At 66.8% G+C, this 57,671-nt stretch carries 48 protein-coding genes and 3 pseudogenes (1 of these 51 only partly in view); 30 read left to right on the top strand and 21 right to left on the bottom strand.

Annotated elements, in window-relative coordinates:
- The first annotated feature begins 125 nt into the window (after positions 1 to 125).
- Complete coding sequence (locus tag ACFWF1_RS37595) at positions 126 to 1,244, top strand: GGDEF domain-containing protein (RefSeq protein ID WP_379282486.1); 1,119 nt, start codon at positions 126 to 128, stop codon at positions 1,242 to 1,244.
- Here the strand turns inward: ACFWF1_RS37595 and ACFWF1_RS37590 are convergent.
- Positions 1,241 to 2,167, bottom strand: a complete 927-nt coding sequence (locus ACFWF1_RS37590; RefSeq protein ID WP_379282487.1) for an alpha/beta fold hydrolase — start codon at positions 2,165 to 2,167, stop codon at positions 1,241 to 1,243. The genes ACFWF1_RS37595 and ACFWF1_RS37590 overlap by 4 nt on opposite strands.
- A gap of 158 nt (positions 2,168 to 2,325) precedes the next feature.
- Here ACFWF1_RS37590 and ACFWF1_RS37585 point away from each other — a divergent pair, with 158 nt between their 5' ends.
- Complete coding sequence (locus ACFWF1_RS37585) at positions 2,326 to 2,808, top strand: hypothetical protein (protein ID WP_379282488.1); 483 nt, start codon at positions 2,326 to 2,328, stop codon at positions 2,806 to 2,808.
- A gap of 39 nt (positions 2,809 to 2,847) precedes the next feature.
- Here ACFWF1_RS37585 and ACFWF1_RS37580 read toward each other — a convergent pair.
- The 6 genes and pseudogenes from ACFWF1_RS37580 to ACFWF1_RS37555 all read right to left on the bottom strand — a co-directional run.
- Positions 2,848 to 3,348: pseudogene (locus ACFWF1_RS37580) on the bottom strand (RtcB family protein); the annotation flags it as partial.
- A gap of 915 nt (positions 3,349 to 4,263) precedes the next feature.
- Positions 4,264 to 5,097, bottom strand: a pseudogene (locus tag ACFWF1_RS37575) (RtcB family protein); the annotation flags it as partial.
- 92 nt (positions 5,098 to 5,189) lie between these two features.
- Entirely contained in the window at positions 5,190 to 6,269 is a 1,080-nt protein-coding gene (locus ACFWF1_RS37570; protein WP_379282489.1) for an amidohydrolase family protein, read from the bottom strand.
- Between the two features lies 1 nt (position 6,270).
- Positions 6,271 to 7,641, bottom strand: coding sequence for a glutamine synthetase (locus tag ACFWF1_RS37565; protein WP_379282490.1), 1,371 nt, complete (start codon positions 7,639 to 7,641; stop codon positions 6,271 to 6,273).
- Between the two features lie 213 nt (positions 7,642 to 7,854).
- On the bottom strand, positions 7,855 to 8,733 hold the full coding sequence (locus ACFWF1_RS37560; RefSeq protein WP_379282491.1) for a ribokinase: 879 nt from the start codon (positions 8,731 to 8,733) through the stop codon (positions 7,855 to 7,857).
- An 11-nt stretch (positions 8,734 to 8,744) separates the two neighbouring features.
- On the bottom strand, positions 8,745 to 8,951 hold the full coding sequence (locus tag ACFWF1_RS37555) for a DUF2510 domain-containing protein (RefSeq protein WP_379282492.1): 207 nt from the start codon (positions 8,949 to 8,951) through the stop codon (positions 8,745 to 8,747).
- A gap of 84 nt (positions 8,952 to 9,035) precedes the next feature.
- Here ACFWF1_RS37555 and ACFWF1_RS37550 point away from each other — a divergent pair, with 84 nt between their 5' ends.
- The 11 genes from ACFWF1_RS37550 to ACFWF1_RS37500 all read left to right on the top strand — a co-directional run bounded on the left by ACFWF1_RS37550 (position 9,036) and on the right by ACFWF1_RS37500 (position 21,631).
- Complete coding sequence (locus ACFWF1_RS37550) at positions 9,036 to 10,301, top strand: glutamate-5-semialdehyde dehydrogenase (RefSeq protein WP_379282493.1); 1,266 nt, start codon at positions 9,036 to 9,038, stop codon at positions 10,299 to 10,301.
- A 43-nt stretch (positions 10,302 to 10,344) separates the two neighbouring features.
- Positions 10,345 to 11,229, top strand: a complete 885-nt coding sequence (locus tag ACFWF1_RS37545) for an AAA family ATPase (RefSeq protein WP_379282494.1) — start codon at positions 10,345 to 10,347, stop codon at positions 11,227 to 11,229.
- Between the two features lie 4 nt (positions 11,230 to 11,233).
- Entirely contained in the window at positions 11,234 to 12,661 is a 1,428-nt protein-coding gene (locus ACFWF1_RS37540; protein ID WP_379282495.1) for a VWA domain-containing protein, read from the top strand.
- 9 nt (positions 12,662 to 12,670) lie between these two features.
- The gene (locus ACFWF1_RS37535; protein ID WP_379282496.1) at positions 12,671 to 13,012 is read left to right on the top strand and encodes an MmcQ/YjbR family DNA-binding protein; all 342 of its coding nucleotides are present in this window, start codon (positions 12,671 to 12,673) and stop codon (positions 13,010 to 13,012) included.
- A 70-nt stretch (positions 13,013 to 13,082) separates the two neighbouring features.
- A complete protein-coding gene (locus ACFWF1_RS37530; RefSeq protein WP_379282497.1) occupies positions 13,083 to 14,933 on the top strand; it encodes an HSP90 family protein in 1,851 nt (616 codons plus the stop codon).
- Between the two features lie 3 nt (positions 14,934 to 14,936).
- Entirely contained in the window at positions 14,937 to 17,405 is a 2,469-nt protein-coding gene (locus ACFWF1_RS37525; protein WP_379282499.1) for a hypothetical protein, read from the top strand.
- 218 nt (positions 17,406 to 17,623) lie between these two features.
- Entirely contained in the window at positions 17,624 to 18,265 is a 642-nt protein-coding gene (gene nadD, locus ACFWF1_RS37520; protein WP_379282889.1) for a nicotinate-nucleotide adenylyltransferase, read from the top strand.
- A 26-nt stretch (positions 18,266 to 18,291) separates the two neighbouring features.
- Positions 18,292 to 18,708: a ribosome silencing factor gene (gene rsfS / locus ACFWF1_RS37515; RefSeq protein ID WP_357382965.1), complete on the top strand. Its 417-nt coding sequence runs from the start codon at positions 18,292 to 18,294 to the stop codon at positions 18,706 to 18,708.
- 108 nt (positions 18,709 to 18,816) lie between these two features.
- A complete protein-coding gene (locus ACFWF1_RS37510; protein ID WP_379282501.1) occupies positions 18,817 to 19,476 on the top strand; it encodes a histidine phosphatase family protein in 660 nt (219 codons plus the stop codon).
- Between the two features lie 562 nt (positions 19,477 to 20,038).
- Positions 20,039 to 20,788 (top strand): diglucosylglycerate octanoyltransferase, encoded by a 750-nt coding sequence (gene octT, locus ACFWF1_RS37505; protein ID WP_379282502.1) that lies wholly within the window; start codon positions 20,039 to 20,041, stop codon positions 20,786 to 20,788.
- Between the two features lie 3 nt (positions 20,789 to 20,791).
- Positions 20,792 to 21,631, top strand: coding sequence for a DegV family protein (locus tag ACFWF1_RS37500; RefSeq protein ID WP_379282503.1), 840 nt, complete (start codon positions 20,792 to 20,794; stop codon positions 21,629 to 21,631).
- Between the two features lie 128 nt (positions 21,632 to 21,759).
- Here the strand turns inward: ACFWF1_RS37500 and ACFWF1_RS37495 are convergent, their stop codons facing one another.
- Positions 21,760 to 22,542: a DUF5984 family protein gene (locus tag ACFWF1_RS37495; RefSeq protein ID WP_379282504.1), complete on the bottom strand. Its 783-nt coding sequence runs from the start codon at positions 22,540 to 22,542 to the stop codon at positions 21,760 to 21,762.
- A gap of 990 nt (positions 22,543 to 23,532) precedes the next feature.
- Between ACFWF1_RS37495 and ACFWF1_RS37490 the strand changes: the two genes are divergently transcribed.
- The 4 genes and pseudogenes from ACFWF1_RS37490 to ACFWF1_RS37475 all read left to right on the top strand — a co-directional run.
- Positions 23,533 to 24,282 carry a helix-hairpin-helix domain-containing protein gene (locus tag ACFWF1_RS37490; protein WP_379282505.1) on the top strand — a complete coding sequence of 250 codons (750 nt, stop codon included), beginning with the start codon at positions 23,533 to 23,535 and terminating at the stop codon, positions 24,280 to 24,282.
- Positions 24,283 to 24,764: 482 nt separating this feature from the next.
- On the top strand, positions 24,765 to 27,692 hold the full coding sequence (locus ACFWF1_RS37485; RefSeq protein WP_379282507.1) for a ComEC/Rec2 family competence protein: 2,928 nt from the start codon (positions 24,765 to 24,767) through the stop codon (positions 27,690 to 27,692).
- A 358-nt stretch (positions 27,693 to 28,050) separates the two neighbouring features.
- Positions 28,051 to 29,019: a DNA polymerase III subunit delta gene (gene holA / locus ACFWF1_RS37480; protein ID WP_379282508.1), complete on the top strand. Its 969-nt coding sequence runs from the start codon at positions 28,051 to 28,053 to the stop codon at positions 29,017 to 29,019.
- 1,146 nt (positions 29,020 to 30,165) lie between these two features.
- Positions 30,166 to 31,374, top strand: a pseudogene (locus ACFWF1_RS37475) (LCP family protein); the annotation flags it as partial.
- Between the two features lie 146 nt (positions 31,375 to 31,520).
- On the opposite strand, the gene ACFWF1_RS37470 reads toward ACFWF1_RS37475, so the two are convergent.
- Complete coding sequence (locus ACFWF1_RS37470) at positions 31,521 to 31,994, bottom strand: GNAT family N-acetyltransferase (RefSeq protein WP_379282509.1); 474 nt, start codon at positions 31,992 to 31,994, stop codon at positions 31,521 to 31,523.
- A 144-nt stretch (positions 31,995 to 32,138) separates the two neighbouring features.
- Positions 32,139 to 33,209 carry an aldo/keto reductase gene (locus tag ACFWF1_RS37465; protein WP_379282511.1) on the bottom strand — a complete coding sequence of 357 codons (1,071 nt, stop codon included), beginning with the start codon at positions 33,207 to 33,209 and terminating at the stop codon, positions 32,139 to 32,141.
- 124 nt (positions 33,210 to 33,333) lie between these two features.
- Here ACFWF1_RS37465 and ACFWF1_RS37460 point away from each other — a divergent pair, with 124 nt between their 5' ends.
- Positions 33,334 to 34,278 (top strand): helix-turn-helix domain-containing protein, encoded by a 945-nt coding sequence (locus ACFWF1_RS37460; RefSeq protein WP_379282512.1) that lies wholly within the window; start codon positions 33,334 to 33,336, stop codon positions 34,276 to 34,278.
- On the opposite strand, the gene ACFWF1_RS37455 is transcribed toward ACFWF1_RS37460, so the two are convergent.
- Together ACFWF1_RS37455 and rpsT are read right to left on the bottom strand one after the other, a co-directional pair.
- Positions 34,262 to 34,513, bottom strand: a complete 252-nt coding sequence (locus ACFWF1_RS37455; protein WP_150403050.1) for a hypothetical protein — start codon at positions 34,511 to 34,513, stop codon at positions 34,262 to 34,264. The two genes, ACFWF1_RS37460 and ACFWF1_RS37455, sit on opposite strands and share 17 nt — an antisense overlap.
- 163 nt (positions 34,514 to 34,676) lie before the next feature.
- A complete protein-coding gene (gene rpsT / locus ACFWF1_RS37450) occupies positions 34,677 to 34,937 on the bottom strand; it encodes a 30S ribosomal protein S20 (RefSeq protein WP_364728132.1) in 261 nt (86 codons plus the stop codon).
- Positions 34,938 to 35,263: 326 nt separating this feature from the next.
- Here rpsT and ACFWF1_RS37445 point away from each other — a divergent pair, with 326 nt between their 5' ends.
- The 4 genes from ACFWF1_RS37445 to ACFWF1_RS37430 all read left to right on the top strand — a co-directional run bounded on the left by ACFWF1_RS37445 (position 35,264) and on the right by ACFWF1_RS37430 (position 39,693).
- Positions 35,264 to 36,991, top strand: a complete 1,728-nt coding sequence (locus tag ACFWF1_RS37445) for a circularly permuted type 2 ATP-grasp protein (protein ID WP_379282890.1) — start codon at positions 35,264 to 35,266, stop codon at positions 36,989 to 36,991.
- A gap of 7 nt (positions 36,992 to 36,998) precedes the next feature.
- Positions 36,999 to 37,970, top strand: a complete 972-nt coding sequence (locus ACFWF1_RS37440) for an alpha-E domain-containing protein (RefSeq protein ID WP_379282891.1) — start codon at positions 36,999 to 37,001, stop codon at positions 37,968 to 37,970.
- Positions 37,967 to 38,809, top strand: a complete 843-nt coding sequence (locus ACFWF1_RS37435) for a transglutaminase domain-containing protein (protein ID WP_379282513.1) — start codon at positions 37,967 to 37,969, stop codon at positions 38,807 to 38,809. The genes ACFWF1_RS37440 and ACFWF1_RS37435 overlap by 4 nt, the downstream gene beginning before the upstream one ends.
- 98 nt (positions 38,810 to 38,907) lie before the next feature.
- Complete coding sequence (locus tag ACFWF1_RS37430; RefSeq protein WP_379282514.1) at positions 38,908 to 39,693, top strand: aquaporin; 786 nt, start codon at positions 38,908 to 38,910, stop codon at positions 39,691 to 39,693.
- Positions 39,694 to 39,739: 46 nt separating this feature from the next.
- Here ACFWF1_RS37430 and ACFWF1_RS37425 read toward each other — a convergent pair whose 3' ends face one another.
- From ACFWF1_RS37425 to ACFWF1_RS37410, 4 genes are all read right to left on the bottom strand, one after another.
- Positions 39,740 to 40,138 carry a DUF5360 family protein gene (locus ACFWF1_RS37425; RefSeq protein WP_379282516.1) on the bottom strand — a complete coding sequence of 133 codons (399 nt, stop codon included), beginning with the start codon at positions 40,136 to 40,138 and terminating at the stop codon, positions 39,740 to 39,742.
- Between the two features lie 18 nt (positions 40,139 to 40,156).
- A complete protein-coding gene (locus ACFWF1_RS37420) occupies positions 40,157 to 40,708 on the bottom strand; it encodes a type II toxin-antitoxin system PemK/MazF family toxin (protein WP_379282518.1) in 552 nt (183 codons plus the stop codon).
- 217 nt (positions 40,709 to 40,925) lie between these two features.
- Positions 40,926 to 41,597, bottom strand: a complete 672-nt coding sequence (locus ACFWF1_RS37415; protein ID WP_379282520.1) for a DUF4276 family protein — start codon at positions 41,595 to 41,597, stop codon at positions 40,926 to 40,928.
- Positions 41,594 to 42,715: an AAA family ATPase gene (locus ACFWF1_RS37410; RefSeq protein WP_379282521.1), complete on the bottom strand. Its 1,122-nt coding sequence runs from the start codon at positions 42,713 to 42,715 to the stop codon at positions 41,594 to 41,596. The genes ACFWF1_RS37415 and ACFWF1_RS37410 overlap by 4 nt, the downstream gene beginning before the upstream one ends.
- 202 nt (positions 42,716 to 42,917) lie before the next feature.
- Between ACFWF1_RS37410 and lepA the strand changes: the two genes are divergently transcribed.
- Positions 42,918 to 44,777, top strand: coding sequence for a translation elongation factor 4 (gene lepA / locus ACFWF1_RS37405; protein ID WP_357382930.1), 1,860 nt, complete (start codon positions 42,918 to 42,920; stop codon positions 44,775 to 44,777).
- Positions 44,778 to 44,882: 105 nt separating this feature from the next.
- Entirely contained in the window at positions 44,883 to 45,467 is a 585-nt protein-coding gene (locus ACFWF1_RS37400; RefSeq protein ID WP_379282523.1) for a Uma2 family endonuclease, read from the top strand.
- A 3-nt stretch (positions 45,468 to 45,470) separates the two neighbouring features.
- Here ACFWF1_RS37400 and ACFWF1_RS37395 read toward each other — a convergent pair whose 3' ends face one another.
- From ACFWF1_RS37395 to ACFWF1_RS37385, 3 genes are read right to left on the bottom strand one after another with little or no spacing between them, the layout of a single operon-like run.
- The gene (locus tag ACFWF1_RS37395) at positions 45,471 to 46,832 is read right to left on the bottom strand and encodes a sensor histidine kinase (protein WP_379282525.1); all 1,362 of its coding nucleotides are present in this window, start codon (positions 46,830 to 46,832) and stop codon (positions 45,471 to 45,473) included.
- Positions 46,829 to 47,518 (bottom strand): response regulator transcription factor, encoded by a 690-nt coding sequence (locus ACFWF1_RS37390; protein WP_379282527.1) that lies wholly within the window; start codon positions 47,516 to 47,518, stop codon positions 46,829 to 46,831. The genes ACFWF1_RS37395 and ACFWF1_RS37390 overlap by 4 nt, the downstream gene beginning before the upstream one ends.
- 23 nt (positions 47,519 to 47,541) lie before the next feature.
- On the bottom strand, positions 47,542 to 47,955 hold the full coding sequence (locus ACFWF1_RS37385; RefSeq protein ID WP_379282529.1) for a hypothetical protein: 414 nt from the start codon (positions 47,953 to 47,955) through the stop codon (positions 47,542 to 47,544).
- Between the two features lie 383 nt (positions 47,956 to 48,338).
- Between ACFWF1_RS37385 and ACFWF1_RS37380 the strand changes: the two genes are divergently transcribed.
- Both ACFWF1_RS37380 and ACFWF1_RS37375 read left to right on the top strand, forming a co-directional pair.
- Positions 48,339 to 50,549, top strand: coding sequence for a hypothetical protein (locus tag ACFWF1_RS37380; RefSeq protein WP_379282530.1), 2,211 nt, complete (start codon positions 48,339 to 48,341; stop codon positions 50,547 to 50,549).
- A 76-nt stretch (positions 50,550 to 50,625) separates the two neighbouring features.
- Entirely contained in the window at positions 50,626 to 52,425 is a 1,800-nt protein-coding gene (locus ACFWF1_RS37375) for a dynamin family protein (protein WP_379282531.1), read from the top strand.
- A 12-nt stretch (positions 52,426 to 52,437) separates the two neighbouring features.
- On the opposite strand, the gene ACFWF1_RS37370 is transcribed toward ACFWF1_RS37375, so the two are convergent.
- Positions 52,438 to 54,435, bottom strand: a complete 1,998-nt coding sequence (locus ACFWF1_RS37370) for a glycoside hydrolase family 15 protein (RefSeq protein WP_379282532.1) — start codon at positions 54,433 to 54,435, stop codon at positions 52,438 to 52,440.
- A gap of 126 nt (positions 54,436 to 54,561) precedes the next feature.
- Here ACFWF1_RS37370 and ACFWF1_RS37365 point away from each other — a divergent pair, with 126 nt between their 5' ends.
- Positions 54,562 to 54,828: a hypothetical protein gene (locus tag ACFWF1_RS37365; protein ID WP_357382915.1), complete on the top strand. Its 267-nt coding sequence runs from the start codon at positions 54,562 to 54,564 to the stop codon at positions 54,826 to 54,828.
- Between the two features lie 73 nt (positions 54,829 to 54,901).
- Here ACFWF1_RS37365 and ACFWF1_RS37360 read toward each other — a convergent pair whose 3' ends face one another.
- Positions 54,902 to 55,957: a M48 family metallopeptidase gene (locus ACFWF1_RS37360; RefSeq protein WP_379282533.1), complete on the bottom strand. Its 1,056-nt coding sequence runs from the start codon at positions 55,955 to 55,957 to the stop codon at positions 54,902 to 54,904.
- A gap of 71 nt (positions 55,958 to 56,028) precedes the next feature.
- Between ACFWF1_RS37360 and ACFWF1_RS37355 the strand changes: the two genes are divergently transcribed.
- The 3 genes from ACFWF1_RS37355 to cysT all read left to right on the top strand — a co-directional run.
- Positions 56,029 to 56,118 (top strand): Ms4533A family Cys-rich leader peptide, encoded by a 90-nt coding sequence (locus ACFWF1_RS37355; protein ID WP_379282534.1) that lies wholly within the window; start codon positions 56,029 to 56,031, stop codon positions 56,116 to 56,118.
- 207 nt (positions 56,119 to 56,325) lie between these two features.
- The gene (locus ACFWF1_RS37350) at positions 56,326 to 57,372 is read left to right on the top strand and encodes a sulfate ABC transporter substrate-binding protein (RefSeq protein WP_379282535.1); all 1,047 of its coding nucleotides are present in this window, start codon (positions 56,326 to 56,328) and stop codon (positions 57,370 to 57,372) included.
- Positions 57,373 to 57,487: 115 nt separating this feature from the next.
- Positions 57,488 to 57,671, top strand: the 5' end (the start) of a protein-coding gene (gene cysT, locus ACFWF1_RS37345; protein WP_379282892.1) for a sulfate ABC transporter permease subunit CysT. 617 nt of this gene lie beyond the right edge of the window; the window shows 184 of its 801 coding nt (coding positions 1-184); the start codon lies at positions 57,488 to 57,490; its stop codon lies beyond the right edge, outside the window.

Here is a 57,671-nt window from a genome sequence, read left to right as displayed (position 1 = left end):
AGTGAGTGCGGTTCGAAACGATACGAGGCTTCCCTGTCGACGCCGAGGACGAGTCGAATGATCGAGCGTAGCGAGCGAGTCGGAGCACAGCGCGGGCCAGCGCCGAGCGTGGGCGAGGCGCGGTCATGAACGGCTATCTGCGGTTGCTGCGGGATTGGTGGCACGACGGCGTCGACTACCGCTGGGTGGTGAACGCCCTCGCCGACCGCTCGGCGCTCGGCGTCGTGAAATTCGCCATCGGACTGTGCGGGCTGGCGACACCGCTGATCAGCATCCTGACGGTGACCTCGTCGGCAGGCCCGCAGACCGTGCTCGGCCGGACGGTGCTGTGGGGCATCGTGGCGGCCGCAGTGGTCTGGGTGGTGCGCTGGTGGTGGTTACCGTGGCCGAGCAGAGTGGAATCGCTGACACTGCTCGCGGTCGGCGACCTGTGCATCACGCTGGTCTGCGTGCTGAGCCCCGGCTATGTCGTCCGGTCGGTCGGGATGATGCTGCTGCTGATCGTCGGCATCTACGTCAGCGCCTTCCACAGTCCACAGGTGCTGGCCGGGCACACGGCGTGGTCGTTGGCGTCGGCCGCGGTGCTGTCGATTCCGCTGTTCGGCGTCGGTGATGCCGCGTCGGCGGTGATCATGATCCTCGGCATGGTCGCGGCCACGGTGGTGCCGCCGGGATTGCAGTTCTGCTACTGGGTGCTGCGCAGCGACATGCTCTCCGATCCGTTGACCACGCTGTTGAGCAGGCGCGGATTCGAGTACCACTCCGCGATGGTGGTCGGCGGCTCCGGACCGGTCCCGGTCTGCGTGATGATGGTCGATCTGGATCGCTTCAAAGCGGTCAACGACACCTTCGGGCACTCCGCCGGCGACAAGGTGCTGGTCCGCACCGCCGATCGGTTGCAGCATGCGGCACCTACCCGCAGCATCGTTTCCCGGCTCGGCGGTGAGGAATTCGCGATCGTCGCGCGCCTGCCCGTCCCGACCGCGGTCGACGCCGCCGAGCGACTACGCAGCGCCGTCGCCGAACCCGTCGGGTCGATTTCGGTCACCGCCAGCATCGGCATCGCCGTCGCCGACGCGGGTGCCGACGGCTACCGGCAGAGTCGTCAGCTGGTGCAGGATCTGATCCGGTGCGCCGACAGCGCGATGTATCAGGCCAAGCAGCGTGGCGGCAATACCGTTGTGGTCGAGCACATCACGGCGTTGCAGGGCATCGACACCCACGATGCGACACGGTCGGCTTAGCGTGCGGCGGTTTCCTCGGCGAGCGTGATCAGGCGGGCGCGAATCAGATCGGGCCGTTCCTCGGCGATGAAGTGACCACAGTTCGCCACCCGCTCCAGCGTGTAGTCATCGGCTTTCGCGGTTTCGGCGGCGGCCAGCGAGTGGTGGACCGCACTGTCGTCGACACCGAACAGGGCACGGATCGGGACAGTGGCGCGACGCGTTTCCCCATGCCGGGCACCGCGCGGCAGTTCGCGCAGCAGAAAGGTGCGATAGGTGTCGACCCCGGCCCGCGCGACATTCGGATCGCGGAACCGATCGGCATACGCGCGAACAACTTCCGGCCCGAACTCCGCCCGATTCTTGACGCCCTTGGCCAGCATCACCTCGAGCACCCGGGTGCGCTGCTGCAGGTACTGCCCGACCGTGGCGACGAGCGGTTGATAGACCAGGAACCGCCACAGGTGCGGCAGGAAGCTGCGCGGCGTCTGCCACGGATGCGCCATGTTCAGCACCAGGTATCCGTCGAACCGCTCCGGCTCCCGCAACACCAGGAGGTGTCCGATGTAACCGCCCCAATCGTGGCCGATGAGCAACACGTGGCCGAGGCCGAGCTCATCGAGCAACGCCAGCACATCCGAGGCCACCTCGTCTTTGGCCCATCGATGCGGCGCCGGACCGGACCAGCCGTAGCCCGGCAGATCAGGGACGATGATGCGCAGATCCTCCGGCGGGTCGGCCAGCAGATGACGATAGGCGTAGTGATGCTGCGGCCACCCGTGCAGCGCGATCACCGGCCGACCGTCCACCGGACCGGACTCGGTCACATGAAAGTCGACGCCGCGTGCGCTGACGAAGTATCGGCGAACACCCGCAATAGCCGGAGGCTCCGCGGCCGCCGCAGGGTGGATGGTTGAGCCCGAACCTCGTTGTCGCTGGCGCATACTCGATGGTAACCAGTCGTGACGTGCGCGTCTCCTCGGTCGCGCCGGCAGCACAGCCCAGAGCTGAATCGGCGCGGCATTCGAGGCGAAATGACCATGAACAGCGGACAATAGGGCCGAGATGATCCCGAAAGCGGGGTCCGCGCAGGAGGCCAACCATGTCGAGCCAATACCAGCCGCCGGCGGGCTGGTCGCCGCCAGGCAGCCAGTTCCAGAGTCGCAGCGGCTTCGGCCGGACGCTCACCGGCACGCTGATCTCGCTGGTGATCACCCCGATCGGGGTCGGGCTATCCGCGCACGGCGCGCTGGACACCAGGCAGTGGGTGATTCTGGGCAGCTCGGCGGACCGGTGGGGTTCGAACTTCCAGATCATCGGCGGCGCGGTGCTGCTGTTCCTGGTGGCGGCGCTGGCCGCGTTCTCCCCGGTGGGCACGGCGATCGCGGGCCTGGTGTGGGGTGTGATCCCCGGGATTTTGCACATCGTCTTCCCGGACGACACCTACCGGCAGATCGAGAACCTGCCCGAGCTGTCCGACGATTTCCATCTCGCACTGCACAATTGGGTATTGAACGGCTTCGCGTTGCTCACCGGCATACTCCTGATCGGCGCGGCATTCGCGGCCACCTTGCGGCGCAAGTGAATCGAGGCCGCGCCCACATTCCATGGGCGCGGCCCGGATTCAGCCCTTGACGCAGAGCACCTGCCGCAGCGTCGCGACGACGTCGACCAGGTCGCGCTGTGCGGCGATGACCTCGTCGATGTCCTTGTAGGCGGCCGGGATCTCGTCGACCACGCCCGCGTCCTTGCGCGACTCGACGCCCTCGGTCTGGGCGACCAGATCGGCGACGGTGAACTGCCTCTTCGCCGCATTACGGCTCATCCGCCGGCCCGCGCCGTGCGAGGCCGACTGGAACGAGGCCGGATTTCCCTTGCCGCGCACCACGTATGAGCGGGTGCCCATCGAACCCGGAATCAGCGCGAGATCACCCGCGCCCGCCCGGACCGCGCCCTTACGGGTCACCAGCATCGGGATGCCATCGATGAGCTCCTCGGCCACATAGTTGTGGTGGCAATTTCCGGTAAGGATGTTGCCTTCCAGAGCAAAAGAGTGTGTGCGCTCCACGACAGCGCAGAAGACCTCCGCCACGTCCGCGGTCAGCCTGACGAACCGAACAGTCCATCCCCTCCGCTCGACAGCCTTACTGCCCGCGGCCCAACGCTGGCGGTGGTGTGCATGGATGAAGAACTCGGGAGTGAGGTCGCCGCGCGAAATGCCCATGACGAATATTTCGGCCTCGGTCCGACTGAATCCCGCGCGTACCCTCCGCCGAATCGGCAGGGTGAAGATGCCCAGCACATCGCAGGCAGCCTTGAAGAATTCGAGATCCTTGCGCTCGGCGGACCAGATGGCCGGACGGCCGGTTTTGCCGACCTCGCCATCTGCCGCAAAGTAACCGGCGAGCCAGCCGTAGAGATCGGAATCCGATCCGTCGAGCGCGGGGTACTCGCGCTTCCACTCGCGCGGAAGCCCGCCAAGTCGCTTGAACTCCTGCACCGAATGGCCTTGGCGACGAAGTGCAGCTGCCGCTTCCGGCCGCACGTGAGCCTTCCGCGTTGTATCGGCCGCGTACACGTAGTAGTAGGTTCGCAATCGCTCGCCACAGTCGAAGTAGGGCAGCAGTGCTTCGTCCTTCGCGCCGAAGAAATTAGCGTGCGCCAACGCGTCGCCTGAGATCGATCCGTCTCCGAACACGAAGCCGCGGGCGATGCCGTCCCGTGATGGCCGGAGGCCATCCGCGCGCTTCGGGTAGACGTAGGCGAGGCGGTCTCCGACGCGCAACTCCGAAGTGATTGCCTCGGTGCGGTTGTGCGCCACTTTTGGTCGGAGCAGCCAGCGATGGTCGCCTGTCGCGCGGATCGTGCGTTCTTGCCCGTAGCGGCCGATGACCACGTCCCAGAGCGGTTGATTTCCGAATGACTTGAAGGGTGCTTTCACCCACTCGCCGCCATCTGTGAGCACAGTGTGCGTCGCGCCCGCGAGCTCCGCGATGGGTCGGCAACCCTGGTCCGTCATGACCGAGGTCTCTCCCGCAAAGCAGGAGATCGGCTGGTCGAAACGCACCTGACGCCCGGCGAACTCGTCGCGCACCGCACGGCACACCAGGGCAAGCATCACCGCGCGGTTGCGTGCGGCGTACTCCTGCGCCCAGGTGAGGTCGCGGCGGTAGGCATCCATTTCCGGTGTCCCGGAAAGGAATACGGCCAGGTCGCGGTCGGGCAGGTCGACGTTGTGCGACAGCGTCCGTGCCACGGCCATGTGCCGCTCGGCGAGTTCCTTGCCGATGTTGCGGCTGCCCGAGTGCAGCAGGATCCACACCGCGTCGTCCTGGTCGAGGCAGACCTCGATGAAGTGGTTGCCGCCGCCCAGGGTACCCATCTGCTTGTGCGCCTTGGCTTCCCGGTTCTGCACGCCGTCGTCGAGCGAGGCGAACGAGCCCCAGAAGTTGTCCCAGCCCGCACGCAGCGTCGCGGTGCTCGCGCCCAGCGCGGAAACCTCGCCGCCGAGCTTGGTCACGTTGACCGAGCTGTCGTGCGCGTTGAAACCGACCGGGACCGCGGCCTCGATCCGGGACCGCAGCGAACGCAGGTCGTCCGGCAGATCCGCGGCGGTGAGGTCGGTCTTGACGCTCTCCATGCCGCAACCGATGTCCACGCCGACCGCGGCCGGGGACACCGCGTCCTTCATCGCGATCACCGAGCCGACCGTTGCCCCCTTGCCGAGGTGCACGTCCGGCATCACGCGGACGCCGTGGACCCATTTCAGCGCGGCGATATTGCGCAGCTGCTGCAGCGCGGCCTGCTCGACCGCGTGCTCTTCGGCCCACATAAGCGTCTGCGCGCGGGTGCCGCGCAGCTCGACGGGAAACATTTGTCGATCCTTTCGTTGGTTTTCCTGATCAACGGTAAAGATCGACGCGGCTTATCGCACTCGATTAAATACGGGTGACGGGGTGAGTATTTCTACTCGGCGTTACTGGGCGGGGTGCTCGGATAAGCGTCCTCGGCGTTGATGTGCGCGATGCCCGCGGCCAGGCGTTCGGCATCGGCGGTGGTGATCAGATCCTCGGCGAGCCATTCGTCGAGCAGCCTGCCGAGGCCGCGGCGCCACCAGAAGGCGCCGAGAAAGTGCAGTTCGGGCAGGCCGTAGCCGTCCGAGGAGTAGCACAGCGATCGGAACGGGGCGAGTTCGAGCGCCTCGGCCAGCACGGCCTGGGTGCGGTGTCCGACGTAGGGGGCGGTGAGTCCGATATCCATCCGAACATGTGCGAAGGCGTGCGCCAGGTAGGCGGCATTGCGATGAAACGGCCAGCAGTGCAGCAGCATCACGATGAGGCCGGTATTCGCGGTTTTGCGGAGAAAGTCGGTGAGCAGCAGCGGATCCGCGCGATGCAGCCGCAGGTCGGTATCGCCGAAGCCGGTGTGGAATTGCAGCGGCAAACCGAATTCGGCGCCGATGCGGGCGCCGAGGCCGACCAGCCAGCCGAGTAGGTCCGGATCGGTGAGCCGGTGCTGGGGGATAACGGCTTTCGGTGGTCGTTCGCGGAGTGGGAAGTCCAGACCGCACCGGTAGGCGACGATGGTTTTGAGTCCGACGGCATTTCGGGCACGTTCGCGCAGCCTGGCTTCGATGTGATCGAACACCGTCTTGCCCGCGCCCACCTCGGCGATGACCTGCTCGGCGACGTGTTCGATGCGTACGACCTCGCGCACCTCGCCCTCGATCAGCTCGCTGAATTCCGCTGTGCCGCCGCCGAATCCGGTATCGATGAACCAGCTGGTGGTGCCGGTGGCGCCCAGTAGTCGCACGGCGACCTCGCGCCAGCCGAGTTCGGCCCGATGGGTCAGGTACGCGTCCGGGCCGACGTGCGGCGGGAGATCGAGAGCCGGTGCGCACCAGCGGCGGACCGCGAGGCCGATCGCGGAATCGAAGGTGCCGGTGGGGCCCTCGCCGAGTAGTCGCTCGAATCCGGCCCGGTCCAGATCGTGCGGGACGACGCCATGGCAGTGGTGATCGGTGAGCGTCAGGCCGTCGGTCAGCACGTCAGAACCGCCAACGGGTCAGCGCGACAAGCTCTTCGGGGGTGGCGCTCTGATAGCGGTCCGCCTCGGCGCGGCGCACGGTGAGCAGCGCGTCGTGCAATTCGGGGCCCATCGCCTCGGCCAGCACGGCGGAGTCCGCCAGCCGATCGGCCGCCTCGGCGGGGCGGGTCGGTAGCCTGCGCACGCCGGAGATCAGCAGCTGTTCGGCGTCGAACGTCACCGGGTCGCCGCTGATTTCGGCGGGCAGCCGCAGTTCCTCGGCCACACCGGCCAGTCCGGCGGCGATCACCGAACCCACGATCAGATACGGATTCCCGGTCGCGTCAAAGCATTTGACCTCGGCGTTGGCCGCCCACTCCTCGGTGCCGCGCACCCCGGTGATGAAACGCAATGCCGCCTCGCGGGTTTCCCGGCCCCAGCATTGCCAGACGCCCGCCCACCGCGACGGCTCCAGGCGCAGGAAGCTCGCCGGATTACCCGCGCCCACCGCGACGAGCGCTGGCAGCTCGCGCAGTATTCCGGCGAGGAATGCCTCACCGGTCCGGCGCATGCCGTACGGGCCGTCGCCGGTGGCGAACAGCGGGCCCTGGTCGTCCTGTGCCGAAAAGTGCAGGTGCGCACCGGAACCGGTGCCGCCGGGCGCGAGGCAGGGCGCGAGCAGCGCGCGCCAGCCGTACTGCAGGCTGACCTGCCGGATGGTGTGCCGCACCAGCACCGCGTCGTCGGCGGCGCCGACCGGATCGGACGGCTGGACGGACAGTTCCAGTTGGCCCGGTGAGTATTCCGGGTGGAACTGGTCGACGAGGATGCCCTGCCGGTCCAGTATCGCGACCAGCTCCCGCGCGTAGTCCGCCACCGGCCCGAGTCGCACCAGGCCGTAGGCGGGTCCGAAGGCGGCCGGGGTGAAGTCGTCTGTGTCGCCCTGACCGACAGCCCATTCGGTCTCGAACGCCATGGACAGCTGAATTCCGGCCTGCCGCGCCGCCTCGGCCTGTCGAGTGGCGAACCCGCGCTGGCAGGCGGCGAAGGGCGTCCCGTCCTGGGTGTATTTGTTGGTAGGCGCCCAGGCCCAGCCCGGTTGGCAGGCAAGCTCGGTCAGCACCGACAGATCCGGGACCAGCCGCAGATCACCGTCCGGCCCGCCGAGGTATTTACCGGCCGTCATCAGATCATCGAAGGCGAACGTCTCGAAGCAGGGCGACACCCCGACCCCGTTCCGCGCGGCCTGCGCCAGCCGCCGCATCGGCACCGTCTTGACCCTGGTGATCCCGGCGTTGTCGACAAAGGTCAGCGCGACGATATCGGCATCCAACCTGCCGATCACCGCTTCGTTGTCGCCATCGGACGGAATGCGCTCCGGCATGGTGGGCATGAACGTCAACGATAGTCGGCGAGTTGGGCTTCGGCGTGAGCTTTCACTCGTGGCGGTGCGTCGCCCCGGTCGCAGTGCGCGCCATCGCATTTCCGTACGGATCAACGGGGCATGCCGATGGCTTCCACGCGCTCGGCGGCTCGAACTGCCGACGCGTGTGCCGAACACGCTGTGCGCCAACGGATTCACGGCGAAATCCAGTGTGCCTGTCGGCTAGTGTGCGGGAAGGGCGGCGCGGATCTCGGCTTCGGTCGGGATGGCGGAGCTGGCACCGAGCTTGGTGGTGGCCAGTGCGCCGGCGGCACCTGCCCAGGTCAGCGCGTATTCGGGGCCGCGATGCCAGGCGGCGGCCAGCGCTCCGGTGAAGGTGTCGCCCGCGCCGGTGGTGTCGATGACGTCGACCTTTGGGCTGGGCTGGGACAGCTGCTTGCCGCCCGGGCCGCGATAGGACGCGCCGTCCGCGCCGCGCGTCACGACCACGTGGGCGACCGGGTCGAGTGCTGCGCCGAGCTGTTCGGCCTCGCCCGAATTCACCACCGCCACATCGACGTTCGCCCACAGTTCGGCGGGAAGGTCTTGGGTGGGGGAGGGATTGAGCAGCACTGTAGTGTCGTTCGCGCGGGCGTGCCGTGCCCCTGCTACCACCGTATCGATCGGAATCTCCAACTGGCACAGCAGAATATCGGCGGCGGCGATCGCGTCGAGGTCCGCCGCGGTGAGCTCGGTCATCCTGGCGTTCGCGCCGCCGACCACGATGATGCTGTTCTCGCCGCCGCCGTCCACCACGATCGCGGCGACACCACTCGGCCCGTCCACCGTCCGCAGCCGATCGACGCCGACCCCCGAATCCGTCAGCACGCTCCGCAATTCGGCCGCGAACACGTCGTCTCCGACCGCTCCGAGAAACTGCACCGCTCCGCCGGCCCGCTGGGCGGCGATCGCCTGATTCGAGCCCTTCCCGCCGGGCACCATCGCGAAGCCGGTGCCGAGCACCGTCTCGCCGGGCACCGGCCGCCGATCGGTGGTCGTCACCAGATCCATGTTGATACTGCCGAGCACCGCGATCGAGGGAACGTCCGTCTTTTCGGCCATGTCGTCAAAGGCTAGTGGAGGCGCTGCTGCGTCTGATCCGTCCACCGGTACCCGTCGAACCAGCGGACGATGCGCGGATCCGCCGGGTCGGGGTACCAGCCCGGGCCCGAGACCGGCGGTGTCGCGCGCCGGGAACCGGACTTCACGGCGACCACGACGACACTGGTAATCACAATGATCAGGACGATGGCCATGACCAGCAGCAGACCCAGTTCCATCACCTGAATATGTGACCACGGACCGGACGGCGGGCGATGCGCAGCGGTGGATTCGGCCTTGGACCGGGTCAGTAGGCTGTACCCATGACGGTAGGAACGACGACCGAGCCGGACGTCCGCGAGGTGGTGCACGAGGCCGCACGCAAGGCTCGGGTCGCGTCGCGTGTGCTGGCGCAGCTGACCACGGCGCAGAAGAGCGAGGCACTGCATGCCGCCGCCGACGCCCTGCTCGGCGCGGCCGACGCGGTACTCGACGCCAATGCCGAGGACGTGCTCGCAGCGCAGGCCGCCAACGTCGAAGAATCGCTGATCGACCGGCTGCGGCTCACCAAATCCCGGATCGACGGCATCGCCTCCGGCCTGCGCCAGGTGGCCGGTCTGCCCGACCCGATCGGCGAGATCGTGCGCGGTTCGGTGCTGCCGAACGGCCTGGAGACCCGTCAGGTCCGGGTGCCGCTCGGCGTGATCGGCATGGTCTATGAGGCCAGGCCGAACGTCACCGTCGACGCGTTCGGGCTCACCCTGAAGTCCGGCAACGCCGTGCTGCTCCGTGGCTCCTCCTCCGCCGCGCACTCCAATGCCGCGCTGGTCGCGGTGCTGAGGGAATCCCTTGTCACACAGTGCCTTCCGGCCGACGCGGTGCAGCTGCTGCCCAGCGCGGACCGGTCCAGCGTCACCCACCTGATCCAGGCCCGGGGCCTGGTCGACGTCGTCATTCCGCGCGGCGGCGCCGGCCTGATCAACGCCGTCGTCCGCGACGCCACCGTGCCGACCATCGAGACCGGCACCGGCAACTGCCACGTCTACGTGCACGCCGCCGCCGACCTGGACATGGCGGAGCAGATCTTGATCAACGCCAAGACCCGCCGCCCCAGCGTCTGCAATGCCGCCGAGACGGTGCTCATCGACGACGCGATCGCCACCGTCGCGGTCCCCAAGCTGATCGAGGCGCTGGAACGGCACGGCGTCACCGTGCACGGCGACCTGCCCGGCCTGGTGCCCGCGAACAGCAAGGACTGGGGCGAGGAGTACCTCACCCTCGACATCGCGCTCAAGGTGGTCGACGGCCTCGACGCGGCCATCGAGCACATCAACACCTGGGGCACCGGGCACACCGAGGCCATCGTCACCGGTGAGCTGGCCGCGGCCCGCGAATTCACCGGCCGAGTCGACGCCGCGGCCGTCATGGTGAATGCTTCAACCGCGTTCACCGACGGTGAGCAATTCGGCTTCGGCGCCGAGATCGGCATCTCCACGCAGAAGCTGCACGCCCGCGGACCCATGGCGCTACCGGAGCTGACCTCCACCAAGTGGATCGTGTGGGGCGACGGCCAGATCCGGCCGGTATAGGTATAAGGAGCGAGCGCCGCTCGTTCCCAAGGAAGGACTGCACGTGGCCCCCACCTCCGAGACGACCCAGGAGCCGATCTTCACCTCGGTCGACGATGTGATCGATCAGCTGGCCAGCACCGGCTACCTCGCCGATAAAGCCACCGCCACGTCGGTGTTCCTGGCCGACCGGCTCGGCAAGCCGCTGCTCATCGAGGGGCCGGCCGGTGTCGGCAAGACCGAGCTGGCCAGGGCGGTAGCCCAGACCTCCGGCGCCGAACTGGTCCGGTTGCAGTGCTACGAGGGCGTCGACGAGGCCCGCGCGCTCTACGAGTGGAATCACGCCAAGCAGATCCTGCGTATCCAAGCGTCCAGCGAAAACGATTGGGAAGAAACGAAGGCCGACGTTTTCACCGAGGAGTTCCTGTTGTCGCGGCCGCTGCTCACGGCGATCCGGCGCAGCGATCCGACGGTGCTGCTGATCGACGAGACCGACAAGGCCGACGTCGAGATCGAGGGCCTGCTGCTCGAGGTGCTCAGCGATTTCGCGGTGACCGTGCCCGAACTGGGCACCATTGTCGCCACCCGCAAGCCGTTCGTGGTGCTGACCTCCAACGCCACCCGCGAGCTGTCCGAGGCGCTCAAGCGTCGCTGCCTCTACCTGCACCTGGACTTCCCGGACGAGGAGCTCGAGCGTCGCATCCTGGCCAGCCGGGTGCCGGAGCTGTCCGCCGCCGTCGCCGCGCAGCTGGTGCGGATCGTGCACGTGTTGCGCGGCATGCAGCTCAAGAAGCTGCCCTCGGTGGCCGAGTCGATCGACTGGGGTCGCACGTTGCTGGCGCTCGGCATGCACGACCTGGACGATTCCGCGGTGCGGGCCACGCTCGGTGTCGTGCTGAAGCATCAGAGTGATCACCAGCGTGCGCTGGCCGAGCTGAAGCTGGCCTGAGCCGATGGCCGCGCGATCGCAGCCCGCGCCGGATGCGGAACTGACCGCGCCGCACGGTCTGCCGGGTCATCTCGTCGGGTTTGTCGAAGCGCTGCGGGAGCGCGGTATTCCGGTGGGTCCGTCGGAAACGGTGGACGCGGGCCGGGTGGTGACTGTGCTCGATCTGCTCGATCGGGACGTGCTGCGCGAGGGGTTGGCGTGTTCGCTGCTGCGCCGGACCACGCATCGCGCGACGTTCGATCGGCTGTTCGACCTGTGGTTTCCGATCGCGATCGGTCAACGTACCGGCGCTCTCGACGAGGTCGAGCTGCCGAGGACGCCGACGGGTGAGATTGATATCGCCGCGCTGCGGGAACTGCTCGCGGAGCTGTTGATGCAGGAAGCGGGCGATGCTCGGCTGGATGCGCTGGCGGCTCAGATCGTCGATCAACTCGGTCAGTATCAGTCCGCGAGTGGGTCGTCGTTCTCGGCCTATCAGGCGTTGAAAGATGTTCAGCCGCAGACACTACTGGCCAAGATCCTGGCCGGGCTGGCGGCCGGACCGGATACCAGCGCGTTCGACACCGAGATCGCCCGGCGGGCCGCGCGCGGCCGCATCGATGCGTTCCGTGCCTCGGTGGAGGCGGAGACGCGGCGGCGGGTGGCCGAGCGGATCGGCCGGGAGCGGGTCGCCAGCTACGGTGTGCCCCGGCAATCCGAGGACGTCGACTTCCTGCGGGCCTCGGAATCCGAGCTGGTCGAGATGCGGCGAAGCACACAGCGACTCGCGCGCATCCTCGCCTCGCGACTCGCGGTGCGGCGCAGGCATTCTCGCCGCGGCGAGATCGATCTGCGGAAGACGCTGCGTAAGTCGATGTCGACCGGTGGCGTGCCCATCGACCTGGTGAACCGCAAGCCGCGACCCGGTCGGCCGGAGTTGGTGCTGCTGTGCGACGTGTCCGGGTCGGTGGCCGGATTCAGCAACTTCACCCTGTTGCTGGTCAGCGCGCTGCGCGAACAGTTCTCGCGGGTAAGGATTTTCGCGTTCGTCGACCAGACCGACGAGGTGACCCAGTTCTTCGATCCACGCACTCAGCTGGACAAGGCGATGAACCGGATCTTCACCGAGGCGCGCGTCGTCGGGATGGACGGGCACTCCGACTACGGCAACGCGCTCGCCGGATTCGCCAGGGACTTCCCCGACGCCGTCACCGCGCGCAGTTCACTGCTGATCCTCGGCGACGCGCGCACCAACTATCGTGATCCCGAACTCGAGACGCTACGGTCGCTGGTACGGACTGCCAAGCACGCGCACTGGCTCAATCCGGAGATGCAAACCAACTGGGGTTCGGGCGATTCCGCTGCCGACAAATACCGGCAGGTGATCGAGATGCACGAATGTCGCTCGGCCAGCCAACTGACGGCAGTGGTGTCGATGCTGCTGCCCGTGTGAGGAGTGGACATGAACGGCAAGCAGCTGCTGAAGTACTGCCTCGCGAAACCCGGTGCTTGGCAGGACGAACCGTGGGAAGGCGATGTGGTCGCGAAGGTCGGCGACAAGATCTTCGCGTTCATCGGGGAGACCTCGGTCGGCCTCAAGTGCGGGCGCACCAGGGAAGAGGCCAACGAGCTGATCCGGGTGTATCCGAATGATGTGACGGCGTCGTCGTATATCGGGCGATACGGCTGGAACGGGGTCAAGCTCAACGGTGCGATACCGGACGATGAGGTGCGCGAACTGATCGACCAGTCCTATGAGGCGGTGGTCAGCAGGCTGCCGAAGTCCAAGCGGCCGAAGGTCTGATCAGCGCCTGGTCGGCGTCATCAGCGATTGTTAAGCGAACCATTGGGGCTTGCCGCAAGGATTGCGGACCATGGTGGAGAGAACGCCCAATGGTGTGGCGGCGGTGGAGGACAGCTATACGTTTCAGGTGGATCTGCGGGGGATCGTCGACTTACTCTCTCACCACCTGTATTCCAGCCCTCGGGTGTATCTGCGTGAGTTGTTGCAGAACGCGGTGGACGCCGTCACCGCGCGTGCGCAGCGAGACCGATTGGCGCCCACCGCGATTCGGATCAGCATCGATGCGACCGGCTTGCGGATCACCGATCCCGGTGTCGGCCTGACCGAGGCGGACGTACACCGCTTCCTGGCGACCATCGGCCGATCGTCGAAGCGGGACGACATCGAGGGGGCACGGCGAGAGTTCCTCGGGCAGTTCGGCATCGGACTGCTCGCCTGCTTCACCGTGGCCGAGCAGATCCGGGTGGTCACCCGGTCCGCCGACGATCGGGCGGCCGCGCCGGTCGAATGGCTGGCCGCGGCGGACGGCACCTACTCGGTGCGTCTGCTGGAGCCAGCGGAGTATCCCGAGCCGGGAACCACGGTGCATCTGACGCCGCGGGCCGGTGCCGAGTCGTGGTTCGTGCCGCGCCGGGTGATCGAACTCGCCCGCGAATACGGTTCACTGCTGCCGTACGCGGTGACGGTCGAGTCCGACGGCATCATCGTACCGGTGACCGATGGCCCGGCCGTGTGGCATCGGCACTACCCGTCCGCCATGGAGCGGCGCGAGGCGCTGCTCGAATTCGGCGAGCGCACACTCGGATTCGATCCACTCGACGTGATCGACTTGGACGCCGAACTGGCCGGCGTCAGCGGTGTCGCGTATGTGCTTGCGCAGCCGGGCAATCCGGCCGAGAGCAGCGCGCACCGGGTGTATCTGAAGGGCATGCTGCTCGGCGACGCGGTGCGCGGACTGCTGCCGGACTGGGCGTTCTTCGTGCGGTGCGTGATCGACACCGATTCGTTGCGGCCGACCGCGTCACGCGAAGGGCTCTACGAGGACGAACGGCTCGCCATCATCCGCGAGGTGCTCGGCGATCGAGTGCGCGACTGGCTCACCGAGATCGCGGCCGAGCAGCCGCAGCGGCTGGCCGCGTTCCTCGCGGTGCATGCCCTCGGCGTCAAGGCGATGGCCCGGCATTCGGCCGAGCTGTTCCGGATCATGCTGCCGCACTTGACCTTCGAGACCACGGATGGGCGACTACCGCTGACCGAGTTCGCGCGAAAACACCCGGTCATGCGGGTGACGTCCACGGTGGAGGAGTTCCGTCAGGTGGCGTCGACCGCGGCGGCGCAGGGGATCGGGATCGTCAATGGCGGCTACGCCTATGACCGCGAGCTGGTCGCGTTGCTGCCGCAGCTGCTACCCGGTGTCGAGGTGGCCGACCTCGACACCGACGCCATCACGGCAGCGCTGGACCCGATCGACCCGGCCGAGGAACTGGCGTTGACGCCGGTGCTGTCCATTGCCCGCGCGGTACTCGATCCGCTGTCCTGCGACGTGATCGTCCGTGCCTTCCATCCGGTTTCGGTGCCCGCGCTGTACCTCGAAGGGCGCGGCGCGCGCCACGAACGCGCCAGGGCGGAGACCGCGCTCGGCGCGAACGAGCTGTGGAGCGAGATCCTCGGCGCGCTGGACGCCGCCGCACCGCGCGCCCAACTCGTGCTCAACCATCACAGTCCGGTCGTGCGCAGGCTGACCCGCATCGGTGACCCCGCCTTCCTGAAGACCGCGGTGGAATCGCTGTACGGGCAAGCACTGCTGATGACCCACCGCCCGCTGCGGGCGGCCGACACGGCGCTGCTCAACCGTGCCTTCGGCGAATTCCTCAGCTGGGCAACGCAACGTGCCGCGGGCACCGGCGAAGAGACGGAGTGAGACGTGGACACCGCCGAGATCAATGAGGCGCTCGCGCAGGTCTACTCGTTCCCGCACGGTCGACTACGTGTCGAACGGCTGGAAATGCTTGCGGCGGCAGCGAAGTCGGCCCCCGACCGCAACCTGGAAGGACGAGTCCTGCTGGAGCTCGCCGAGTCCTACACCTACGCGGGCGAACGCGACCTGGCGCCGGTCGCCTACGGCAGGCTGCTGCGGATCTACGACGAGTTCCCCGCCGAGCTCGGCTCGCTCACGCATTCGGTGCACTGGTACCTCAAGTGGATGACCTGGGGGCTGATCGACAACCCGGCGATACCGCTGCCGACCGTGTATCGCTGGTTCGACGAGCTCGAAACCCGTTATCGGCAGCGCGGTTACAGCCTGCGCCCGGTGCTGGCGCTGCGCGCGCAATTGGCGCGGAAGCTGGGTGACGTCGAGGAGGGTGCATTTCTGCAAGAGGAGGCCATGGCGGCGCCGCGCGACGGCATGTCGGACTGCGATGCCTGCGAACGCGACGAATGGGGCACCAGCAGAGCGGCTTTGGGCGATGACGCGGGTGCACTCGACCACTGGCAGCCGGTCATCGACGGCGAACGCACCTGCGCCGAAGAGCCGCATCGCGTGCTGGCCCAGGCCCTGCTCCCGATGATGCGCACCGGCCGCTTCGCCGACGCGCGCGGCGCACACCTGACCGGGTACCCCCTGGTCCGGCACAGCGACAGTTTGCGCCCGTCAGTGGCACTGCACATCGAGTTCTGTGCGCTGACCGGCAACGAAGGACGCGGCCTGGAGATCCTCGCCGAACACGCCCGGTGGCTCACCGATCCCGGTTCCGACGCCGGTTCCCGCCTCGCCTTCATCACCGGCGTCTGCGTACTACTGCGCAGACTGGCCACCCTCGGCCTCGGCTACGTACAGGTCGCTGGCGAGACGGTGGATTCCCTACTGGCGGAACTCGATACGGAGATCGCGGGCCTGTGCGCGCGATATGACATACGCAACGGAAACGCGGCGGTAAGCACTCACGTCGCGACCCGATTGGCGAGACAACCACTACTGGAACGACTTCCGCTCGGATTACGCAGCAGACTGCCGCAGGGCAACGGGATTGCGACAGGGGCCGGTCGCCTTCCTGCTGCGGAGGGTACGGAAGGCATGCCATCCGCCTCCGGTGCCGCTCCTGACGCGGATCCTGCGGATGGCGCAGCAACAGCCGGTAGCGCTGGCGCTGCGAGCGATACGTCTGCGGCGGCCGGTGTGGCTCCCACCCGTGGTGTGGATTCAGCGGATGACGTCGCAGCCAGCGGTGGAACTCGTGCCGTTACTGGTACCGCCGCAACTGTCACGGGTGGTGCTGGCCCGGCTGCCGCGGGCAGTGCCGTTCCCGCGGGCGATGCAGCTCCCGCAGGCGGCTCCACGCACGGGAGCAGTGCTCCTGACGTGGATGGATCGGCCCTTACGGATAGGTTCGGGGCGGGCGGTGCCATGCGTGGGAGCGAGACGGCGCGAGTGGGTGGAGCGACCTTTACGGATACTTCGCTCGTGGGTCGTACTGCGTTTGCGGGCGGTGCGGTACTCACCACCGAGGTGGGTCGGACAGCGACTGCCTTTCCGGAGGAGTGGCCGGAGAGCGTCGCTTCTGTAGCTGACCGGGTAACTGAGGTGCAGCGGCTGGCTGAGCTCGGTGCCGCACGGTTGGCTGATGCCCCGGAGCATGCCGAGGCGCGGCTGCGGGAAGCGTTGGCGGTCGGTGCGGGGATACTGCCCGCAGAGCACGTTGCGCGGCTCAGTTCACAGTTGGTCATCGCGATTGCCGCACAACCGGATCGCGAGCTCGACCTGGCGGATGCGGCCGTGCGTGCTGCCGCGAGGTGGGAGGGGGTGTCCGAGCCGGATCTGCTGCACCACACCGTGATTGCCGCGCGGGCGTTCCATCGCGCTCGGCGCCACGGTGAGGCCGCCGCTCTCTTCGAACAGGTGATGGCGGCAGAAGGAATTCCCTATCCACCCACCGAACTGGCCACTGTCCGCGCCCAATTCGGCGACTCTTTGAACGCACTGCGCCGATATCAGGACGCCGCAAGACAATTCGCTCGAGCCGCCCAACTGGTCGAGCACGATCCCGACCGTCGCGAACTACACGCCGACCTCGCCATGTCCGCCGCCACCGCCCTCGACTACTGCGATCAGGACGCGGCGGCGGTCGCCGCATACCAGCGGGCAGCCGAACTGTTCGGCGACCTCGGAAACATGGTGTCGCGGGCCCGCTGCGTGCGCTCGGCGGCCTGGCTGCAGCTGTGGGGCTCCGACGAGCGACCGGGCCGACCGTGGTTCACCGCGATGCAGGCGCTGATCGACGAGCTGACAGACAACGGCTCGTCGACCGCAATAGCCGAGGAACTCGCCCAAACCCGCCGAGAACTGAGCGAGATGCTCGACGCGGAAGACGGCTACGGGCTGGCGGGCGAATAACGCGCCAGGGCACTGGTCGCCCCCGCGCGGCGTGAGCCGCACGCTTGCGCAGGCGCCCGGCGCGCACAAATTGTCCGGTCGCGCACGAATTTGCCAGCCAAATCGCGCGCGCCAGGCAAACACGTGCGCGCCATCGGCGGATCCAGCCATTGTTGGCGTCGTCGGTCCGCCCGCGCCGCTCCTGGCCGCCCGGAGCCGACCAGTTAAGCTCGGCACTCATGCAAGAGACAGGTCGGCGCGGCCGCAAACTGGGCGTGATGGGCGGCACCTTCGACCCCATCCACCACGGTCACCTGGTCGCCGCCAGCGAGGTCGCGAATCGGTTCGCGCTCGATGAAGTGATCTTCGTCCCCACCGGTCAGCCCTGGCAGAAGGCCGATAAACAGGTCAGTCCGGCGGAGGATCGCTACCTCATGACCGTGATCGCGACCGCCTCCAACCCCGGTTTCTCGGTCAGTCGCGCGGACATCGACCGGGAAAAGGTCACCTACACCGTCGACACGCTGCGGGAGATGCGCGACCGGCATCCGGACGCCGAGCTGTACTTCATCACCGGAGCGGATGCGCTGGCCAACATCCTGACATGGCAGGATTGGGCCGAACTGTTCGAACTGGCGAGGTTTGTCGGGGTGAGCCGTCCGGGGTACGAGCTGAATACCGATCATCTCGAGGAACATCTGCGCGATCTTCCGGCCGATGCGGTGACGATGGTCGAAATCCCGGCGCTGGCGATCTCGTCGAGCGAATGCCGTCGCCGCGCCGCCGAGAACCGGCCGGTGTGGTACCTCGTCCCCGATGGCGTGGTGCAGTACATATCTAAGCGGCACCTCTATGTGCCCGCAGGAGCGGAAGGTAGCTGAGTGAGCGAGCGTAGCGGGGGGCAGGCATGAGCGCCTCTGTGGAGTCGGTCGAGATCGCGCAGGTTGCGGCGCGGGCGGCGGACGAGAAGTTGGCGCTCGACGTGGTGGTGCTCGACGTGTCCGAGCAGTTGGTGATCACCGACTGCTTCGTCATCGCCTCCGCGCCGAACGAGCGTCAGGTGAACGCCATCGTCGACAACATCGAGGACAAGCTGCGCGAGGCCGGGCACAAGCCGGTGCGGCGCGAGGGCACCCGCGAGGGTCGCTGGGCGCTGCTCGACTACGTCGATGTCGTGGTGCACGTCCAACACAACGACGAGCGCAATTTCTATGCGCTGGAACGGTTGTGGAAGGACTGCCCGGTGGTGCCGGTGGACGGCATCGGCGGACCGGACGCGCGGGCCGCGGCGGTGAACGGCGACGCGGAGAGCGACGCCGAGTGAACGAGCGAGTCATCGGCAGGGCAGCGTCGTGAGCGAGCGTCAGCGAGCGAACCGAAGATACGGCGTGCCGTTGCGCACGGCGGATCCGAGCGTCAGCGAGGCGCAGTCGTGAGCAAGTACGCCCACGTGCGCAACCTGATCCTGTTGCGGCACGGACAGACCGAATGGAACGCCGCCGACCGGATGCAGGGCCAGATCGACACCGATCTCACCGAACTCGGCCGTCGTCAGGCGAAAGAGGCTGCGCGCGAACTGGTTTCGCATAACGCGATCGCCATCATCTCCTCGGATCTGCGCCGCGCCTTCGAGACCGCTTCCGCGCTGGCCGATCACACGTCACTCGATGTGGTGCCCGATCCGCGACTGCGCGAAACCGATCTCGGCGACTGGGAGGGGTTGACCCACCTCGAGGTCGACGCCGACTATCCCGGCGCGCGCCAGGCGTGGCGGCTCGACGCCACCTTCCGGCCGCCCAACGGGGAAAGCAAACTCGAGGTCGGCGCGCGGTCGCTGCCGGTGGTACGGGAACTTCTCGTCGAGCGGCAGGACTGGCCCGGCCGGACTATCATCCTGGTGGCGCACGGCGGGCTGATCGCCGGCCTCACGGCCGCGCTGCTCGACCTGCCTCCAGCGAACTGGCCCGTCCTCGGCGGACTGGCCAACACCAGCTGGGTGCAGCTCAGCAGTCACGGTCCGAGCATCGACCAGCCCGGCTGGCGCCTTGACGTGTGGAATGCATCGGCGAAGGTGGCCCCGGATGTCCTCTGAAGATCCGATTCGGCAGGTGCCGGATGAACTGTTCCGGAAGGCTTCGGCCAAACCGGAACGTTCTGTCCCGGACGCGCTGTTCGGCCCGCCCCCGGTACCTCCGGCGGTGGAGCCCGAACCTGCTGAGTCGGGCACGGACGAGGGCGAAGGGCCGTCCGAACCCGAGGGTTCCGTTCCCGCCAGTTCTGTTGACCCACCTCCTGATCGGGCTGCTCCGGTGGGCGAAACCACCGCTGCGACGGGTGAATCCGTGGCGCAGGGTGCGGATGACGCTTCCGATGTTGCGGACAGTCGGGTTGATTCTGCTGAATCCGCAAGTCGGGATACGTCGGCTCGCGAATCGGTCAGCGCTGCAGTCGGTTCCGTATCGGCTGCGGCGGCTGAGAAATCCGTACCGGTTGTCGTATCAAGCGAATCGGGCGATGCCGCAACTGATTCTGCCGTCGATGTGGACGCACCGGTTTCCGCGTCTGCTGAACCAGCTGTCGGGGCGGACTCCGCGACTGAGCGTGCGGCTGTTTCTGCTGCGGCTGCCGGTTCGGCGATCGGGGCAGGAGTGCCCGTGGCGGCGGACGGATCTGGCGCCGTCGTGTCCGATGGTGCGTCGGGGCGGCCCGTGCTGCTGGTGATCGCGGATTCGCTGTCCTACTTCGGGCCCAAGGGCGGGCTGCCCGCCGATCATCCGCGGATCTGGCCGAACCTTGTTGGGGCCGAGCTGGATTGGGATGTCGAGGTGGTCGGCCGGATCGGCTGGACCTGCCGGGATGCGTACTGGGCGTTGATCGGCGATCCGCGGGTGTGGGCGGCCGTGCCGCGCGCCGGTGCGGTGGTATTCGCCGTGGGCGGTATGGATTCCCTGCCCTCACCGCTGCCGACCGCGTTGCGTGAGCTGATCCGCTACATCCGTCCGCCGGTCCTGCGTCGTGGCGTGCGCGCCACCTACACCTGGCTGCAGCCCAAGCTGTCGAAACTCGGTCGCCCCGTTGCGCTTCCGCCGAAGGTGAGCGTGGACTACCTGGAGCAGTCGCGGGAAGCGTTGGCGCACTTGCGACCTGAGCTGCCGTTCGTCGCGGTGCTGCCGTCCGTGCACAACTGCGATGCCTACGGGCGGGTGCACTCCGGACGTGAGCGCGCGGTACAGGCGTTGCGCGCGTGGTCGGCTCGCACTTCGGTGCCGCTCGTCGATCTCGGTGAGGCCGTGCGCGACAACATCTTCTCCGGCGATGCGAACCCGGACGGTATCCACTGGGGCTGGGCCGGGCATACCGCGGTGGCCAACGCGATGGTGAAGACCCTGCAGGAGGTTCGGTAGTCCGTGGCCGTCGTGGTCGTGACAGATTCGTCCGCCAGCCTCCCTGCCGAACTCGCCGCCGAGCTCGATATCGCCGTCGTACCACTGCATGTGCTGATCGGTGACCGCGCGATCCGCGAGGGCGTCGACCTCGTCGACATCGACTACGCCTCGGACACGGTCACCACCTCGGCGGCATCGCCGGGCGAGCTGCGCGCTGTCTACGAACAGGCATGGGAGCTCAGTGGCGGCGATGGTGTTGTCGCGGTGCATATTTCGCGCCAGCTCTCCGGCACTTGGGAGGCTGGTAGGCAGGCTGTCCGCGATATGGATGCCGCCGATCGAGTGCGTCTCGTAGATTCGCTCGGTGCGGGCCTGGCCACCGGGCTGCCGGTTTTGGCTGCCGCGCGTCGCGCACGCACTGGAGCGCCGCTCGATGTCGTCTACGACACCGCGGTCGCCGCGTCTAGCCGAGCGCGCACGTTCATCCTGGTGAATCGCACCGAACAGTTGCGTCGCGGCGGCCGATTGAGTTCCGCCGCAGCGTTTTTCGGCAGTGAGCTGGTCACCAAACCGTTGCTGCAGATCGTCGAGGGTCGCCTCGAACTCCGTGAGAAGGTCCGTACGCGCTCCAAGGCTTTCGCGAAACTCGTTGCCGCAGCGGTCGATGCGGCGGGTGAGGACGGTGCTGCCGTCGCGGTCCAACATCTCGGCGCTGAAGAAGCCGCCCAAACTGTCGCCGCCCAACTCCGCGACCTGATCCCCGGCATCCGCGAACTGATCGTCGCCGAATTCGGTCCTGCCCTGGGCGTCCACCTCGGCGTAGGCGCGGTAGGGGTTCTAGTCCTCCCAGGCGGGGCCTGACCCCCGGTCGTTGCGTCGAACGGGACATGGCTGAGGCGAATCGCGAGTAGTGCCGCCATCATGTCCCGCCGTGCGCGGGACCTGTCGTTGTACAACTGTTTCGCAGAGGACCTGGCGCGAGAAGCCGATCAGCGAACCGCGGACGCGGATTGACGCAGGGCGCGGGCGCCGATGCGGACGGCGTCCCAGTCCGTGTCGGGTCGCCGGTCCAGCGCCTGTGTCAGCCAGCGCGTTCGCTCCTGTTGCTCGTGCCGCAACAGGCCGAGGTCGATTTCGATGCCGTCCGGTGGACCGGATGATTCGAATTCGCGAAGGCGTTCGTTCATCGCGGCGAACAGTGCGCGATCGAATTCGATGACGGCCGTGCGGAATTCGTCGGTTGGCACGCTCATCCTACCGGTCGGGGGGCCGGTGAATTCGATCTCGCTCTCCGGATCCACCGGGTAGCGCCAAGCGACAGTGACGGAATCGCAGCCGTCCTCGACGGTGCGCCACCATCGCAAATGCGGGCCGAACCACAGGTATCCGGTATCGAGGGTGCGGTCGCCGTACCAGGTCGACGCGGCGTCTACCTCGGGCGTGTCCGCCCACGACCAACCCGTCGATTCGGTGCCGACGAAGTCGATCAGGTCGCCGGGCACCGGCTCCAGTGCGCCCGGCAGCAACGTCAGGATGTCTTCCCATAGGCGGGCGACGTAGTACTCGACGTAGCAGTCGTGCGGAGTCTCGTGGTGTCCGGCTTGGGTTCGCAGTAGCTCGGCCGTGCGGTCTGAAACGCGCAGCAGGTCATGGTCGCCGACACCGATGTAGTACCAGCCCTCGGTGAGCGCGAACCAGTGCAGAGCCCGGTACTGATCTCCGCCCGGCCCGACTCGGTCGAGCGGCGTCAAGCCGAAACGGAATCGGATCACGGACCAAGTTTTGCACCTCCCGGTCCGCCACGCCCGCCGACCGACCCGCGCGGCGTCGGCGAGTTGTCCACACCCCCGCACTTATCAACAGGGCCGCTGAATTGCCTGCTCGGCCAGGGCCTTTCGCCGCCGACCAGAACTACCGTCGCCTCCATGCCACGACAGGACGAACGCCAGCGGATGCAGCGACGACTCGGCGCACTGACCAGCCGTGTCAGTGCCAGCCGGAGGGGAATCGCAGGTGCGGCCGAAGCCGCACGTCCCCTCAGCGGCCGCCGAGCGCATCTGGTGAGTCCGCGGCCAACGGCGACCAGGGGATCCGGACTCCGCGATGTGCTCCCTACCCGAGCATCCGAGGCGTCGTTGCAGCCTGCCCGGTCATCGATAGGTCTGTTGCACGGTGCGAAACGGCGGTCGACCGAGTTGAGCCCTGACGAGAGCCTAGTGGCGCCTGAAAGCGCAGGGTCGCTGCGGAATGAGCCCCTGATTGCTGACGCGTCGGCTGTAGATCGCCGACCGGGTGAGCGGGGCTCGGGTGTGAGCCAGGTGATCGAAATGAACCGAGCGTCCTGGGTAGCGGCGAAGCCGTCGGGAGCCACCGCGCTCCGTGCAGGCGGGTGGTCGGATGAGGACGGATCGGCCGGAGATACGACGTTTTCGGTTGCGCAAGGTACGGTCGCGTCATCGCTGGGTGGCGTGCGCGATCGAGACTGGCGATCGCGTGAGGAGGTTCCAGAGGGCCCGGTGCTCTCTCTGAGTGCGTCGTCGGAAGTTGATGCCGAGTCGTCAGTGGATCGGCGGTGGGGATCTGGTGCGAGCGGGATACCTTCTCAGCGCGCGGGGCGGTGGGGTCTTGCGGAGTTGCCGTCCGAGGCGGAGGTCGAGGATGGTGATGACGAATTCGGTGAGGTGCGTTCGCCGGGGTGGCTGGATGAGCCCGCTGAGGGGAGGGGGTGGCGGGATCGGGTTGTGCCGGAGCGGTTTCGGGGGATGCGGCTCGATCCGGGGCGTCGGGGATTGTGCACGCTGCTGGTGATCGGGTTGGTGGCGATGGTGGTGGCCGCTGTCGTCATATTCCGTGAGCGGCCGGTCGCTCGACCGGTGCCACCGGTGCCTGCGGTGCGGACGATCACAACTCCCGCTGTTGCGCAGATGTCGGGTGCGGTACCGCCGAGCACGGCCGCATCGTCCGGTGCCGGGCCGGTACCCATCCAGCCCGGTGGTGCGACGGCATCACGCGGTGATGCACTTGCTGAGCCAAGTGCCGAATTGGTGGTCAGCGTGGTCGGTTTGGTGCACCGCACCGGATTGGTGCGGCTGCCCGCCGGTGCGCGCGTCGCTGACGCACTGGTAGCGGCAGGCGGCGCGCAGGATGGCGCGGACCTCGCCGGACTCAACCTGGCGCAGCGGCTGGTCGACGGCGACCAGGTGCTCGTCGGCCCACCCGGACCGAACCCGGGCCCACCACGACTCGGCAGCATGACCATCAACACGGGCGGCCGCACCTCGGCGGGGCCATCCGGATCCGCCCATCCGACAACCCCTTCGGGCCGCATCGACCTCAACACCGCGACGGAATCCGAACTCGAAGGGCTCCCCGGCATTGGCCCGGTCATGGCGAAGGCGATCATCGCCTGGCGCACCACCCACGGACGCTTCACCGACGTAACCCAACTCGGCCAAGTAGACGGCATCGGCCCCGCCCGCCTGTCCCGCCTGCGCGAGCTGGTGAAGGTATGAGCTCGACAGAACATCGGCCGCGCACTCGACGGCCTTGGAACTGGCCTCGCCCACAGGATCTCGGCGATGTGGTGGCGGACATTACCGCGCGTGATCGAGAAATCAGGCGTCGCGACGGGCATGGCATGCGCGATGGGCAGGCTGGGGACGGGCAGCTAAGCAGTCGGCACGCCAGCGTTGGGCAGGTCGAGGCCGACGATGGCGAGGGGCCAAGTGGTACGGGATTCGAGCTGGCCCGTCGAAGTGAGCGAGTCCGTGGCGAACGTGGTGCCGGGCGGCACCTCGACGGCCGGTATGTGGGTGGCGGTGGTGCCGGGCCGGGCGGGATAGATGGTTCCGGGCGCCCGGACACGACAGACCGGAGCCGGCGAAGGTCGCTGGGCCGTGGTGCGGAAGGCGATGACTCCGATGATGAGCCGCAGGTGCTCGATGCTCGGTTGTTGCCTGCGGCGGTGTGTTGTTGGGGGGCAACGATTGTGGCGGTGACGGCTGGGTGGGTGGCGGGGTTGTTGCTTGCGGTGGCGTTGGTGGTGTTGGCGATAGGGTTGTGGGTTCTGCTGTTGTGGGCGATGGCGCATCGGGGGGAGCGGCGGCGGGCTGTGGCGGTGGTGGCGCTGGCGGCGATGTTGTTGGCGGCAGGGTTCGCGGTGGCTGCGGCGTGGCGGGAGCATCGGGTGGCGACGCATCCGCTGCGGGCGGCGTCGGGGTACTCGTTGCGGGTGGTGGTGACGCCGAGTGGTGATCCGAAACCGGTGCGCGGCAGCTCATTCGGGGGTAGTCGGTGGGTTTTGCGGGGCGGTTTGGACGAGTATCGGCTCGGCGAGACGACGGTTAGGGCCGGTGGAGCGGTGGTGATTCTGGCATCGGGTGACGGGTGGGGCGAGTTGCTGCCTGGGCAGGCGGTCGAGTTCCAAGCACGAGTGGATGTACCGGGGCGGCGTGATCTCACGGTGGCGATGCTGCTGGCGCAGGGATCACCGCGGGTTATCGGCGCATTGCCGTGGTGGCAGCGGGTAGCCCGTTCGGTGCGTTCGGATTTCGCGACGGCGACGGCTCGGGCGCTACCGCCGGAACCTGCCGGACTGCTGCCCGCGCTCGTCGACGGCGACACCTCCGCGCTGCCCGACGAGCTGCGCGAGGAGTTCGAAATCGCCGGCCTCGAACACCTCTGCGTGGTCAGCGGGGCCAACTTCACCATTTTGCTCGGAGCGGTGCTGTTGGTGGTGCGGGTGCTGACCCTTGGTCCGCGGGCCGGAGCGGTGGCCGCCGGGGCGGCGCTGGTGCTGTTCGTGATCATCGCGCGACCCGATCCGAGCGTGTTGCGGGCCGGGGCGATGGGCGCGATCACCTTGCTTGCCTTGGTAACTGGGCGTCGGAAACAAGCGCTACCCGCGCTCTGTGCGGCGATCATCGGACTGCTTGCCGTATGGCCCGCACTCGCGGTGTCGGCAGGCTTCGCGTTGTCGGCATGTGCGACCGCCGGATTGATCCTGCTGGCACCGAGTTGGGCGGACTGGCTGCGGGCGCGAGGTTGGCGGCGCGTGCCCGCCGAGATCGTCGCGGTGGCGACGGGCGCGTTCGTCGTCACGACACCGCTGGTGGTCGCGTTGGACGGAAAGCTCAATCTGGTCGCGATATTCGCGAATGTTCTGGTGGAGCCGGTCATCGCGCCCATCACGGTGATCGGCGCGGTGGGTGCGGTGCTCGCCTGTATCTGGTTGCCGCTGGCCGAACTCGTCGTGCACTGTGCCGCACCGCCTATGTGGTGGTTGCTGTTCGTCGCCGAACACGCCGCCGACGTGCCCGGCTCGTCGGTCGAGGTGCCCAGCGGAATGCTCGGCGGGCTGGTCGCCCTCGTGGTTGTCACGGTGGGCATCCTCGCATTGAGGTTCGCCGCGATACGGCGGGTGATCCTGACCGTGGCATTCGGTGTCGCGGTGGTGGCGATCCCGGTACGGATCTGGCATCCCGGCTGGCCACCCGCGGGCTGGGTACTCGCGGCCTGCGACGTAGGCCAAGGCGACGGACTCGCCTTGTCCGTCGGACCGGGCACCGCCGTACTGATCGACGTCGGCCCCGAGCCCCGCCCGATCCGAAATTGCCTGGACCGCTTACACATCTCCCGCGTCGCACTACTGGTATTGACTCATCCGCACGCCGACCATATCGGCGGCATCAGTGGCGCAGTAGACGGACGAGCCGTAGCCGCGGTGGCTGTCGGATTGCATGAGCTCGAGGGGGTGACGGCGAACACCGGCGGCATGGCGGCCACTAGTGGCAGGCCGGATTCCAGCGGGGCGGGGGTCGTCAGCGGCACGTCGAACGTCAGTGGCATGGCGGCCACTGGCGGTACGCCGAACTCCGGCGGTACGCCGAACTCCGGCGGTGTACCGGAATTTAGCGGCGCACCGGATTCCAGCGGGGCGGGGGTCGTCAGCGGCATGTCGAACGTCAGTGGCATGGCGGCCACTAGTGGTACGCCGAGCGCAAGTGGGGCAGCGATCGTCGGTGGCGTGCCGAGCGCTATTGGCGCACCGGTCGCTAGTGAGAGGGCGAGCGACAGTGGGATGGTGGACCCGAGCGGGGCGTCGGTCTCCGACGATGGGCGGTCGGCCCGGACCGCGCAAGCAGATTCTGCCTCGGACGGTGGTCGTGAGTTCGGGGGTGGATCAGTAAGCGGCGGTTGTGGATTGCCAGAGGCTCAGCATGATTCGGCGAAGCGGGTGGATGGCGCTGCGAGTGGCGGATCAGGTTCGGTGATTGGGGAGGTGGGCGTGCAGTGTCAGCGGACCGGTGATTCGTGTGAGTCGCCGGGCGAGCGATGCACGCAGGCAGTCGATCAATCCTCATCGCGCGGCCCGAATGGGGCGGCTTCGCGGCATGGTGCGCGGGTGGAAGGACTGGCCAAGGTGGTGGCGGTTGCGGGGGAGGCGGGGATTCCGTTGATCGAACTGTCGGCCGGACAGGTATTCCGTTTCGGCACAGTCGAATTGGAGGTGCTCGCGCCTGCGGTGGGTGGGCCGCGGCCCACCCCGGGAGCCGAGGCTGAGGAAGCCAACGACCGTTCGATCGTCCTCGCCGCGACCACGGCCGCCGGACGCATCCTGCTGACCGGAGACATCGAGGCGGCCGCGCAACGCGCATTACTGCAGAGCGGAGTCTCGTTGCAGGCAGACGTGCTGAAGCTGCCGCACCACGGGTCACGCACCACCACAACGGAATTCCTGGCCGCAGTGCATCCGCGGCTGACTGTGGTCAGTGTCGGTGCCGAGAACACCTTCGGCCATCCGAACGCTAGCGTCCTCAGCGAGTTATCCGACCTCGGCAGCACCGTGGCGCGCACCGATCAGCGCGGCGACGTGCTGGTACTAGGCGAGGGAGGACCACTGCGCGTAGTGACCGCCCGATGACACATTTACGCACTGTAAAGCAGATCGTCATACGACATCTCGAGCCCGCAGGCGGGAGAACGCTTCGATCGGCTCGACGCCGAGTTGACGTGGCGCGTCGTCGACGCGAGTTGCCGGGTTCTGCGTGGGGCTCGGTGAACACGCGGAACCTGCGGCGCGGGTCTGTCGGTGGGGGACCGTAGGATCGCTGCCGTGACCGAGCCCAGCGAGCGTCAGCGAGTGAAACTTCGACACGGCGTGCCTTCGCCGATGGCGGAGGCGAGCGTCGGCGAGGTCGCGTCATGAGCGAACGAAGTGAGCGAATCATGACACAGTGCGCCTCGCGCATGACGGAGCCGAGCGCTAGCGAGGTGGAGTCATGAGCGAGCGGCCCGCGCTGCATCTGGCGCTGGGGGATGAGGAACTGCTGGTCGAGCGGGCGGTGGCGGAGGTCACCGCGCAGGTGCGTGCGCTCGCGCCGGATGCTGAAGCGGTGCCGGTAGATCGGATGCGGGCAGGTGACGCGAGCACCGCGGAACTGGCCGAGTTGTTGAGTCCGTCGCTGTTCGCCGAGGACCGGGTGATCATCCTGGAGTCGGCGGCCGAAGCAGGCAAGGACGCGGTCGCGGTGATCACCGCCGCCGCGAGCGATCCGCCCGAAGGCGTGGTGCTGGTGGTACTGCATTCGGGTGGCGGACGAGCGAAGACGCTGGTGCCCGCGCTGCAGAAGGCCGGTGCGGTCGTGCACGATTGCGCCAAAATTACCAAGTCGGCCGAGCGGGTCGAGTTCGTGCGCGGCGAATTCCGCAACGCCGGGGTGCGCGTCGCGGGCGACGTCGTGCAGGCGATGTTGGAGTCCGTCGGCTCCGACCTGCGCGAACTCGCCGCCGCGTGTTCACAGCTGGCCTCCGACACCGGCGGCAAGATCGACGTCGCCGCCGTCCACCGCTACTACTCCGGCAAAGCCGAGGTCTCCGGATTCGACGTGGCCGAGCTCGCCGTCGCCGGCGACCGCCCCGGCGCGATGGAAGCCCTGCGCTGGGCCAACGACCGCGGCGTCCCGCACGTGCTGCTCGCCGACGCCCTCGCCGACTCCGTGCACACCATCGCCCGAGTCGGTTCCGCAGGCCGCGGCGACCCCTTCAAACTCGCCCAGCAACTCGGCATGCCCCCATGGAAGGTCAAAAAGGCCCAAGCCCAGGCCCGCAACTGGACCCCCACCACCATCGGGTCCGCCCTCCAGGTGGTCGCCGCCCTGAACGCCGACGTCAAGGGTGGCGCCGCCGACGCAAACTACGCCCTGGAACACGCCCTCAGCCAAATCCTGGACCTGCACTCCGCAGGCTGACATCACCAGCGGACGCCGCCCTGCACGAAAACATCAGGCCCGCGTAGGAATTGGTCAGCTCGCGCGTCGATTGGCTGACGGGACCACGCTGTGCCGGGACCATCGGTGAATCGCGCCTGCAATGTGCCGGATCTGGTCCACCGGGCCTGATCAGCCTGTCCGGTATCGGCTGGCAGATGTGCTGTGCCGGGACCTCGGCGATGGATCATTCCGCGCATGAAATGCGTGGACCCGCATGCGAAATCGCTGGGTCCGCACAGGAGTTCATCTGTCCGCGTGGCAATTGGCTGGCCGAAGGGCGCTGCGGTGACGTCCGCGATGGCGCGCTCCGTGCGTGAAGCCGACTGGATTGCGCGGGAGTGAACCCGCTCGCGCGGCGATTGGCCGCCAGAACCACGCTGGGTCGGACCCCCACACGACGGAGTACCCCGCGCATGAAATCGGCCAGTATCGGCATACACCGGAATTGATCGGAACGACGGCGCGAAACAGGCACCGATGCGTATGAAAGCTACTGACCCGCACTGGAATTGGCTGCACTCCTCCGAAACTGGAGGGCAGGATTGTGCCTACCGCAGCCCCGCTGCTTCGTGGGCGATGGCGTCCGCGCACTGTGGTCGACGGCGCGCGTTGAATGGCCTGCTGCGAACGGATTTGCCAGCAATCTCGTGCGCGGCCGGAAGAGACGTGCGCAGCGTCGGCGATGAGCCGCGGTTCCGGCGTTGACTGAGCTGGTCATTGGTTCGCAGCCTGCGTGCCACGCGCCGCTTAGGTGTGCGGGTCGCCGGTGTATTGGGTGGCGGGTCTACTCGAACGATGCTGTCACTTGCGGTCGCGATCGAGTGGAGTGCCGCATTCGGCTGGGAGCCGGACGTTCGATCTGTGATACCGGATGTGTGCTGAGACACATGTGGGGGAGAACTCAGTGGCTCCGAATTGCGTAGGACCTGCTGACGGAATTGTTTCGGGGCTCGGTGAGGTGCGGCTATCGATCGCAACGTCAGGCGAGGTTTGTCCTGTCTTTGCTGGGTCATTTGGAGCAGTTTTGACGAGGCTTAATGTTTGCCGATCGAGGCCTGGCCAGTGCTTTTGTGACGAATTCGGCGAATTACTAGCTACCCGAATCGTGTCAAACTGGATCTGGTTATGGACGAGCGAACTGCACCGGTCTTTCCGGTTGATGATTCCCGGCGATCCGGTGCTTGGCACGGGCGTCGGCGGCGGGGTGGTGTGCATCGGCGGCCGGAACGGCGGGTGGGGCTGACTGTGCTGAAAGTAGTGGCCGGCGCGTTGTCGGTGGCAGTGCTGGCGGGGACAGCGGTCGGGTGGGCGACCGAGGGGCGGTTCGACAAGGGGTTCACCAGGTCGGCGGCGTTGGGGGTGGATGCGCCGCGATCGCTCGCCGGCGACATGAATGTGTTGCTGATCGGGTTGGATACCCGCAAGGATCAGGATGGTAATGATCTGCCGAAGGAGATCCTCGATCAGCTACATGCGGGCGACGGCGAAGAGGGCGGATACAACGCGAATACGTTGATCCTGGTTCATATTCCAGCCGATATGAAAAAGATTGTTGTGGTATCGATTCCGCGGGACGACTACGTCAAGGTGTCCGGCATTCCTGGATACACGAATGTGAAGATCAAGGAAGCGTACGGGCTGAAGAAGGCCGCCGTTCAGGATCAATTGATCAATCAGGGCGTGACCGATAGCAAGGCCTTGGAGCGTGCGGGACGTGAGGCGGGCCGGGCTTCGATCGTGCAGGCGGTGCGCGACCTGACCGGGGTACCGATCGATCGGTTCGGCGAGGTCACGCTGGCGGGCTTCTACGATTTGGCCAAAGCGCTTGGTGGAGTTGAGGTTTGCCTCAACAAGCCGGTGAACGACAGCTACTACTCGGGTGCCGACTTCCCCGCGGGCAGGCAGCGGCTCGACCCGGCCCAGTCGCTGGCCTTCGTCCGGCAACGCCACGGTCTGGAGAACGGCGATCTCGACCGGACCCACCGTCAGCAGGCCTTCCTCACCTCGGTGGCACTCGATCTGCGTAAGGCGGGCACGTTCACCGATGTCGGCAAGCTGGCCGCACTGATGGACGTCGCGCACCGCAATGTGGTGCTGTCCGACGGGTGGAACATCACCGATTTCCTGCGCACCCTCGGCACAGCCGAGAGCCCGGCGGTCGAATTCCGTACCCTGCCGGTGCTCCGCTACGACAACATCAACGGTCAGGACGTCAACATCATCGACCCGGCGGCCATCCGCCGCGAGGTCCGCACCGCCTTCGGTGACCCGGATCCCACTGTCGCGCTGTACAATCCGGCCCGCCCGCAAATGCTGCCGAGCGCCGACCCGTCCGTCGGACCCGCGATGCCGACGCCGGATGTAGGAAAGCCGGTGGACGCCACCATTACTGGCGACACCATCCCGTGTGTCAACTGACCGCAGGAATGCGACGCCACGAACGAAAGCTGTTGGACGTCAATAACTTGCGGAGTCGATCGTCAAGGCAGATCGCGGCCGAAGTAGCGGCTTCCGGGCTCGCCGAGGTACAGGCCGAAGCCGGGGATCGGCAGGTAGTCGGCGGAGGTGTAGAGGTTGATGGCTTCGGGCTGCATGTTGGCGGTTTCGAGGACTATTCGGCGGCGGCCCGCAGTGGTTGCGCTCTGTTCGACGGCGGCCAGTAGCTGCCTGGACAGGCCGCGGCCGCGGACTTCGACGGACACGTACATGCGTTTGAGTTCGGCATCGCCGTCGCGGAATCCGGGTTCGTGACCGTCGTGGGCGCGCCAGCCTGCGCAGGCGACGGGGGTTCCGTCGAGGTATCCGACGAGGAAGGCGCCGAGGGGTGGTTCGAACTCGGCTGGATCGGTTGGGGTTGCGTCGCCGCTGCCGTAGCGCATTACGTACTCCTGCTGGAGTTCCGCGATCAGCTTCTGCGCATCCGGGCTGTTATAGGCCCGTGCCACAAGGTCCATAGCGGCAACGCTAATGCGCCTGTCTAACGATTTTTCAGCAGAACCGCACACACCCGTACCGCGTGCACTGTCCATCCGGCACACAGTGAATCGTGCGCTACGCGGCGGTGCGAGCAATGCCCACACCGCCGCGTAACCGGTCGCTCAGGCGCGTCCCTGCACCTTCAGATCACCGGCGATGACATTGCGGGTCATCGGCAGTGCCAGCATGTCGTGCGGGAATCCGAGTTCGATGGCGCTCACCTGCTGCAGCCGATCCAGTTGTGCGGCATCGAATTCGACGTCGAGGGCGCCGAGATTGTCCTCCAACTGGGCGGCGGTGCGGGCGCCGATGATGGGCGAGGTCACCCCGGGATTGCGCAACGTCCAGGCCAGCGCGACCTGTGCGGGCGACTTGCCGATCTCGGTGGCGACTTCCTTGACCACGTCGGCGATGTCCAGTGACTTCTCGGTGAGCGCACCCTGTGCCGCCACCACCTCTTTGCGGGTGCCCTCGGGCGAGCCCGCGGCCTGGTGGTTCAGGTCGTCGCGGGTGTACTTGCCGGTGAGTACGCCGCCGCCCAGCGGCGACCACGGGATCACCCCGAGGCCGAGTTCCCGCGCCATCGGAATGAGGTCACGTTCGACGGTCCGCTCGATCAGGCTGTATTCGATCTGCAGCGCGATCAGCGGTGACCAGCCGCGCAGGTCGGCGATCGCCTGCATGCGGGAGACCTGCCAGGCCGGCGCATCGGAGATGCCGACGTAGAGCACCTTGCCCGAACGCACGAGATCGTCCATGCCACGCAGGATTTCGTCGACGGGTGTCATGAAATCCCAGGCGTGCAGGTAGAGCAGATCGATGTAGTCGGTGTTCAACTTGCGCAGGCTCGCCTCGACCGAGGCGAACATGCTCTTGCGGTGGTTCCCACCGGAATTGGGGTCACCCTGGCGGCGCAGCATCGTGTATTTCGTTGCCAGCACCAGGCTTTCACGATTGTCCGCGGTGAATTCGCCGAGCAGTTGCTCGGAGCTGCCGTTGGTGTACTGGCTCGCGGTGTCGATGAAGTTTCCGCCGCGATCGAGGTAGGTGTCGAAGATCTTGCGCGCCTCGTCTTTATCGGCACCCCAACCCCAGTCGGCGCCGAAGGTCATCGTGCCGAGAGACAGCGGAGACACCCGAAGACCCGAGCGGCCGAGCAGCCGGTAGGTATCGAGGGTGTGGGCTCCGGACATGTCCAGCTCCTTGTCGTTGGTGCATCTTTGGTGGTGAAAACCAGTCTGGAGCGAGGCAAGCGGATGGGTAAGGGAAGCTTCTTCCTGGGAAAGCCAGTCCTATGCAGCCGTAATATCGAAGGCGATGACTGGAACGGTGAACGCGACAGGCGGCGCGAGTGCACGGCCCGGCGGGCTGAACGGCCACGGCGGGCCGGTGAGCGCCGCGAATCCGACACACGAATTGGCGGCCTTCCTGCGGGACCGGCGCGAACGCCTGACACCCGGTGACCTCGGGCTGCCCGCGCGCAGGCAGGCGCGGCGCACGCCGGGACTGCGGCGCGAGGAGGTCGCGGAGTTGGCGGGGGTCAGCACCGACTACATCGTCCGGCTGGAACAGGGACGTGGCCTGCGTCCGTCGGCCGACGTGCTGGAGGCCTTGTCGCGGGCGCTGCGGCTGAACACCGACGAACGCGCCTACCTGTTCGATCTGGCCCAGCAGCGGCAGCCGAACGCCGCGAAGCCGAGCACCGTGGCGGCACCCGCGCTGGCCATGCTGGTGCATGATCTGTCGCCGCTACCGGCGATGCTGGTCAACCATCGCTACGACATCCTGGCCTGGAACCGGGAGATGTCGCGGCTGATCGTCGACTTCGACACGGTGCCGCCCCGGCAGCGCAACACCATGTGGCTGTGCCTGATGGAGCCGAGCATGCGTGAGTTCTATGTGGAGCGTGAGCGCATCATCCGCGAGGGTGTCGCCGATCTGCGTGCCGCCTGGGCGGCCCACCCCGAGGATCAGGCGCTGAGCGATCTGATCGCCGAGTTCACCCGCAGCGCTGAGTTCGAGCAAGCGTGGGCCGAGCACGACGTGAAGGTACACGGACGTGGTGCCAAGCCGCTGCGCCACCCGATCGTCGGGCAGTTGGTGGTCAATTACGAGGTGCTGATGCCGGTGCAGGATCCGGACCAGCGCATCATCATCTATCGAGCGGCCGATGCGGATTCTCAGACGGCGCTGGATCGGCTGGTGGCCGATCCGGCGCCGTTGGTCGATCGGACATCGCCAGGACTCACTCCACAGAGCTGAGTACTAGCTCCTCTTCGTCTTCCTCGGACTCCTCATAGCGGCCCTCCCAGTCGTCGTACACGGGCACTTCGTCGTCACGCGTGACAACCCACTCCAACGAGTAATTGCCCTCATCGTCGATGGGAACCATCACGTTCTCGATCTTCACCCCGAGGCCGAGGACCTCGGCGGCCCGGATGACGTCGGGCAGATCCTCGCCACGGACCACGGTCTGATTGGCGTAAACGGTAACCATGCGCCGAATGGTAGCTGGAACCACCGACAGGCTGTGGCCCGATCCAGAATCCTCGGCGATGAACACTGGGCTGACCAGGCATGGGCACGACAAAAGCCGCCGTGGTCGTCGAGGCCACGGCGGCTGCGTCAATGCATGTGGTACCGGATCGGTACCGGAAAAATCAGATCTTGTTCAGAGCCAGCGCGAGGGCCGACTTCTTGTTGGCGGCCTGGTTGGCGTGGATGACGCCCTTCGAGGCAGCCTTGTCGAGCTTGCGGCTCGCGGTCTGGAGCTGCGCGGCGGCCTTCTCTTTGTCGCCGGCCGCGGCGGCTTCCCGGAAGCTGCGGATCGCGGTGCGCAGCGCGGACTTGACCGACTGGTTACGCTTGCGCGCTTCCTCGTTGGTACGGATCCGCTTCAACTGGGACTTGATGTTGGCCACGCCTGTTTCCTCGTGTTCCTGTCGCTGAGTGGTTTGTGCTGGAAAAGTTCTTACGCGTGCGTCGCACCCTCGGTAAACGGGTAACGCAACGCCGAAGGTCGAGGATACCAGCCGCCGCTCGGCGCACGAAATCAGCACTGGACCGCCTGGGCGGATGACACCGACCGGTCGGTGTCACAACCGGGCATATCGCCAGTAGCGGACTAGTGATGCGAGAAATTTACCTGTGTCACACACAGCATTGCCGCTGCGTGTAGCACGATTTTTGCATGACTCCCGCCTCGCCGCCACGCTCGGCGCGATCCGCCGCGTCCAGACCGGTCGGTATGAACGGGCGGGCCGCCGGCAATGGCAAGGTCGCGCCCCCAGGGCTATTCGAGGGTTATCGACCAGGCCGCTACGCCGACGCCTTCGACGAGATGTTCGACGGCTCGGGCCGGGTGCGACAGCCGTACAAGGGACTGTTCGCCGCGCTCGCGCCGATCGACGTGTCCGACCTCGCGGCGCGCGCGGTCGCACTGGACCGCGCGTTCATCGATCAGGGCATCACCTTCTCGCTGTCCGGGCAGGAACGACCCTTCCCGCTGGATCTGGTGCCCCGGGTGATCGCGGCCGCGGAATGGGCCAAGCTCGAGCGCGGCATCAAGCAGCGGGTGGTCGCGCTGGAGCTTTTCCTCGCCGATGTGTACGGCGAGCAGAACATTCTGCGCGACGAGGTGATCCCGAAACGCCTGGTCACCTCATGCCAGCACTTCCATCGCGAGGCCGCGGGGCTGGTGCCGCCGAACGGGGTGCGTATTCATGTGGCCGGCATCGACCTCATTCGCGACGAGCGCGGCGACTTCCGGGTGCTCGAGGACAATCTGCGTTCGCCGTCAGGTGTGTCATATGTGATGGAGAACCGGCGCACGATGGCGCGGGTCTTTCCCGATCTGTTCTCCTCGCACCGGGTTCGGGCCGTCGGCGACTATCCGAGTCACCTGCTCGCGGCGCTGCGCGCGTCGGCCGCGCCGAACGAGGCCGACCCGACGGTGGTGGTGCTGACGCCCGGTGTCTACAACTCGGCATACTTCGAGCATTCGCTGCTGGCCAGGCAGATGGGCGTGGAACTGGTCGAGGGGCGTGACCTGTTCTGCCGCGACAACGTTGTTTACATGCGGACCACAGCGGGTGAGCGTCAAGTCGACGTGATCTACCGCCGGATCGACGACACCTTCCTCGATCCCATGCATTTCCGGCCGGATTCGGTGCTCGGCGTCGCGGGGCTGCTGAACGCGGCGCGCGCGGGCAATGTCGTCATCTCCAGCGCGGTCGGCAACGGCGTCGGCGACGACAAGCTGATCTACGCCTACGTGCCGACGATCATCGAGTACTACCTCAACGAGAAGCCGGTGCTGCCGAATGTCGACACCTACCGCTGCTGGCTGGACGACGAACGCGACGAGGTGCTCGATCGGATCGCCGAGTTGGTGGTGAAGCCGGTCGAGGGTTCCGGCGGGTACGGCATTGTCATCGGGCCGGATGCGTCGCCGCGGGAGCTGGAGGCGTCGCGTCGGCGGATCAAGGCCGATCCGCGCGGATGGGTCGCGCAGCCGGTGGTGCAGTTGTCGACGGTGCCGACGAAGGTCGGAAATGAGTTGGTGCCGCGCCATGTTGATCTGCGGCCGTTCGCGGTCAACGACGGCGACGAGGTCTGGGTGTTGCCCGGTGGGCTGACCCGGGTCGCGCTGCCGGACGGGTCGCTGGTGGTCAATTCCAGTCAGGGTGGCGGGAGTAAGGACACCTGGGTGTTGTCCGGGCGGGATTCACTGGCCGATCGGGAATTGGCGGGCGCTGAGTTGGTCGGTGAACCGCCGCAATCGGATTCGCGTGAGGTGGGGCGGGATCTGACGGCGTCGCAGGCGAATCAGCAACAGCAGCAACAGCAGCAGGAGCAACGGCAGTCGCAAAGCAGCCGACTATCGGGGCAGTCGCAGAGTGGGCGACTATCGGGGCAATACGAACAACGCCAATCGCAAGGCGGCCAAGCCCAACAGCAGCGGCAAGGGCGGTGATGCGCTGATGCTGGCCCGCAACGCGGAATCCCTGTACTGGATCGGACGTTACGTCGAGCGCGCCGACGACACCGCGCGCATCCTCGATGTCGCGGTGCATCAGCTGCTCGAGGACGCGACCGTCGATCCCGACCGTACCTCGCGAGTCCTGTTGCGGGTGCTCGGTATCGAACCTCCAGAAGGCGCGCTGGATGTCTGGTCGGTCACCGATCTCGTCGCCTTCAGCCACGACGGCGGCTCGATCATCGACTCGATCGCCAATGCTCGTGAGAATGCCAGGGGCGCAAGAGAAGTCACCTCCAGTGAGATGTGGGAGTGCTTGAACGCCACCTACATCGGGCTGGCGGTCGCGGAGAAAGCGGCGCGCAGTCTCGGACCGCACGAGTTCTTCCACTACGTGCAGGACCGCGCGGCGATGTTCGCCGGACTGTCCGATTCCACGCTGAGCCGCGACGACGGCTACCGCTTCCTGTTGCTCGGCCGCTCCATCGAACGCGTGGATATGACTGTGCGCCTGCTACTTTCGCGGGCCGGTGACCGAACGTCCTCGCCCGCCTGGGTCACCGTGCTCCGCTCGGCCGGTGCGCACGACACCTACCTGCGCACCCACCGCGGCGCACTCGACGCCAACCTGGTTGCCGAATTCATCCTGCTCGACCGGCTTTTCCCGCGTTCGGTGTTCCACTCGGTGCGGGTGGCCGAAACCTGTTTGGCCGAACTGGATCAGCGGCCGAGCAGCCGGGTCGGGGCCAGGCACGAGGCACAACGACTATTGGGCCGCGCGCGTAGCGAGCTCGAATTCCTCCCACCCGGTGTGCTGTTGGAGGACCTGCAGAACCGGCTGATGTCGTTGCAGAAGACGTGTCGCGAGGTGAGCGAGGCGATCGCGCTGCAGTACTTCCACGCCGCGCCCTGGGTGGCGTGGACCGATCTGCACAGCAATCGGGACGGTCATGTGCCGGTGGAGGGGGAAGTATGAGCTGGCGAATCCGGGTGGTGCACACCACCGGTTATGTCTACGACGCGCCGGTGACGCGGTCGTTCAACGAGGCTCGGCTCACGCCGCGCGCGGACAGCAGGCAGAACGTGATCCTCAATCGCGTCGAGACCGAGCCCTCCACCCGCTCCTACCGGTACACCGACTACTGGGGCACCGCGGTCACCGCGTTCGACTTGCATGCGCCGCATACCGAATTGGAGGTCACCGGCTCGTCGGTGGTGGAGACCGAGCCGTTCGCCGGCCCGGCCGAGGAACTCGACTGGGATCAGTTGCGCACCGATCGGATCGCCGACCGCTTCGATGAAATGCTCGCGCCCACTGCGTATGTCCCGAGCGATCGCAAGCTGGACGGTATCGCCAAGCAGCTGTCGAAAGGTCTGCCGCCGGCGAAAGCCGTTGTCCGCGCGGCCGAATGGGTGCACCGGGAGATGACCTATCTCGCGGGCACCACCTCGGTGCACACCTCGGCGGTGCAGGCTTTCGCCGAGCGACAGGGTGTCTGCCAGGATTACGCGCACCTGACCCTGGTGCTGTTGCGCAGCATGGGCATTCCCAGCCGATACGTCTCTGGCTACCTGCATCCGAATCCGGCCGCCGAGATCGGCGTGACGGTGGCGGGTCAGTCGCATGCTTGGGTGGAGGCGTGGACCGGCATGTGGTGGGGCTACGACCCGACCAACAACATCGCCATCAACGAGCAACACATTTCGGTCGGTGTCGGCCGGGATTACGCGGATGTGCCGCCGTTGAAAGGCATATTCTCCGGAGGTGGCTCCACGGATCTCGAGGTCGTTGTAGAGATCACCCGACTCGCGTAGCGTCCGTAAGACAACCCGTTGATCTTGAACGGCACTGTTTTCTTAGCGGTACCACGGCTGGCAATGCTCCTTGTCTGGAACGCGCGGAAGGTGGACAGATGTCAACGGCTCAAGAGTTTGTCGAAGAGGTTGCCGAGTATGGACCCATTCCCGACACCAAGAAATGGGGTGCTGAGGCGCTCGGCACGTTTGTGCTGGTGATGGGGGGTGTCGGTACCGCGGTGCTGGCGGGGGAGCGGGTCGGGGCGTTAGGGGTGGCGCTGGCCTTCGGGCTCACGCTGCTGTTCCTCGTCTACGCGATCGGGCCGATTTCCGGATGTCACGTGAATCCCGCGGTGACGGTGGGGCATTTGCTGCTCGGCCGGATCAGTGTGGTCACGGCGGTCGGATATTGGATCGCGCAATTGATCGGCGGGTTCCTGGCCGGGCTCGTTTTGTTCGCGCTGGCGAAGAATCTGCCGTCCTATGACCGCGCGGTCGACGGGCTCGGCGCGAATGGGTGGGGGCATCACAGTCCGTCGGCGCAAAAGGGGCCGCTCGGCGAGGTCGTGCTGCAGAACGGGTACGGGATGGCCGCGATGATCATCATCGAGGTCATGCTGACCGCGCTGCTGGTGTTCGTGGTGCTCGCCTCGACCGATCAGCTCTCCGACGTACCGCTGGCCGGTCTGTCGATCGGCGTCACGCTCGCGGTCATCCACCTGATCTCGATCCCGGTGGACAACACCTCGGTCAACCCGGCCCGCAGCCTCGCCGTCGCGCCCTATCAGGACGGTGCGATGGGTCAAGTCTGGGCTTTCGTGGTGTTCCCGCTGATCGGCGGCGCACTCGGCGCACTGGTCTACGGCCTCCTGTTCGGCCGTTCGCGCAACCTGCTCTCCTGAGTTGAACTGGAACGGGCCCATCGACCATGAGTCGTTGGGCCCGTTGCTATTCCGCCACGGGAGTCGCGTTGCAGGTCAACGCGATCAGTGCGGGAATCGGGAACAGCAACAGGAACAGATTGGGCAGCCACCAGGCGAGGCTGAAGTCGCCGCGCAACACCCAGAAGGCGATCGCTTGCAGGCCTGCGGTGCTGGTCAGGGTGAGCGAGACGGTCATCAGCACCCGCCAGCCGTTGGCGCGGCACAGGCTGGCCAGGCCGGTGGCGCTGGCCGCGAGATCGAGGACGACGAACGAGAAATTCCAGTCGCTCAGAATCGGATTCGTATAGTCCTTGTAGGCGAATTCCGGCGGGATCACCTGCGCGAAGGCGATCGCCCAGTAGACCAGGAAGCCGAGATCGGTGACCAGCATGGCGACCTTCGTCGACCCGAGCACGCGATTCATCTCAGCTCCGTATTCGACTCAGTGCCAAGCGTATTCGGCGCACAGTCGGTGGGCGACTAGGTCGAATGTCTTGCGCGCCAAGATCGCTCCCTCGCGGCGAATGCCGTCTTCCGGCACATCCAGCACCCGGTCGAGGCGCACCCAGCTGGGCCTGCCCTCGGGATCCCAACTGCCGCTGCCGATGCCGACCCAGTTCGGGTCGTGCGCCCGATCCGCCTTCGACGACAGCATCAATCCGAGCAGGGTTCGGCGATCCCGCCCGACTACCAGCACCGGCCGATCCTTGCCATTGCTCGGATCCTCCTCGAACGGCACCCAGGTCCACACGATCTCGCCGGGATCGGCCCGCCCATCCAACTGCGGCGAGTACACGATCTGGCGGGCACGCTCGGCCGTCGGCACCGGCGTGGACGCGGTCGGCCGCACCTTCACCGCCGGCGTCCGCCGCGCAGACAACGACCCGACCAGCCGCTCCACCAGCTTCGGTCCCTGCTGCCTGACGATCTTGGGACCCTGCTCCTTCGCGATAAGTCCGAGCTGCTTGCCGAGAGAGTTCCAACTTCGGGCCATATTCGCAATATAACGGCGCACCGCCGTCTTCTCACCCGCGCCGCGACGGCCCTCGGCGAACTACGAATTTGCTGATCTGGGCTCGTGCTGCCGCATCGAACAGTTCAGTCGGGCAATGGCCCTCGCGAGCAGGGATGAAGCTGGCCGGTGTGGAATCTCGCGTTCATAGCGGAGGGCATTGAATGTGTGAGCGCTCACTGCATCGGCAGGTCCACGCTCACGACAAGCGACTGTCCAACAGTTCGAGCCAGGCGTCGAAATGCGGGCACTGTATCCGAAGTTCCGCAACGCCGAGGTCCGCTATCGCCAGTGGACCATCGTTTGTTTTCGAGTACTGCGGGCAGTAGTTGAAGATCCGTTTGGACGGCGCGGTATCCGGGCCGTCGTTGACCAGTTCGGGGCCACCTGCCACCCGCACGTCTTTGACCAGCTGCTCGGTCAGCCCTGGCAACAGGCAGCCGACTTGCTCGGCGGCGGCGAAGACCCAGGTCTCCAGCTCGTGCAGGATCAGATGCGGCACGAACCGGCGATCAGCTGTGGCGGTCGTAAGGGATTGTTCGACATACGCCACCCGGTCATGGGGTGGCAGGCCCGGCGGGATATCGGCCATTCCGGGAGCGTCCGGCGGGAATGCATAGAAGTCGAACAGCGTCGTCAGAACCTCGAGGCTCGAATTTCTCAGCAGCAGCTTGATCTCACGTTCGACCTTGGACCAACTGCTGACACCGCCGCGGTGGTTGGGGCCACCTGCGGGGCGCCTTGTCGTGACGATGGACTGGGTCACCGTCCAGCCGCGGTCGGCGAGGTAGGGCCCGAGCGCATTGTTGACAACGATCTCCTCGCTCTGTCCTTCCACGAGGAAGTGCAGGCGGTGATAGCCGGCCGTCATGCCTGTTCGAGATCCTCCCTGGCGGGGCGACCGCCGAGCAGGTTCTTTTCCCACAACTCACCGAGCGAGTATTCCGCCAGCCAGGCTTCCAGTTCGGCTGCGTCCGGCCGTGCGAACGAGGACGCTCCAGCCTTGCGCTCCACGACAATCAGATCGTCGATCTCGAATTGGTTCATCAGGGTGACCGATTGGGTGGCGATCAGGACTTGACTGCGCGCTGAGGCCTGTCGAAGCAGGTTCGCGAGTTGCACGATGGCAAAGGGATGCAGGCCGAGTTCGGGCTCGTCCAAGACGACGAGAGCAGGCAAGTCTGGTTGCAGCAGCAGCGTTGCCAGACAGACGAACCGGAGTGTGCCGTCCGACATCTGGTTGGCCGAAAAGACAGCATCTGAGCCCTGCTGCTGCCAGCGGAGCCGGATGCGATCGTTGTTCTCAGGTTGCAGTACGAAATCCCGGAAGAACGGTGCCACCAACTGGATCGCGCCGACGATACGGCGATACGCCGCTTGATCGCTGGCACCGTCACTGGTCTGCAACCGGTACAGGTACGGGGCAAGGTTGCCGGCATCCGAACGCAGATTCAGGTTGTCCGCGGTGGAAACCATCCGTTTGACCGGCGCATCGGCGCTGGTGTCATGGAAATGGAAGACCTTGCAGCCCTCGAGAAGCGCGAAGACGTACTTGGCGATACCGCTGCGCGGGCCACCGGTGTCAGCGGCCAGACGCGTCTCTCGATGCCCATGTCCGAGCGACTTGCTGTACGGCCGATCATATTTCGGCTCGTGGTAGTAGACGATCTCGGTTTCGAATATCAGTTCATCGTTCGCCGCCGGGACAAGGACCGCTTCGTACGAGTTGGGATCCGCGTCGAGTTCGAGACGAATCCGGGAGGTACCGTCCCCGTCGGTGAGCAACGCCGAAGCACCGCCGTTGAGTCCGACGAATAGACCGAGCTCGCCGTCGATGATCCGTCCGAGCAGGGCGAGAGCCTGAACGAAGTTGCTCTTCCCCGCGCCGTTCGCGCCGACCAGAATGTTCAGTTGCCGGAGCTCGACCGTCGCCGATCTGATCGAGGTGAATCCCTCGATCTGGATTGTTTTCAACGGTTGGCCTGGCATGGCCTAACTCTACGATGAGCCACCGACGATCCTGGGATTGCTCAGGAATCGCGCGCACCGCTGACGGTCGCACGGTGCCCGAGACCTGTGCTTCACCGCAGGTCCACACCGCCCCGCGACACCCGTATCGCGCGCTCGGGCACACCGCTGGCGGAAGCTTCGCACTGCTCATGGGACGATAGACGGCAGTTTGCCAATACCCATGAGGAGTGGAGTGCCCGCCAGCTTCGCCGACACGACGTTCACCGATCCGTCTCGGATCCGGAACTTTTGCATCATCGCGCACATCGATCACGGGAAGTCGACGCTGGCCGATCGGATGCTGCAACTGACCGGTGTGGTCGAGGAGCGGGCGATGCGCGCCCAATACCTGGACCGGATGGACATCGAGCGCGAGCGCGGCATCACCATCAAGGCGCAGAACGTGCGGCTGCCGTGGCAGGTCGACGGCACGGACTATGTGCTGCACCTGATCGATACGCCGGGCCACGTGGACTTCACCTACGAGGTGTCGCGCGCATTGGAAGCCTGCGAGGGCGCGGTGCTGCTGGTCGACGCGGCGCAGGGCATCGAGGCGCAGACGCTGGCGAACCTGTACCTGGCGCTGGACAAGGATCTGACGATCATCCCGGTGCTCAACAAGATCGACCTGCCCGCCGCCGACCCGGACCGCTACGCGGCCGAGATCGCGCACATCATCGGCTGCGAACCCGACGACGTGCTGCGGGTCTCGGGCAAGACCGGTGTCGGCGTGACCGAACTGCTCGACGAGGTCATCAAGACGGTGCCCGCGCCCGTAGGTGATTCCGATGCGCCCGCCCGCGCGATGATCTTCGACTCGGTCTACGACACCTACCGCGGTGTGGTCACCTACGTCCGCGTGGTGGACGGCAAGCTCACGCCGCGCGAGAAGATCAAGATGATGTCCACCGGCGCCACGCACGAGATGCTGGAGATCGGCATCGTCTCGCCGGAGCCCAAGCCGACCCAAGGACTCGGCGTCGGCGAGGTGGGGTACCTGATCACCGGCGTGAAGGACGTGCGCCAGTCGAAGGTCGGTGACACGGTGACCGCCGCGCGCAACGGCGCCACCGAACCACTCGTCGGCTACCGCGAGCCGCGCCCGATGGTGTACTCCGGTCTGTACCCGGTCGACGGCTCCGACTACCCGGACCTGCGCGACGCGCTGGAGAAGCTCCAGCTCAACGACGCCGCACTCACCTACGAGCCGGAAACCTCTGTGGCACTTGGCTTCGGCTTCCGGTGCGGCTTCCTCGGCCTGCTGCACATGGAGATCACCCGCGAGCGACTGCAGCGCGAGTTCGATCTGGACCTGATCTCCACCGCGCCCAACGTGGTCTACACCGTAGAGATGGAAGACGGCAGCAAGCATGTCGTCACCAACCCGTCGTACTGGCCGGAGGGCAAGGTCCGGCACGTCTACGAACCGATGGTGAAGTGCACTGTCATCTCGCCTAGCGAGTTCATCGGCTCGATCATGGAGCTGTGCCAGAGTCGCCGCGGCGAGCTCGGCGGCATGGACTACCTGTCCGAGACCCGCGTCGAACTGCGCTACACCATGCCGATGGCGGAGATCATCTTCGACTTCTTCGACTCGCTGAAGTCCCGCACCCGCGGCTACGCCAGCCTCGACTACGAGGAGACGGGCGTGCAGGACGCGGCGCTGGTCAAGGTCGACATCCTACTGCAGGGTGAGGCGGTGGACGCGTTCAGCGCGATCGTGCATAAAGACGCCGCCCAGGCCTACGGCAATAAGATGACCACCAAGCTGCGCGAACTCATCCCGCGCCAGCAGTTCGAGGTGCCCATCCAGGCCGCCATCGGCTCGAAAATCATTGCCCGCGAGAACATCCGAGCCATCCGCAAGGACGTCCTCGCCAAGTGCTACGGCGGCGACATCAGCCGTAAGCGCAAGCTGCTGGAAAAGCAGAAGGAAGGCAAGAAGCGGATGAAGACTATCGGCCGCGTCGAGGTCCCGCAGGAAGCGTTCGTGGCGGCGTTGTCGTCGGACGCTGCCTCGGACAAGCCGAAGGGCAAGTAGGCCGAAGCCCAGGCACGCGTCGGCAACAGCCGGAATTCCGCCTCATCGTTCGTGAATGATGAGGCAGAATTCGTCGGCTAGCTGTACCGAGCGACAGAGGGGGCGATGGCTGCGGTGGACGAGGATGCACTCCGGACTGAAGAGTTCGAAGCGATTGCGCGAGCGGTCGAGCGCGAGACCGACGGCGTGCGTGTCGAGCTCATCGGCGGACGGCTCGGGGTCAAACGTGGCTCTGATGGCAACCATGGCTGGATTCTCAATTGGCTGCTTTTGCTGCTGATGCCGTTGCATCCGGCCCTTTTCCTACATGTCGCCGGGCAGGGACTGGTGGTTGGGCCCCATCGGAAGGGGCGGGCGCGGCCGGACGGCGTGCTGGCACCGCTCAGCGCCTTCGCCGGCAGTGGGGAGTGGGGCTCGTCCGACATGGTCTCGATGGTCGTGGAGGTCACCTCTCATGATTCGGATAGCAACCGGCGCGATCGAGAGGAAAAGCCGATCGCGTACGCACAAGCCGGGATTCCGATCTATCTGCTCATTGATCGCGATGCCGCCCACGTTGTCGTACACAGTGAGCCCGACGGGCATCGGTATCAAGACGTGCACTCCTACGCTTTCGGACGAGAGGTGAGACTGCCCGCTCAGGTCGGCGTCACGTTCGACAGCACACCTCTCCAGGATTTTGCTGCCTGAACGTCAGTCCGACGGCTGGGTGGCGATTCGGACTTGGAGGCGGACTCCGCCGAGCGGGCTGGGGGCGAGTTCGGCTGTGCCGGAGTGGAGTTCGGCTTGTTGGCGGACCAGGGCGAGGCCTAGGCCGGAGCCGGGGGAGCCGGGGCCTTTGACGAAGCGGTCGAAGGCTTTGGGGCACAAGGTGTCCGGGATGCCGGTGCCGTCGTCGTCGATGAGGATCTCCACCATGTCGGTCGTGGTGGGGCGGACGGTGATGGTGACGGTTTGGGCGTGACCGTGTTGGACGGCGTTCGCTACCGCGTTGGTGACTATCAGCATTAGGCCGCCGGGGGTGCCGGTTACCGTGACGGGTTCGCATTCGGTGAGGGTGATTCGGACGTTGGGGCGGCGGCGTTGGGCGTCTTGGGCTGCGCGGTCGAGGGTTTCGCAGAGGTCGAAGGGTTCGAAGAGGTCGGGTTTGGTGAGTTCGCCGACTGCGAGTCGTTCCAGGTCGGTGAGGGTGTTCTCGATCTGTTGTTCGGCGAAGAGGACCTCGGTGAGGATGGTGCCGCGTTGTTCGGCGGGAATCTCCTTGGTGGCCAGCACTTGTAGGTCGGTGCGTAGCGCGGTGAGTGGGGTGCGTAGTTCGTGGGCGCAGACGGCGGCGAAGTCGCGGGCGCTGGTGAGGGCGTGGTTGGTGGCGCGGTGCGCGGCCTCGAGGCGGGCGAGCATGCGGGTGATGGCGTCGGAGAGTTCTTCCGCCTCCCTGGCGCCTTGGCCGGACAGTGGTGGCAGTTCCTCGAGGGTGTCGATGCCGTGGGTGGCGGTGGCCAGTCTGCGTAGCGGGCGCGCGGCGTATCCGGCGAGGAACCAGCCGAGCAATGCGGCGGTCAGCGCACCGGCGACGCCGATGCCGAGGCCGATCAGCTGGCTGCGGTGGATGGCTGACGCGACGACGTCGCGGTTGGGGTCCAGCGAGACGAGCACGCCCGGCAGGCCGTCGACGCGGGTGATCGCCGCGTCGGGTGGCACGTCGCTGACCTTGGGGACAGTCTGCCCATCGGGGACGCCGGTCGCCGCGTAAGGCGCCTCGGTCGCGTATCCGGGTGCTGCGGTCCCGGCCGCAGCGGGCGGCGCCCCGGGGGCATACGGCGCGGGTTCCCCCGGCGCAGGCGCTGCCGGTGCAGCTGGAATGCGTTCCGCTGGAATATTTTTCAACGGCGGTGCGACCCTCACAGCCATCGACGAGACCGTCTCGTCCAACTGTCGCTCACCGGTCGCGTTCAACAACGCGGCGAACGTAATGGTCAGCGTGAGCGCGACGAGCGCGGCAACCACACCGGAAACCACTGCCACCCGAGTACGCAGCGACGGCGAGCGTTTCACGGCTGCTCCCGTAATACGAATCCGACGCCACGCACCGTGTGCACCACCCGCGGCGCGCCGGGCGCCTCCAGCTTGCGCCGCAGATACGAGACGAACACATCCACCACATTGGTGTCGGTGGCGAAGTCGTAACCCCATACCGTGGAAAGGATTTGCTCGCGGCCGAGCACGATGCCCGGGTTGTCGGCGAGCATGGCGAGCACCTCGAATTCTCGTTTGGTCAGGTCGACCGGCGTGCCCGCGGCCAGCACCCGGTGCCCGGCCAAGTCGATCTGCACCTGACCGGTCCGCACCTGCGTGTCCGGCCGTTCGGTGGTGACCCGGCGGCGCAGCAGCGCGCGCAGCCGGGCGACGAGCTCGCCGAGGTCGAAAGGCTTGGTGAGGTAGTCGTCGGCGCCGCGTTCGAGGCAGGCGATGCGGTCGGTGACGGCGCTGCGCGCGCTGAGCACACAGATCGGGATGTCGTTTCCCATCGCGCGCAACGCCGTGACCACGCCTTCACCGTCCAGCGTCGGCATATTCACGTCCAACACCATGGCGTCGGGGGTCGCGCTACGCACCATCGCCAGCGCCTCGGCACCGTCGGCCGCGGTGACCACCTCGAAATCGGAGAGTTCCAACCCGCGTCGCAGCGACGCGAGCACACGAACCTCGTCGTCCACGACCAAGATCCGGTGTCCGGTCATGGATCAACATTAGTCCCGGTCGGTCAGCGGACGCTGGCGACGACGCACCCTGGTTCGGCAGGGTAGGCGGGTGCGGGGTATGCGGGTACCGAGTCGGCCGGGATACCGGGGGCGGTAGGGGCGAACGGGACAGACGGGACAGTGTCGAGCGGGGTCGCGGGCACGGCGCCCGGCGGCAGCTCGCGCTCGATGGTGACCCACGGCCCCTCTTCACCTTCGCCATGCGTGATCACCACCGACCCGTCCGGACCGATCGGCGGGCAGACGACGGGTTCGCCGGGAACCGGATCGATCGCGATGCGCGGACTGGGCTGCGTCGGCAGGGGCGGCGTTCCCGGCTGGGCCGAGGCGGCGCCCGCCATGCTCGCGACCACCGCGGCGGTGAGCGCGGTCCCGCTGAGCACGGCCGCGATGCGGCGTCCGATGAGTGCAGTCATGAGGGGTGACTCCTTCAGATCGATGCTGTCGGCCCGGCTGGTCCGATGAAATCGACGGTAGGCAAAGGATCTTCACCACCTGTTGAGCAATCGTTAGAGAACTCTTAGGGTCTCGTCGGCCGCCGCGCGACGCCGCGGCGTGGCGGCAGAATCTGACCTGGTCATGGTGCATATTGGAGGCTTTGTCCAGTTGGGTAACCCACTAGAAATAGGGCTTTCGTTCTGGTTTTCGGGATGGCAAGGTTGTGTTGCTCGCCCCCTGTGGAGTCTCTACAGTCCTGGAGAATGTGACAGTCGGGTTTTCCCGAAATAGTGTTAGGTGATCTTCACTCGGCCTGGCCGATCTGTGAGGATGGTTGCTGGAAACCCGAGATGGAGCTTTCATGACGCGTGACCTGCCCTTCGATGACGAGACCACCGAGGCAGCTGAGCGCACGGGTGACACCGCCTATCGGGTGGCCACGGGTGTCGCGCGGGTAGCGCGGGCCGGCGCCTACGTCACCGGCGGCGCACTGGTGGCCGCGAACGGCGGCGGCGTCCCGGCGCACCCCAACTCTTCGCACGCGGACAGCAGGAACGCGGGTTGGGCACACAACACCGACCCCGACTCCGACATCCCCTCGCCGGTGATCACCTTCCCGGACCTGGTTGTCGAGCCCGCCCCGCTGACGCCGCCGCACGCGACCAACTCGACGGTCGCGCACCCCACCCCCGGTTTCGGACTGCCCGGCAGCGACCACGGTGGCGCGAATCTGCCGTTGCCGACGCTCAACGGTGACTACAGCGGCACCGACGCGGGCTTCGCGTTGCCCGGCACCGATGGCGGCCAGTCGGGCATGGGCCTGCCCAGCGTGCCCGGCGCTGCGTCAGGCCAGCACGCCATGGAACTGCCGGGGACATCGAACCCAGGCTTCGGATTGCCGGGCACCTCCGACGCGACCGGCCAGCCAGGCATGGGCCTGCCGGGAACATCCAACGGCATCGGCCTGCCCGGCACGGACGCCGGTGCGTCCAACGGTCTGCAACTGCCGGGCACCGGCGGTGTCTCGAACGATCTCGACCTGCCCGGCGGCCACGGCTTCGGCCTGCCCGGCCACGGGCTGGGTCAGGCCGGGCACGGTTTCGGCCTGCCGGGCACGAACGGTTTCGTCGCGCCCGGTTCCGGCGCCTTCGACCTGCCCGGCTCGCACGCGGCCTCGACCGGCGGCGGTCCGTTCGACGGTGTCGGCGACGGCGGCGGTGACCCGGTCGGCATCTTCGTCGGCACGCAGTGGTCGGTGGACTTCGGCATCGGCCCGCAGGGCATCTACTTCAACTCCGAGATGAAGGTGGACGTCGGCGTCGGCCACGTGGGCGACCAGCTCGACCAGTTCACCGATTTCCTCGGCAGCGGCCTCGGTCACGTGCCCGACGGCACCGGACGCTCGGTGACCGATCCGGCCATGAACGGGCACAGCCACCACGGCCACCCCGGCGTTGTCGGCGGTCTCACCACTCCCGGCTCGAACTCGTCGACGGCTCCGACCGCGCAGCCCGTCGTGCAGCCGCTCGCCGCGCCCGCACCGGTCATGTCGGCCGCGGTCGCACCCGTGGCCGTCGCGGCGCCCGTTGTCGCTGTCGCGCCCGTGGCGAGTGCCGCGCAACCGGTCGCGGCCACCCCGCTGCAGACCACGATCCAGCCGGACGCCGCGACCACGCCGATCGCGAATGTGTTCACCGCGCCGGAAGGCCCGTCGGTGCTCACCGTGCCCGCGGCCGCCACGCCGGTGATCTTCGATCACGCCCGGCCGACGCCCGTGCTGAAGCCGACGACGACCCCGGTGACCGACCCGGCGAAGCACTCGGACGGCTCGGTCACCACACCGAACACGCCGACCACCATCACCAAGACCGTCCCGGTCCCGGTGGTGCCGACCGACGTCGCCACTCCGAGCGTCCCGAAGACGCCGGACGTCACGACGAAGGTGCCGGGCGCGGGTACTCCCTCGACGGGGCATGGCGGCATCAGCACCGGACCGGACGTGCCGACCACCAAGATTCCGCCGACCACCGGCAGCCAGCCGACGCACGCGCCGACCACCTCCCCGGATGATGACGGCGTCACCACCCCGGGCACCGGTACCGGCCCGAGCACTGGCACCGGCCCGAGCACCGGCAACGGTGGCCCGTCCGGTGGGGTCACCACCCAGCCGACCGTGCCGACCAAGGACGTGCCGACCGCGCAGCAGCCGGATCCGACCGTGCCCACTCGTGACATACCGACCGCGGATGTGCCGACGCACGATGTCCCGGTCCCGACGCACGACGCCCCGGTGCCGACCTACCAGCCTCCCGCCCAGACCCAGGCGCCGGTGCCGACCTACAAGCCGCCGACGACGATCGACCCGAAGCCGCATGCGATCGCAGATCCGATCAGCAGTGCGCACATGGTCGACTCGTCCATGGTCCCGATCCAGGACCCTGCCTACTACGCCGACCACTCGACCCTCGCGTTCGCCTCGGGCGACGGTCTTTCCGGTGCGTTGATGCCGGAATCGACGATGGCCGAGACCCACCACCTGGTGCCGGGCGGCTTGGACATAGCGTTGATGTAATCGGAGCTTGTTGTGTGGTCAAGGGGTGCAGGGGGCGTCCATGTCGATCGATAGCAAACACATGTAAGGAGGCAGGTTGTCTGCCGCAGCCGGGCTGAAGGCCGCGACGGTGAAACATCCGGACGCGATGGCGCCGCTGATCCGGATTCTGGACGAACTGCGGGAGATGACCCGATTCGCGGGCCGGGACGATCTGGGCAGTCGCCTGAGTATGGTCCGGGCCAGGGTCAGCGATCCCCGGGTTCGCCTCGTTGTCGTCGGTGAGCCGAAGAACGGCATGAGCACGCTGGTCAACAGTCTGGTCGGCGCGTCGGTGAGCGCCACCGACAGCGACCTGAGCGTGCCGGTCATCGTCGAGTACGGACCGGAACCGACTGCGACACTGGTCCGTTCGGTCGACGGCCGCACCGAGCGGCAGTCGGTGGACCCGCTCGATCCCGGGCCTGCCATCTCCGGCTTCGGCGTCGTCCGGGCCGAGTTCACCCAGCCGAGTTCGCTGCTGGCCGACGGGGTCGTGGTGATGGACGCGCCGGGCGCGCGCGGTGCCGACAACACCACCTGGTCGATGGTCGCCGCCGCCGACGCCGTCCTCTACGTCACCAACGCGGCCACTGAACTCACCGTCGATCAGATCGCCTACCTGCAGCGCATCCAGCAGATCTGCCCGACCGTCATCTGCGTGCTGAACAAGATCGACCAGTTCTCCCACTGGTCGCACACTCAGCAGCGCAACCGGGAACTGCTCGACGCGGCCGGACTCGGCTTCGCGGTGGCGCCGGTGTCCGCGGAACTGCACCGGCAGGCCGGGCTGTCCGGCAACTATCAGCGCGACATCGAATCCGGTGTGCCGCAATTGATCGACCACCTGCGCGACTATGTGGTGGCCCGCGCGGACAGTGTCGCGTTGGAAGCGGCGGTGCAGGATATCCGCCTGGTCGGCGACCATCTCGCGTTGACGTTGCGCAATGAGGTGGAGTCGCTGCGTGATCCGCGACGGCGGGACGAGATCACCGACCAGCTGGTCCGGGCGCGGGACGGGGCCGATCAGCTGCGCCAGCGCACGGCGAACTGGCAGGTCACCCTGGTCGACGGCAGCACCGAGCTGATGGCCGACATCGAACACGACCTGCGGCACCGGCTGCGCAACCTCGTGCGCGACGCCGAGGCCGAGATCATCAAGACCGATCCGGCGCGCCGCTGGAAGGAATTCGGCACCGACCTCGACGCCAGGATCTGCGAGGCGGTCGAGGAGAACTTCGTGATGGCGCACTATCGCTCGGTCGAACTGTCCGAGCAGGTGGCCTCGAGGTTCTTGGCGGACAACCGCGCCGCGCCGCTGCCGGATCTGCGCCTGGACAACCCCGGCGAGGTGCTCGAACCGGTGCAGCCGCTCGAGCCGCTAGAAAGCGCGAAAGCCGGTGTGACCCAACAGTTTCTGTCCGGTCTGCGGGGTTCCTACGGCGGCGTCCTGATGGTCGGTCTCGCCACCAGCCTGCTCGGCATGTCGCTGGTGAACTGGTACTCGGCCGGTGCGGGTGTGCTGCTCGGCGTGAACGCGCTGTGGGACGACCGCAAGAACCGCAAGGCGCGCCGTCGTGCCGAGGCGAAGGTCGCGGTGGCCCGGCTGATGGACGACGTCATCTTCCAGGTGAGCAAGGAATCGCGAAATCGGTTGCGCGCCATGCAGCGGGTGTTGCGCGACCACTTCACCGAGATCGCCACCGACGTCGCCAAGCAGGCCGACGAGGCGCTGCGCCTGGCCGAGGCGGCCTACGAGAAGTACGGCGATCGCAGCGGCGACCGGATCACCGACGTCGACGCGCAACTCGGCAAACTGCGCGGCCTGCGCGAACAGGCCGACAGTCTGACCGTCTGACGAAAACCCCTGCTACCCAGGGTTGTTCGCGGGGGAGTGGGCGGGTTGGAAACCGCCCGCGTGCCGGTAGTCCTCGGCCCTGATCACGTGGGTGACCGCGTTGATCAGGGCCAGGTGGGTGAAGGCCTGCGGGAAGTTGCCGAGGTGGCGGCCGCTGCGCGGGTCGATCTCCTCGGCGTAGAGGCGCAGCGGGCTGGCGAAGCCGAGCAGTCGCTCGCACAGGTGCCTGGCCCGCTGCAACTCGCCGATCTCGACCAGCGCGGACACCAGCCAGAACGAGCAGATGGTGAAAGCGCCTTCGGCACCGGTCAATCCGTCGTCGGTGGTCTCGGTGCGGTAGCGCAGCACCAGGCCGTTCTCGGTGAGCCGGTCCGCGATGGACAGCACGGTGGCCCGGATCCGGTGGTCCTCCGGCGGCAAAAATCGGGTCAGCACCGCCAGAAGCAGTGAGGCGTCCAGGGTGTCGCCGCCGTAGGTCTGGGTGAGGACGCCGTTGGCGTTCACGCCGTGCTCGAGGATGTCGGCCTTGATCTCGTCGGCGATGGTGTACCAGTCGGCGGCGTGCTCCAGCTGGCCGTGCATCTCGGCCAGCTTCGCGCCGCGGTCGAGTGCGACCCAGCACATCACCTTGGACGAGGTGAAATGCTGTGGCTCGCCGCGTACCTCCCAGATGCCGCGGTCGGGCTCGTGCCAGTGCGCGATGGCCGCGTGCACCTGACGTTCCAGCAACGGCCACAACGTTTCCGGCACCTGCTGACGCGACTTCACATGCAGGTATACGGCATCGAGCATGGTGCCCCAGATGTCATGCTGGTCTTGGTTGTAGGCGGCGTTGCCGATGCGCACCGGCTTGGATCGTTCGTAGCCGCTGAGGTGGTCGAGATCCTCTTCGGTGATCTGGCGTTCGCCGCCGATGCCGTAAAGGACTTGCAGCGGAACGGCATCGCCGTTTTCACCGGTGGTGGCGTCGCGCAGGAAGGCGAAGAAGTCGTCGGCCTCGCGGTTGAGTCCGAGCGTGTACAGACCCCACAGGGCGAAGCTGGAATCGCGCACCCAAGTGTAGCGATAGTCCCAATTGCGTTGACCCCCAGGGGTTTCCGGGAGAGACGTGGTGGCTGCGGCGAGTAGTGCGCCGGTCGGGGCGTAGGTGAGGCCCTTGAGTGTCAGCGCGCTGCGCTGTAAGTAGTTGCGCCACGGGTGATCCGGGAAGTTGCCCTGGGTGATCCACTGGCGCCAGCTCTCGGTGGTCTGCCACATCTTCTGCGCCGCATCGGCATAGGTCTTGGGCGCGGGCAATTCCGACCAGGTCAGCGCGATGAACCGCTCGTCGCCCTCCTGCATTCTGGTGCGTGCGCGGGCTTCTCGGCCCTCCAGCCCGAGCCGCAGGTCGGTGGTCAGCACCAGGCTCGGGCCCGCACTCGGGTCGTCGGTGCGGACCGCGGTCGCCTCCTCGTAGACCTTGCCGGTGTACTCCCAGCGGCTCACCGCACGGTGGTAATCGAACGACGGCTCGCAGCTCATCTCCAGCTCGACGGTGCCGTTCACACACTTCACCGTGCGCAGCAGCATGTGCTCGGCGTCCCAGTCCATCGGGGTGCGGCGGTGGGTCTTGGAGCGCTGGTCGTTGTTGTGCCACGGGCCGAGCACCAGCGCGTCGCGCACGATCAGCCAGCCGGTCTCGGTCTGCCAGGTGGTCTCCAGGATCATCCCGCCCGGCAGGTAGCGGCGCGCGCTCGGCACGTTGACGCCGTACGGGCCGAGCCGGAAGTGGCCCGCGCTACGGTCCAGCATCGCGCCGAAGACGCTCGGCGAGTCCGGGCGGGGCACACACATCCATTCGACGGATCCGTTGCTGGCGACCAGGCAGCTGGTCTCGCAGTCGGACAGGAACGCGTAGTCGTCGATCGGCGGGAAGGCGCCGTGCCGCTTGGATTCGGTCAGGTGGCTCAGCACCGGCAGGTCGTACGGTTCGTCGACGGTGAGGTCGTCGGAGGACTCAGGAGACGCCATACCCACATCTTCGGGCCCACCGGAGCCCCAAGTCCACTGTGTCTGTTGTCGCGCCTGCCGAGCGGCGCGTCCGTGACCGAATATTCACCTTGCCGACCTCTCAGGTGGACGCACTAGGCTGGGCTGGTGCATCAGATCGCAGGTTGGTGGGACAGCTTCGAGCTGTGGGTCGCGGGACTCCCGTTCATCCCGCAGTTCCTCGTCGTGCTGGTAGGCATGGTCCCGGTCAGCTTCGCCATCGCCTACCTGCTCGACCGGACGCTGCGCGCCCTGCTGCGGGTGCTCGACCGCAGACACGGCGTCGAGGAGGCGCTACCCACCGTGCCCGACACCGTGCCCGCCGACCTCACCACCGGCGAAACCCGCCCGACCGTGCAGAGCGGCGCCCACTGATGCCCCGTTCGCGTGTCCAGCTGGCGCTGATCGCCCTGCTCGTCCTGGTCGTCGTCGCCTGGCTCGTCGCTCGCTAGTTCTCCCCGGCCCGCCAGTCGTTGAACCGCTTGCCGATCTTGGAAACGGTCTCGCCGACCTCCTGCCCGACCGTGTTGACCGCGGAGCCGACGTCGCGGCCGAGGTTGCGAACGGTGCGGATGAGCGGATCCTCGGACTGGTCGAAGTTGTTGCGGTAGGTGCGGGCGGCTCCCTTGATCTCCTCGGTGATGCTGGCGTTCTTGTCCTGGTCGCGCCGCGGGTAGTCGCCGGCCAGCACGCGGTCGTACTCACCGCTCTGGATCCAGCGGCGCAGCTCGGCGGCGCGCAGCACCGAGAACGGGTGGCTCTGCAATTCCAGGTTGAGCAGTTTCAGCACACCGTCGCGCAGATCGCCGGAACGCTCGTAGTCGTCGGCTTGGGCCAGGAACGCGCCGTGGTTCATTTCCTTGATCCAGGTGCCGCCCGCGGTCTTCATGTGCACCCGTACCGAGACGTCGACGTCCTGCGAGCACAGCAGCCCGGCCCGGTCGCCGGACAACTCGGATTTGCGGCTCCATTCCATCAGTGCGGCCACGATCGCGCGTAAAGCCCAGCCGCCCACCGGCATCCAGCCGATGCTGGCGGAGATTCGTAGCAAATGCATGAGCATGGTGCGGTACACCGCGTGCCCGGACAGTGCGTGGCCGAGCTCGTGACCGACGACGAAACGCAACTCCTCGGTATCCATCAGGTCGATCAAACCGGTGGTCAGCACGATGAACGGCTGGTCCATGCCGATGGTGAGGGCATTCACGTGCGGGCTCTGCAGCACGAAAATCTCCGGCGTGGTGCGGGCGTCGAGCACCGCGACGCAGTCTTCGCGCAATTGATGCAGCGAACGGAACTGTCGTTCGTCGACTCGAACGGCCGTCGCGAGGAACATGAGCCGGTGCTGGCGTTCTTGCAGCAAACCGGACAAAGTCCGCAATATGGTGTCGAACCCGGAGAGGGTTCGCAATGCGACCAATGCGGTGCGGTCGGCGGGGTGCTCCCACGCGCGAGTGCTGATGCCTGGAAACTTCGTACGTATGCGATCCGGGCTGTTAGTCATGGGATGAAACCCCCGTCTTCCTGGAACTCTGTGATTCGAACTCGGGCCGTGGCCTCTGCTACAGTCTGCCCGTGTCTTCGAGTTGCGTCCCGCAGGTCCGCCATGAACTGGCGTTGATCGCGGTCGGCAATCTCGCGGTCGCCGACATTCTCTGTCGCTGATCGGCTGACCGGGCACGTTTGCGCGTCCCTCCCTCGTAGACTGGCGTGCAACCTTTTCGCAGACGTCCCCGAACCCCCGACGGCCTACCCGGCCGATAGCCACGCCACCGCTCGCATCGACGCGGCGGCAAGGTCTACCGATCCAACAGTAGTTGTCTCCGCCGCTCGAGGTCCAGAGCCGGCGGTCCGTAGGAAAGGTCCACCCCGATGTCTCGCAATTCTTGGCTCTCCCCGCGCCGACGCGCCACCGTCGCCGCACTCACCGCGTTCGCGGCGGTCGCCCTCACCGCGTGCGGCGGTGGAGCCAGTGACACCGCCGGGGGTGGTGGCGCCGACGGTAGTGGCGGCACGCTGAACCTCTACGCCTACGCGGTCCCGAAGCCGGGCTTCGACAAGGTGGTCCCGGAGTTCAACAAGACCGCCAAAGGCAAGAACGTCGTCGTCAACGGCTCCTACGGCGCGTCGGGCGATCAGTCCCGCAAGGTCAAGGACGGCGCCGAGGCCGACATCGTGAACTTCTCGGTCGAGCCCGACATCACCCGCCTGGTCGACGCGGGCCTGGTCGACGCGAACTGGAATGCCGACGCCACCAAGGGAATTCCGTTCGGCTCGGTCGTCGCGATCGTGGTCCGCAAGGGCAACCCGAAGGGCATCAAGGGCTGGGACGACCTGCTCAAGCCGGGCATCGAGGTGGTGACCCCGAACCCGTTCAGCTCCGGCTCGGCCAAGTGGAACCTGCTCGCCCCGTACGCGGCCAAGTCCGACGGCGGCAAGAACCCGCAGGCCGGTCTGGACTACCTGAGCCAGCTGATCACCAAGGAGCACGTGAAGGTGCAGCCGAAGTCGGGCCGCGAAGCCACTGAGACGTTCCTGCAGGGCACCGGTGACGTGCTGCTCAGCTACGAGAACGAGGCGATCTTCTCCGAGCGCAACGGCGACCCGATCGAGCACTTCATCCCGCCGGTGACCTTCAAGATCGAGAACCCGGTCGCGGTGCTCAAGAACAGCAAGAGCCAGGAGAAGGCGGTCGCGTTCCGCGACTTCCTCTACACCCCCGAGGGCCAGAAGGCTTGGGCAGCAGCCGGTTTCCGTCCGGTCGACCCGAAGGTGGCGGCCGACTTCGCCAAGGACTTCCCGACCCCGCAGAAGCTGTGGAACATCACCGACCTCGGTGGCTGGAAGGCCGTGGACAAGGACCTGTTCACCCCGAACACCGGCTCCGTCGCGGTGATCTACGACAAGGCCACCAAGTAGCCGGCTCCGGCACACGGGATACTGGACGACTGTGACTGACAGCAGCACCGCCGGGATCGGGTCCGCGCCCGCTCCCGGCGGTTCCCCGGGTGCAGGCCGGTTCAATTGGTCGTGGCTGCGGGTGACCGGCTCGGTGGGTCCGCTCGGCATCGCCACGGCGGTGCTGTGGCTCAGCATCATCGTGCTGCTGCCGCTGGCCGCGCTCACCGTCACCTCCTTCGACGACGGGTGGTCCGGCTTCTGGGCCGCGATCAGCGCGCCCGCCGCGGTGGACTCGCTGCGGATCACCGTGTTCGTCT

This window comes from Nocardia sp. NPDC060255 (genome assembly GCF_042727395.1).
In the GTDB taxonomy this organism is placed as follows: Bacteria; Actinomycetota; Actinomycetes; order Mycobacteriales; family Mycobacteriaceae; genus Nocardia.
The sequence above is the reverse complement of the archived record's forward strand: the minus strand, read 5'-3'. Positions and strand labels throughout refer to the sequence as shown.

Excerpts from the sequence above, each read along its gene's own strand:
- ACFWF1_RS37595 (WP_379282486.1), top strand. The coding sequence starts at position 126 with ATGAACGGCTATCTGCGGTTGCTGCGGGATTGGTGGCACGACGGCGTC.
- ACFWF1_RS37590 (WP_379282487.1), bottom strand. The coding sequence starts at position 2,167 with ATGCGCCAGCGACAACGAGGTTCGGGCTCAACCATCCACCCTGCGGCG.
- ACFWF1_RS37585 (WP_379282488.1), top strand. The coding sequence starts at position 2,326 with ATGTCGAGCCAATACCAGCCGCCGGCGGGCTGGTCGCCGCCAGGCAGC.
- ACFWF1_RS37565 (WP_379282490.1), bottom strand. The coding sequence starts at position 7,641 with ATGCCCACCATGCCGGAGCGCATTCCGTCCGATGGCGACAACGAAGCG.
- ACFWF1_RS37560 (WP_379282491.1), bottom strand. The coding sequence starts at position 8,733 with ATGGCCGAAAAGACGGACGTTCCCTCGATCGCGGTGCTCGGCAGTATC.
- ACFWF1_RS37555 (WP_379282492.1), bottom strand. The coding sequence starts at position 8,951 with ATGGAACTGGGTCTGCTGCTGGTCATGGCCATCGTCCTGATCATTGTG.
- ACFWF1_RS37550 (WP_379282493.1), top strand. The coding sequence starts at position 9,036 with ATGACGGTAGGAACGACGACCGAGCCGGACGTCCGCGAGGTGGTGCAC.
- ACFWF1_RS37540 (WP_379282495.1), top strand. The coding sequence starts at position 11,234 with ATGGCCGCGCGATCGCAGCCCGCGCCGGATGCGGAACTGACCGCGCCG.
- ACFWF1_RS37535 (WP_379282496.1), top strand. The coding sequence starts at position 12,671 with ATGAACGGCAAGCAGCTGCTGAAGTACTGCCTCGCGAAACCCGGTGCT.
- ACFWF1_RS37530 (WP_379282497.1), top strand. The coding sequence starts at position 13,083 with ATGGTGGAGAGAACGCCCAATGGTGTGGCGGCGGTGGAGGACAGCTAT.
- nadD (WP_379282889.1), top strand. The coding sequence starts at position 17,624 with ATGCAAGAGACAGGTCGGCGCGGCCGCAAACTGGGCGTGATGGGCGGC.
- rsfS (WP_357382965.1), top strand. The coding sequence starts at position 18,292 with ATGAGCGCCTCTGTGGAGTCGGTCGAGATCGCGCAGGTTGCGGCGCGG.
- ACFWF1_RS37490 (WP_379282505.1), top strand. The coding sequence starts at position 23,533 with ATGCGGCTCGATCCGGGGCGTCGGGGATTGTGCACGCTGCTGGTGATC.
- holA (WP_379282508.1), top strand. The coding sequence starts at position 28,051 with ATGAGCGAGCGGCCCGCGCTGCATCTGGCGCTGGGGGATGAGGAACTG.
- ACFWF1_RS37470 (WP_379282509.1), bottom strand. The coding sequence starts at position 31,994 with ATGGACCTTGTGGCACGGGCCTATAACAGCCCGGATGCGCAGAAGCTG.
- ACFWF1_RS37465 (WP_379282511.1), bottom strand. The coding sequence starts at position 33,209 with ATGTCCGGAGCCCACACCCTCGATACCTACCGGCTGCTCGGCCGCTCG.
- ACFWF1_RS37460 (WP_379282512.1), top strand. The coding sequence starts at position 33,334 with ATGACTGGAACGGTGAACGCGACAGGCGGCGCGAGTGCACGGCCCGGC.
- ACFWF1_RS37455 (WP_150403050.1), bottom strand. The coding sequence starts at position 34,513 with ATGGTTACCGTTTACGCCAATCAGACCGTGGTCCGTGGCGAGGATCTG.
- ACFWF1_RS37445 (WP_379282890.1), top strand. The coding sequence starts at position 35,264 with ATGAACGGGCGGGCCGCCGGCAATGGCAAGGTCGCGCCCCCAGGGCTA.
- ACFWF1_RS37440 (WP_379282891.1), top strand. The coding sequence starts at position 36,999 with ATGCTGGCCCGCAACGCGGAATCCCTGTACTGGATCGGACGTTACGTC.
- ACFWF1_RS37435 (WP_379282513.1), top strand. The coding sequence starts at position 37,967 with ATGAGCTGGCGAATCCGGGTGGTGCACACCACCGGTTATGTCTACGAC.
- ACFWF1_RS37430 (WP_379282514.1), top strand. The coding sequence starts at position 38,908 with ATGTCAACGGCTCAAGAGTTTGTCGAAGAGGTTGCCGAGTATGGACCC.
- ACFWF1_RS37425 (WP_379282516.1), bottom strand. The coding sequence starts at position 40,138 with ATGAATCGCGTGCTCGGGTCGACGAAGGTCGCCATGCTGGTCACCGAT.
- ACFWF1_RS37420 (WP_379282518.1), bottom strand. The coding sequence starts at position 40,708 with ATGGCCCGAAGTTGGAACTCTCTCGGCAAGCAGCTCGGACTTATCGCG.
- ACFWF1_RS37415 (WP_379282520.1), bottom strand. The coding sequence starts at position 41,597 with ATGACGGCCGGCTATCACCGCCTGCACTTCCTCGTGGAAGGACAGAGC.
- ACFWF1_RS37410 (WP_379282521.1), bottom strand. The coding sequence starts at position 42,715 with ATGCCAGGCCAACCGTTGAAAACAATCCAGATCGAGGGATTCACCTCG.
- lepA (WP_357382930.1), top strand. The coding sequence starts at position 42,918 with ATGAGGAGTGGAGTGCCCGCCAGCTTCGCCGACACGACGTTCACCGAT.
- ACFWF1_RS37400 (WP_379282523.1), top strand. The coding sequence starts at position 44,883 with ATGGCTGCGGTGGACGAGGATGCACTCCGGACTGAAGAGTTCGAAGCG.
- ACFWF1_RS37390 (WP_379282527.1), bottom strand. The coding sequence starts at position 47,518 with ATGACCGGACACCGGATCTTGGTCGTGGACGACGAGGTTCGTGTGCTC.
- ACFWF1_RS37385 (WP_379282529.1), bottom strand. The coding sequence starts at position 47,955 with ATGACTGCACTCATCGGACGCCGCATCGCGGCCGTGCTCAGCGGGACC.
- ACFWF1_RS37380 (WP_379282530.1), top strand. The coding sequence starts at position 48,339 with ATGACGCGTGACCTGCCCTTCGATGACGAGACCACCGAGGCAGCTGAG.
- ACFWF1_RS37370 (WP_379282532.1), bottom strand. The coding sequence starts at position 54,435 with ATGGCGTCTCCTGAGTCCTCCGACGACCTCACCGTCGACGAACCGTAC.
- ACFWF1_RS37360 (WP_379282533.1), bottom strand. The coding sequence starts at position 55,957 with ATGACTAACAGCCCGGATCGCATACGTACGAAGTTTCCAGGCATCAGC.
- ACFWF1_RS37350 (WP_379282535.1), top strand. The coding sequence starts at position 56,326 with ATGTCTCGCAATTCTTGGCTCTCCCCGCGCCGACGCGCCACCGTCGCC.